Origin of the sequence: Flavobacterium frigidum (genome assembly GCF_048286735.1) — a bacterium.
In the GTDB taxonomy this organism is placed as follows: domain Bacteria; phylum Bacteroidota; class Bacteroidia; order Flavobacteriales; family Flavobacteriaceae; genus Flavobacterium.
Genome location: NZ_JBLVPU010000022.1, coordinates 1 through 56,737 on the forward strand (window position 1 = coordinate 1; position 56,737 = coordinate 56,737).

Annotated in this window: 53 protein-coding genes; 37 read left to right on the plus strand and 16 right to left on the minus strand. The window is 33.3% G+C overall.

Annotated elements, in window-relative coordinates; translation table 11 throughout:
* Positions 1-555: 555 nt before the first annotated feature.
* From ACNQGO_RS12635 to ACNQGO_RS12660, 6 genes are all read left to right on the plus strand, one after another.
* Positions 556-2,331 carry an AMP-dependent synthetase/ligase gene (locus ACNQGO_RS12635; protein WP_417985467.1) on the plus strand — a complete coding sequence of 592 codons (1,776 nt, stop codon included), beginning with the start codon at positions 556-558 and terminating at the stop codon, positions 2,329-2,331.
* A gap of 22 nt (positions 2,332-2,353) precedes the next feature.
* Positions 2,354-3,406 carry a proline iminopeptidase-family hydrolase gene (locus ACNQGO_RS12640; RefSeq protein WP_417985468.1) on the plus strand — a complete coding sequence of 351 codons (1,053 nt, stop codon included), beginning with the start codon at positions 2,354-2,356 and terminating at the stop codon, positions 3,404-3,406.
* 431 nt (positions 3,407-3,837) lie between these two features.
* Entirely contained in the window at positions 3,838-4,320 is a 483-nt protein-coding gene (locus ACNQGO_RS12645) for a MarR family winged helix-turn-helix transcriptional regulator (protein WP_309755153.1), read from the plus strand.
* Positions 4,321-4,380: 60 nt separating this feature from the next.
* Entirely contained in the window at positions 4,381-6,771 is a 2,391-nt protein-coding gene (locus tag ACNQGO_RS12650; protein WP_417985469.1) for a 3-hydroxyacyl-CoA dehydrogenase/enoyl-CoA hydratase family protein, read from the plus strand.
* 78 nt (positions 6,772-6,849) lie between these two features.
* Entirely contained in the window at positions 6,850-8,031 is a 1,182-nt protein-coding gene (locus tag ACNQGO_RS12655; protein ID WP_417985470.1) for an acetyl-CoA C-acyltransferase, read from the plus strand.
* A 40-nt stretch (positions 8,032-8,071) separates the two neighbouring features.
* Positions 8,072-9,877, plus strand: coding sequence for an acyl-CoA dehydrogenase family protein (locus ACNQGO_RS12660; protein WP_417985471.1), 1,806 nt, complete (start codon positions 8,072-8,074; stop codon positions 9,875-9,877).
* A 159-nt stretch (positions 9,878-10,036) separates the two neighbouring features.
* On the opposite strand, the gene ACNQGO_RS12665 is transcribed toward ACNQGO_RS12660, so the two are convergent.
* Positions 10,037-10,990: a YihY/virulence factor BrkB family protein gene (locus ACNQGO_RS12665; protein WP_417985472.1), complete on the minus strand. Its 954-nt coding sequence runs from the start codon at positions 10,988-10,990 to the stop codon at positions 10,037-10,039.
* A gap of 226 nt (positions 10,991-11,216) precedes the next feature.
* Here ACNQGO_RS12665 and ACNQGO_RS12670 point away from each other — a divergent pair, with 226 nt between their 5' ends.
* From ACNQGO_RS12670 to ACNQGO_RS12700, 7 genes are all read left to right on the plus strand, one after another.
* A complete protein-coding gene (locus ACNQGO_RS12670; protein ID WP_417985473.1) occupies positions 11,217-11,744 on the plus strand; it encodes a superoxide dismutase family protein in 528 nt (175 codons plus the stop codon).
* 113 nt (positions 11,745-11,857) lie between these two features.
* The gene (locus tag ACNQGO_RS12675) at positions 11,858-13,054 is read left to right on the plus strand and encodes an LETM1-related biofilm-associated protein (RefSeq protein WP_417985474.1); all 1,197 of its coding nucleotides are present in this window, start codon (positions 11,858-11,860) and stop codon (positions 13,052-13,054) included.
* 490 nt (positions 13,055-13,544) lie between these two features.
* Complete coding sequence (locus ACNQGO_RS12680) at positions 13,545-14,435, plus strand: NADP-dependent isocitrate dehydrogenase (protein WP_417948119.1); 891 nt, start codon at positions 13,545-13,547, stop codon at positions 14,433-14,435.
* A gap of 111 nt (positions 14,436-14,546) precedes the next feature.
* Positions 14,547-14,981, plus strand: a complete 435-nt coding sequence (locus ACNQGO_RS12685) for a hypothetical protein (protein WP_417985509.1) — start codon at positions 14,547-14,549, stop codon at positions 14,979-14,981.
* A 515-nt stretch (positions 14,982-15,496) separates the two neighbouring features.
* A complete protein-coding gene (locus tag ACNQGO_RS12690) occupies positions 15,497-16,285 on the plus strand; it encodes a DUF6671 family protein (protein WP_417985475.1) in 789 nt (262 codons plus the stop codon).
* Between the two features lie 3 nt (positions 16,286-16,288).
* Positions 16,289-17,248 carry an L-threonylcarbamoyladenylate synthase gene (locus ACNQGO_RS12695; RefSeq protein WP_417985476.1) on the plus strand — a complete coding sequence of 320 codons (960 nt, stop codon included), beginning with the start codon at positions 16,289-16,291 and terminating at the stop codon, positions 17,246-17,248.
* A gap of 6 nt (positions 17,249-17,254) precedes the next feature.
* The gene (locus ACNQGO_RS12700; RefSeq protein ID WP_417985477.1) at positions 17,255-18,217 is read left to right on the plus strand and encodes a sodium-dependent bicarbonate transport family permease; all 963 of its coding nucleotides are present in this window, start codon (positions 17,255-17,257) and stop codon (positions 18,215-18,217) included.
* Between the two features lie 2 nt (positions 18,218-18,219).
* Here ACNQGO_RS12700 and can read toward each other — a convergent pair whose 3' ends face one another.
* The 4 genes from can to ACNQGO_RS12720 all read right to left on the minus strand — a co-directional run bounded on the left by can (position 18,220) and on the right by ACNQGO_RS12720 (position 21,491).
* Positions 18,220-18,864: a carbonate dehydratase gene (gene can / locus ACNQGO_RS12705; protein ID WP_417943377.1), complete on the minus strand. Its 645-nt coding sequence runs from the start codon at positions 18,862-18,864 to the stop codon at positions 18,220-18,222.
* A 14-nt stretch (positions 18,865-18,878) separates the two neighbouring features.
* Complete coding sequence (locus ACNQGO_RS12710; RefSeq protein WP_417985478.1) at positions 18,879-20,528, minus strand: SulP family inorganic anion transporter; 1,650 nt, start codon at positions 20,526-20,528, stop codon at positions 18,879-18,881.
* Positions 20,529-20,609: 81 nt separating this feature from the next.
* Positions 20,610-20,891 carry a hypothetical protein gene (locus ACNQGO_RS12715; RefSeq protein ID WP_417985479.1) on the minus strand — a complete coding sequence of 94 codons (282 nt, stop codon included), beginning with the start codon at positions 20,889-20,891 and terminating at the stop codon, positions 20,610-20,612.
* 120 nt (positions 20,892-21,011) lie between these two features.
* Positions 21,012-21,491 carry a Dps family protein gene (locus tag ACNQGO_RS12720; RefSeq protein ID WP_417985480.1) on the minus strand — a complete coding sequence of 160 codons (480 nt, stop codon included), beginning with the start codon at positions 21,489-21,491 and terminating at the stop codon, positions 21,012-21,014.
* 96 nt (positions 21,492-21,587) lie between these two features.
* Here ACNQGO_RS12720 and ACNQGO_RS12725 point away from each other — a divergent pair, with 96 nt between their 5' ends.
* Complete coding sequence (locus ACNQGO_RS12725; protein WP_417985481.1) at positions 21,588-22,529, plus strand: LysR substrate-binding domain-containing protein; 942 nt, start codon at positions 21,588-21,590, stop codon at positions 22,527-22,529.
* A gap of 30 nt (positions 22,530-22,559) precedes the next feature.
* Here ACNQGO_RS12725 and ACNQGO_RS12730 read toward each other — a convergent pair whose 3' ends face one another.
* Together ACNQGO_RS12730 and mnmC2 are read right to left on the minus strand one after the other, a co-directional pair.
* Positions 22,560-22,757: a hypothetical protein gene (locus ACNQGO_RS12730; protein ID WP_417985482.1), complete on the minus strand. Its 198-nt coding sequence runs from the start codon at positions 22,755-22,757 to the stop codon at positions 22,560-22,562.
* A gap of 160 nt (positions 22,758-22,917) precedes the next feature.
* On the minus strand, positions 22,918-23,580 hold the full coding sequence (mnmC2, locus tag ACNQGO_RS12735; protein ID WP_417985483.1) for a tRNA (5-methylaminomethyl-2-thiouridine)(34)-methyltransferase MnmC2: 663 nt from the start codon (positions 23,578-23,580) through the stop codon (positions 22,918-22,920).
* Between the two features lie 298 nt (positions 23,581-23,878).
* On the opposite strand from mnmC2, the gene ACNQGO_RS12740 reads away from it, so the two are divergent.
* Positions 23,879-24,946 (plus strand): branched-chain amino acid aminotransferase, encoded by a 1,068-nt coding sequence (locus ACNQGO_RS12740; protein WP_417985484.1) that lies wholly within the window; start codon positions 23,879-23,881, stop codon positions 24,944-24,946.
* 83 nt (positions 24,947-25,029) lie between these two features.
* Here ACNQGO_RS12740 and ACNQGO_RS12745 read toward each other — a convergent pair whose 3' ends face one another.
* On the minus strand, positions 25,030-25,416 hold the full coding sequence (locus tag ACNQGO_RS12745) for a pyrophosphohydrolase domain-containing protein (protein WP_417985485.1): 387 nt from the start codon (positions 25,414-25,416) through the stop codon (positions 25,030-25,032).
* Positions 25,417-25,962: 546 nt separating this feature from the next.
* Here ACNQGO_RS12745 and ACNQGO_RS12750 point away from each other — a divergent pair.
* The 4 genes from ACNQGO_RS12750 to ACNQGO_RS12765 are packed head-to-tail and all read left to right on the plus strand — an operon-like array spanning position 25,963 to position 28,634.
* Entirely contained in the window at positions 25,963-27,078 is a 1,116-nt protein-coding gene (locus tag ACNQGO_RS12750; RefSeq protein WP_417985486.1) for an SRPBCC family protein, read from the plus strand.
* A gap of 60 nt (positions 27,079-27,138) precedes the next feature.
* Complete coding sequence (locus ACNQGO_RS12755; protein WP_309757719.1) at positions 27,139-27,681, plus strand: RNA polymerase sigma factor; 543 nt, start codon at positions 27,139-27,141, stop codon at positions 27,679-27,681.
* 33 nt (positions 27,682-27,714) lie between these two features.
* Entirely contained in the window at positions 27,715-28,128 is a 414-nt protein-coding gene (locus tag ACNQGO_RS12760) for a hypothetical protein (protein ID WP_417985487.1), read from the plus strand.
* Positions 28,129-28,175: 47 nt separating this feature from the next.
* The gene (locus ACNQGO_RS12765; protein WP_417985488.1) at positions 28,176-28,634 is read left to right on the plus strand and encodes a sensor of ECF-type sigma factor; all 459 of its coding nucleotides are present in this window, start codon (positions 28,176-28,178) and stop codon (positions 28,632-28,634) included.
* 66 nt (positions 28,635-28,700) lie between these two features.
* Here ACNQGO_RS12765 and ACNQGO_RS12770 read toward each other — a convergent pair whose 3' ends face one another.
* Complete coding sequence (locus ACNQGO_RS12770; protein WP_417985489.1) at positions 28,701-29,762, minus strand: WD40/YVTN/BNR-like repeat-containing protein; 1,062 nt, start codon at positions 29,760-29,762, stop codon at positions 28,701-28,703.
* A gap of 117 nt (positions 29,763-29,879) precedes the next feature.
* On the opposite strand from ACNQGO_RS12770, the gene ACNQGO_RS12775 reads away from it, so the two are divergent.
* The 3 genes from ACNQGO_RS12775 (at position 29,880) to ACNQGO_RS12785 (ending at position 34,717) form a co-directional block, all read left to right on the plus strand.
* On the plus strand, positions 29,880-31,286 hold the full coding sequence (locus ACNQGO_RS12775; RefSeq protein WP_417985490.1) for a hypothetical protein: 1,407 nt from the start codon (positions 29,880-29,882) through the stop codon (positions 31,284-31,286).
* A gap of 116 nt (positions 31,287-31,402) precedes the next feature.
* Entirely contained in the window at positions 31,403-33,364 is a 1,962-nt protein-coding gene (locus tag ACNQGO_RS12780) for a KUP/HAK/KT family potassium transporter (protein WP_417971343.1), read from the plus strand.
* A gap of 138 nt (positions 33,365-33,502) precedes the next feature.
* On the plus strand, positions 33,503-34,717 hold the full coding sequence (locus ACNQGO_RS12785) for an RsmB/NOP family class I SAM-dependent RNA methyltransferase (RefSeq protein WP_417985491.1): 1,215 nt from the start codon (positions 33,503-33,505) through the stop codon (positions 34,715-34,717).
* Positions 34,718-34,852: 135 nt separating this feature from the next.
* On the opposite strand, the gene rho is transcribed toward ACNQGO_RS12785, so the two are convergent.
* Positions 34,853-36,634: a transcription termination factor Rho gene (rho, locus tag ACNQGO_RS12790; protein ID WP_417985492.1), complete on the minus strand. Its 1,782-nt coding sequence runs from the start codon at positions 36,632-36,634 to the stop codon at positions 34,853-34,855.
* Between the two features lie 182 nt (positions 36,635-36,816).
* Between rho and ACNQGO_RS12795 the strand changes: the two genes are divergently transcribed.
* From ACNQGO_RS12795 to ACNQGO_RS12805, 3 genes are all read left to right on the plus strand, one after another.
* Positions 36,817-37,230: a DUF4293 domain-containing protein gene (locus ACNQGO_RS12795; RefSeq protein WP_309755759.1), complete on the plus strand. Its 414-nt coding sequence runs from the start codon at positions 36,817-36,819 to the stop codon at positions 37,228-37,230.
* Between the two features lie 153 nt (positions 37,231-37,383).
* Positions 37,384-38,046 carry a response regulator gene (locus ACNQGO_RS12800; RefSeq protein WP_309755760.1) on the plus strand — a complete coding sequence of 221 codons (663 nt, stop codon included), beginning with the start codon at positions 37,384-37,386 and terminating at the stop codon, positions 38,044-38,046.
* A 70-nt stretch (positions 38,047-38,116) separates the two neighbouring features.
* Positions 38,117-39,844: a tetratricopeptide repeat-containing sensor histidine kinase gene (locus ACNQGO_RS12805; RefSeq protein WP_417985493.1), complete on the plus strand. Its 1,728-nt coding sequence runs from the start codon at positions 38,117-38,119 to the stop codon at positions 39,842-39,844.
* On the opposite strand, the gene ACNQGO_RS12810 is transcribed toward ACNQGO_RS12805, so the two are convergent.
* Positions 39,819-40,316, minus strand: coding sequence for a metallophosphoesterase family protein (locus ACNQGO_RS12810; protein ID WP_417985494.1), 498 nt, complete (start codon positions 40,314-40,316; stop codon positions 39,819-39,821). The genes ACNQGO_RS12805 and ACNQGO_RS12810 overlap by 26 nt on opposite strands.
* A 226-nt stretch (positions 40,317-40,542) precedes the next feature.
* Here ACNQGO_RS12810 and truA point away from each other — a divergent pair, with 226 nt between their 5' ends.
* The 8 genes from truA to ACNQGO_RS12850 all read left to right on the plus strand — a co-directional run bounded on the left by truA (position 40,543) and on the right by ACNQGO_RS12850 (position 49,216).
* Positions 40,543-41,277, plus strand: a complete 735-nt coding sequence (truA, locus tag ACNQGO_RS12815; protein WP_417985495.1) for a tRNA pseudouridine(38-40) synthase TruA — start codon at positions 40,543-40,545, stop codon at positions 41,275-41,277.
* A 57-nt stretch (positions 41,278-41,334) separates the two neighbouring features.
* The gene (locus ACNQGO_RS12820) at positions 41,335-43,089 is read left to right on the plus strand and encodes an ABC transporter ATP-binding protein (RefSeq protein WP_417985496.1); all 1,755 of its coding nucleotides are present in this window, start codon (positions 41,335-41,337) and stop codon (positions 43,087-43,089) included.
* A gap of 49 nt (positions 43,090-43,138) precedes the next feature.
* Entirely contained in the window at positions 43,139-43,681 is a 543-nt protein-coding gene (locus ACNQGO_RS12825) for a hypothetical protein (RefSeq protein WP_417985497.1), read from the plus strand.
* Positions 43,682-43,844: 163 nt separating this feature from the next.
* A complete protein-coding gene (gene lpdA, locus ACNQGO_RS12830; protein WP_417971327.1) occupies positions 43,845-45,233 on the plus strand; it encodes a dihydrolipoyl dehydrogenase in 1,389 nt (462 codons plus the stop codon).
* A 357-nt stretch (positions 45,234-45,590) separates the two neighbouring features.
* Positions 45,591-46,394 (plus strand): hypothetical protein, encoded by an 804-nt coding sequence (locus tag ACNQGO_RS12835; protein WP_417985498.1) that lies wholly within the window; start codon positions 45,591-45,593, stop codon positions 46,392-46,394.
* 246 nt (positions 46,395-46,640) lie between these two features.
* The gene (locus tag ACNQGO_RS12840; protein ID WP_417985499.1) at positions 46,641-47,477 is read left to right on the plus strand and encodes a serine O-acetyltransferase; all 837 of its coding nucleotides are present in this window, start codon (positions 46,641-46,643) and stop codon (positions 47,475-47,477) included.
* Between the two features lie 5 nt (positions 47,478-47,482).
* The gene (cysK, locus tag ACNQGO_RS12845) at positions 47,483-48,397 is read left to right on the plus strand and encodes a cysteine synthase A (protein ID WP_417985500.1); all 915 of its coding nucleotides are present in this window, start codon (positions 47,483-47,485) and stop codon (positions 48,395-48,397) included.
* A gap of 234 nt (positions 48,398-48,631) precedes the next feature.
* Positions 48,632-49,216: a fasciclin domain-containing protein gene (locus ACNQGO_RS12850; protein ID WP_417985501.1), complete on the plus strand. Its 585-nt coding sequence runs from the start codon at positions 48,632-48,634 to the stop codon at positions 49,214-49,216.
* A 126-nt stretch (positions 49,217-49,342) separates the two neighbouring features.
* Here ACNQGO_RS12850 and ACNQGO_RS12855 read toward each other — a convergent pair whose 3' ends face one another.
* Together ACNQGO_RS12855 and ACNQGO_RS12860 are read right to left on the minus strand one after the other, a co-directional pair.
* The gene (locus tag ACNQGO_RS12855) at positions 49,343-50,467 is read right to left on the minus strand and encodes a cysteine desulfurase family protein (protein WP_417985502.1); all 1,125 of its coding nucleotides are present in this window, start codon (positions 50,465-50,467) and stop codon (positions 49,343-49,345) included.
* Between the two features lie 18 nt (positions 50,468-50,485).
* A complete protein-coding gene (locus ACNQGO_RS12860; RefSeq protein WP_417985503.1) occupies positions 50,486-51,406 on the minus strand; it encodes an EamA family transporter in 921 nt (306 codons plus the stop codon).
* A gap of 203 nt (positions 51,407-51,609) precedes the next feature.
* Between ACNQGO_RS12860 and ACNQGO_RS12865 the strand changes: the two genes are divergently transcribed.
* Positions 51,610-52,554, plus strand: a complete 945-nt coding sequence (locus ACNQGO_RS12865) for a hypothetical protein (protein WP_417985504.1) — start codon at positions 51,610-51,612, stop codon at positions 52,552-52,554.
* Between the two features lie 139 nt (positions 52,555-52,693).
* On the opposite strand, the gene ACNQGO_RS12870 is transcribed toward ACNQGO_RS12865, so the two are convergent.
* Together ACNQGO_RS12870 and ACNQGO_RS12875 are read right to left on the minus strand one after the other, a co-directional pair.
* On the minus strand, positions 52,694-53,245 hold the full coding sequence (locus ACNQGO_RS12870) for a Smr/MutS family protein (RefSeq protein ID WP_417985510.1): 552 nt from the start codon (positions 53,243-53,245) through the stop codon (positions 52,694-52,696).
* On the minus strand, positions 53,238-53,420 hold the full coding sequence (locus tag ACNQGO_RS12875; protein ID WP_417985505.1) for a hypothetical protein: 183 nt from the start codon (positions 53,418-53,420) through the stop codon (positions 53,238-53,240). Before ACNQGO_RS12875 ends, ACNQGO_RS12870 begins: the two co-directional genes overlap by 8 nt.
* 102 nt (positions 53,421-53,522) lie before the next feature.
* On the opposite strand from ACNQGO_RS12875, the gene ACNQGO_RS12880 reads away from it, so the two are divergent.
* Positions 53,523-53,807 carry a DUF2752 domain-containing protein gene (locus ACNQGO_RS12880; protein ID WP_417971317.1) on the plus strand — a complete coding sequence of 95 codons (285 nt, stop codon included), beginning with the start codon at positions 53,523-53,525 and terminating at the stop codon, positions 53,805-53,807.
* 18 nt (positions 53,808-53,825) lie between these two features.
* On the opposite strand, the gene ACNQGO_RS12885 is transcribed toward ACNQGO_RS12880, so the two are convergent.
* Positions 53,826-54,524: a DUF1003 domain-containing protein gene (locus tag ACNQGO_RS12885; RefSeq protein WP_417985506.1), complete on the minus strand. Its 699-nt coding sequence runs from the start codon at positions 54,522-54,524 to the stop codon at positions 53,826-53,828.
* Between the two features lie 389 nt (positions 54,525-54,913).
* Here ACNQGO_RS12885 and cysM point away from each other — a divergent pair, with 389 nt between their 5' ends.
* Both cysM and ACNQGO_RS12895 read left to right on the plus strand, forming a co-directional pair.
* Positions 54,914-55,801: a cysteine synthase CysM gene (gene cysM, locus ACNQGO_RS12890; protein WP_417985507.1), complete on the plus strand. Its 888-nt coding sequence runs from the start codon at positions 54,914-54,916 to the stop codon at positions 55,799-55,801.
* A 91-nt stretch (positions 55,802-55,892) separates the two neighbouring features.
* Positions 55,893-56,534, plus strand: a complete 642-nt coding sequence (locus ACNQGO_RS12895) for an SGNH/GDSL hydrolase family protein (protein WP_417985508.1) — start codon at positions 55,893-55,895, stop codon at positions 56,532-56,534.
* Positions 56,535-56,737: the final 203 nt, after the last annotated feature.

A 56,737-nucleotide genomic window follows, 5' to 3' on the forward strand; every position in this document is an offset into this window, starting at 1 on the left:
AATTTCAGGTAATAATAATTTGATTAGCTCACTAAAAGAATCTTGCATTTGTATCTATTTTTAAAATACAAATATCGAAATTTAATATTTCCCCACAGGTTTTAGACTTGATCCATTATAATTGCGACACTAGCACTCAATTATCATTCCCTTTTAAAGTTCAAAACTTCATACTTTGAATCCAATAATAGGGTACTATTTAATCTCCAAATACAAAAAATTAAGTTCTTAAGAATAAACGTTGCCATAAATACCCAGCTATATTTAAGGTGATACAGACACCTAAAATCGAAATATCATCAGCTACTTAGAAGATTTTATAAAAATAGCTGTTTACTTTTCTGTAAAAAAGTAAGAAGTCATCTTGGTAACGAATTCATTTAGAAAACCTATAAAAATCAAATTCGTAGTTTACTATCAACTTTTTACACTTAATCCGAAGAAAACGATTTCGTAAAAAGTGTCATTTCTAGTTTAATTTTTCATTTAATTTTTGAAATTTAACAATTTTTATTAAATTTTATTTAATTTGCGCGTCAATTCAATTTTCGCATAATGACTTCAATCACCAGACTTTTTGATTTTCCCTATTATCAACAAGATAAATACACTTCAATTCCAGATGCTTTAACAACAAAGCAAAATGGAGTTTGGATAAAAACTTCTACACAAGAATACATTGCAAAAGCAAATGCTGTTTCGAGAGCACTTTTGAAAATGAATGTTCAAAAAAACGATAAAATTGCCATTATTTCTACTAATAATAGAACCGAATGGAATATTATGGATATTGGTGTGTTGCAAACTGGTGCGCAAACTGTTCCCATTTACCCAACAATTTCTGAAGATGATTACGAATATATACTGAATCACTCTGGCGCAATCTACTGTTTTGTATCGGATGCAGAAATTTTAAGGAAGATAAATTTAATTCGTGATAAAATTCCAAATGTGAAAGAAGTCTATTCTTTCAACGAAATTGAAGGCTGTAAAAACTGGAACGACTTACTAATTTTAGGTGTTGATAATGGAAATCAAAGCGAAGTTGAGGATCGAAAAAACAATGTGCAATCCAAAGATTTGGCCACTATCATATATACTTCTGGCACAACAGGAAGACCAAAAGGAGTGATGCTATCACATCAAAATATTGTTTCAAACGTATTGGACAGTGCTTCTAGAATTCCTTTTGAAGCAGGAAAAAGCCGTGCATTGAGCTTTCTTCCTATTTGCCATATCTTTGAAAGAATGATTTTATATTTATATCAATATTATGGAGTTTCAGTATATTTTGGTGAATCAATTGATAAAATTAGTGACAATCTAAAAGAAGTTAGACCAACTGTTATTACTGCAGTTCCACGACTTTTAGAAAAAGTATACGATAAAATTTACGCAAAAGGAACTGAATTAACAGGCATCAAAAAGAGTTTATTCTTTTGGGCAATAGATTTAGGACTGCGTTATGAACCTTACGGAAAAAATGGTTTTTGGTATGAGTTCCAACTAAAAATTGCTCGCAAACTTATTTTTAGCAAATGGAAAGAAGGTTTGGGTGGCAATCTTGATCTAATGGTTTCAGGTAGTGCCGCTTTACAACCTCGATTGGCTCGAATATTTGCAGCAGCAGAAATTCCAGTAATGGAAGGATATGGTTTAACCGAGACTTCGCCTGTAATATCCGTTAACGATATTAGAAATAACGGTTTCAAGGTCGGCACCGTGGGGAAAGTAATCGATAACGTTGAAGTAGTTATTGCTGAAGATGGGGAAATTCTTTGCAAAGGACCTAATGTAATGATGGGTTACTATAAAGACGAAAAATTAACTAGCGAAGTAATTACAAACGGATTCTTCCACACAGGAGATATTGGAGTTTTTGATGATTATGGCTTCTTGAAGATCACCGATCGTAAAAAAGAAATGTTCAAAACCTCAGGAGGAAAATACATTGCACCGCAGTTAATCGAAAATACGATGAAACAATCCCGTTTTATTGAGCAAATTATGGTAATAGGTGACGGACAAAAAATGCCGGCAGCCTTCATTCAGCCCAATTTTGATTTTATAAAAGAATGGGCTATCATACATGAAATTGTTCTTGGAAAAAGCAACGAAGAAATTGTTTCAAATGAAAAGGTTATTGCCAGAATTCAAGAAGAAATTGACAGTCTAAATGAAAAATTTGGAAATTGGGAGAAGATAAAACGTTTTGAACTTACACCTGACGTGTGGTCTATTGAAGGCGGACAGCTCACTCCTACTCTAAAACTGAAACGAAAAATAGTGATGGAGAAATATATTGATTTGTTCCATAAAATCTACAATTAGATTTTGATAAAACCGTTCCGCTATGAAACTAAAAGTCTTGATTTGCTCCGTTATAAGTGTGTTCTTTTTTTCTAATTGTCAAGAAAAACAAAAGCTAGATTCCATAAAGGACAATTATTTAGACTTTTCTAAACGGGACGACCAGCTAACTGGTGGCATCAAAATGATTCCGATTAAAACGCCTAAAGGCACATTCAACGTTTGGACAAAACGAGTAGGCAATAATCCAAAAATAAAAGTACTGCTCTTGCACGGTGGGCCGGGATTGACACACGAACTCTATGAATCTTTTGATGGGTATTTTCCTAACGAAAGTATTGAATACATCTATTACGACCAATTGGGTTCGTATTACAGCGACCAACCAAAAGATAACAGTTTATGGACCAATGAACGTTTTGTAGATGAAGTAGAGCAAGTACGCATCGCATTAGGATTAGACAGTTCTAATTTTTACCTGATGGGACAATCTTGGGGCGGAATCCTCGCCATGGAATACGCTTTGAAATATCAAAAAAACCTCAAAGGATTGATTATATCTAATATGATGGCGAGTGCAGCGGAATATAATGCTTACGCAAAAGACATTCTGGCTCCGCAAATGGACCCCAAAATCCTAAAGCAATTACAGGATATCGAGAATAATAATGATTTTGATAATCCAAAATACAGTGAATTACTTTTTAAATATTATTACACAGAACATGTATTGAGAATGCCACTCGAGAAATGGCCAGAATCCATCAACCGGTGTTTCAAGCATATTAATCCTAATGTATATGTGTATATGCAAGGGCATAGTGAATTTGGAATCACCGGAAATGCAACCCTTAAAAATTGGGATGTAAAAGCCAGACTGAAAACCCTAACAGTTCCTACCTTAAGTATTGGTTCTAAATACGACACGATGGATCCCGAACACATGAAATGGATTGCTAACGAAGTTCAAAACGGACGTTTCTTGTTTTGCCCTAACGGAAGCCACCTTTCGCAGTATGATGATCCAAAAACCTATTTTCAAGGAGTAATCAAGTTTTTAAAAGATGTGGACGATGGAAGTTTTAAAACATCTTAAAAAATAATTTCAATTGAAAACCACGAATAGACTTCGTGGTTTTTTGATTTTACAAAGAGAATAAAAACTATAAAACGGTTTACTTACTATCTAAAAAATAGCGATTCCCAACATTGCCAAACTATTACTACTTATCATAAAAAAAGTCTGTGCTTGAACTCATTTTGGATAACTTCTTCCTTTTTATTTGCGTAAGGGACCGAAGTGGCATCCTTTTATAAAATCCCATTTTTTTTTGGGATTTTATAAAAGATATAACGGAGCGCCCGACCCGCAGGGATACGCCCAAAAAAAAATATTTGAAAAATTAGTTTAAAGAACTCTATTTCAGTGTAGTTTTTTTATATTTAATATCTTTTAACAAAAAAATAGTCGAATATATTATGCGTGCATAGTATTTTTTATTATATTTGAAATCGATATAGTTACTTATGAAAGATAAAACGATAGATTATATTTTACGTGCCACTTGGCAAGCTGTGGCTAGAATGTATAATGAGGAAGCGTCGAAATACGATGCGAGTATGGCTACCGGATTTGCTTTATTGAGTATAGACAAGGAAGGCGGAACGCCATCGACTTCTTTAGGTCCAAAGATGGGGATGGAAGCAACAAGTTTGACTAGAACCTTAAAATCAATGGAGGAAAAGGGTCTAATTATTCGAAAGAAAAACCCTGAAGATGGTCGCGGTGTATTGATTTACCTTACCGATTTTGGTAAAGAAAAAAGAGAATTATCTAAAAATACCGTGTTGAAATTTAATGAAACGGTTAAGCAGCATATTTCAGAAGAGAAACTGCAACACTTTATAGAAGTGGCAGATACCATTAATGAATTAATTATAGATAAAAATATTTTTAATCCAACAAGTGTCAACGAATTAACAGAGAAAATAGAAAACGAAATCGCATAATATAAAGTAGTGATACTTTTGAACGAAATCTTTTCAAATACCAAACAAATATAACAAAGTATGAAACGCACAATTAAAAAAGTTGCAGTGATTGGATCCGGAATTATGGGCTCAGGAATTGCTTGCCATTTTGCCAATATTGGGGTAGAAGTCCTACTATTGGACATTATTCCAAGAGAATTGACAGATGCAGAAGCTAAAAAAGGTCTTACGCTGGAAAGCAAAGTAGTAAGAAACCGATTAGTAAATGAGCATTTATCCAACTCTTTAAAATCGAAGCCCTCTCCTATTTACAGTCAAAAATTTGCTAGCCGAATTACTACTGGAAACACAACGGATGATATGGCTAAGATTGCTAATTTAGATTGGATTATCGAGGTAGTTGTGGAGCGTTTGGATATTAAAAAATTGGTTTTTGAACAAATTGAAAAATTTAGAAAGCCAGGAACTTTGGTAACATCAAACACTTCTGGGATTCCAATTAACTTTATGAGCGAAGGACGTAGTGAAGATTTCCAAAAACACTTCTGCGGGACACACTTTTTTAACCCAGCGCGTTACTTAAAATTATTCGAAATCATACCTGGTCCACAAACTTCATCAGAGGTTTTGGATTTCTTAACTATATACGGAGAAAAATTCTTGGGCAAAACTTCGGTTGTTGCCAAAGATACTCCAGCATTTATTGGGAACCGTATTGGTATTTACGGAATTCAAAGTTTGTTTCACTTGGTAAAAGAGTTGGGATTAACGATTGAAGAAGTTGATAAATTGACTGGCCCAGTTATTGGTCGTCCAAAATCGGCTACTTTTAGAACTGTAGATGTAGTTGGATTGGATACTTTGGTACATGTTGCCAATGGGATTTACGAAAATTGTCCAAATGACGAACAACACGAATTGTTTAAACTTCCAGAATTTGTCAATAAAATGATGGAAAACAAATGGTTGGGAAGCAAAACAAATCAAGGTTTTTATAAAAAAGAAGGAAAAGATATTCTGACTTTAGATTTAGACACTTTAGAATATAGAGCAGCCAAAAGAGCTTCTTTTGCAACTTTAGAGTTGACTAAAACTATTGATAAACCCATCAATAGATTTAAAGTTCTTGTAAAAGGGAAAGACAAAGCAGGAGAATTCTACAGAAAAAGTTTTTCTGGTATGTTTGCTTATGTTTCGAACCGTATTCCTGAGATATCTGATGAATTATACAAAATAGACGATGCCATGAAAGCTGGTTTTGGATGGGAAAATGGACCATTCGAAATTTGGGATGCCATTGGAGTTGAAAAAGGAATTGAAATCATGAAAGCCGAAGGTCTTGAGCCTGCTGCTTGGGTTTCTGAAATGATTGCTTCTGGAAGTAAAAGTTTTTACACTATTAAAGAAGGAGCTACCTATTTCTACAATATTCCAACTAAATCACAAACTAAAGTTCCGGGTCAAGATGCTTTTATCATCCTGAACAATATACGAGAAACCAAAAAAGTTTGGAGTAATAGCGGTGCTATCATCCAAGATTTGGGAGATGGAATTTTGAATTTAGAATTCCAATCTAAAATGAATACCATTGGAGGTGATGTTTTGGTTGCTATCAATAAAGCGATCGATTTGTCCGAAAAAGAATATCAAGGTTTGGTTATTGGAAATCAAGCAGCAAATTTCTCTGTTGGAGCCAATATCGGAATGATTTTCATGATGGCAGTGGAGCAAGAATATGATGAGTTGAATATGGCCATCAAAATGTTCCAAGACACGATGATGCGAGTGCGTTATTCTGGAATTCCAGTAGTAGTTGCTCCACACGGAATGACTTTTGGTGGTGGTTGCGAGATGAGCTTACATGCAGATAAAGTGGTTGCAGCGGCTGAAACCTATATGGGTCTTGTTGAATTTGGTGTTGGGGTTATTCCTGGCGGTGGAGGTTCGAAAGAATTGGCGATGCGTGCATCTGATTTATTCCGTAAAAATGATGTGGAATTGAATGTTTTACAAGAATATTTCATGACTATTGCTATGGCAAAAGTATCGACTTCGGCTTATGAAGCCTTTGATACTGGACTTTTACAACACGGTAAAGATATTGTAGTGGTAAATAAAGACCGTCAAATTGCCGAAGCTAAGAAACATGCCTTATTAATGGCCGAAGCAGGCTATACACAACCAATTAGAAGAACGGATGTGAAAGTTTTGGGTAAACAAGCCTTAGGAATGTTCTTAGTAGGAACCAATCAAATGGTTGCTGGTAAATACATCTCTGAACACGATCTAAAAATTGCAAACAAATTGGCGTATGTAATGGCTGGTGGAGATCTATCAGAACACACTTTGGTATCTGAACAATATTTATTAGACATTGAGCGCGAGGCATTTTTGTCACTTTGTACCGAAAGAAAAACACTAGAACGTATCCAGTTTATGTTAACCAAAGGGAAACCACTTCGCAATTAATTTTAAATTATAAATTATGAATTTTAAATGCCTTTCAATTATTTCAGGATTTAAAATTCAAAATTCAAAATAATAATTATGAAAACAGCATATATCGTAAAAGCATACAGAACGGCAGTAGGTAAAGCACCAAAAGGAGTTTTTAGGTTTAAAAGACCTGATGAATTGGCTGCCGAAACCATCGAATTCATGATGAATGAATTGCCTGATTTTGATAAAACCCGTATTGACGACGTGATGGTAGGAAATGCCATGCCGGAGGCAGAACAAGGTTTGAACGTAGGTCGTTTAATCTCTTTAATGGGATTGAAAGTAGATGATGTACCAGGAGTTACCGTAAATAGATATTGCGCTTCAGGGCTAGAAACTATTGGAATGGCAACTGCAAAAATTCAATCTGGAATGGCACACTGCATCATTGCTGGTGGAGCTGAAAGCATGAGTTTTATTCCAATGGGAGGCTACAAACCAACTCCGGATTATGCTGTCGCAAAAGCTGGAAACGAGGATTACTACTGGGGAATGGGACTAACATCCGAAGCAGTGGCAAAACAATTCAACATTTCTCGTGCAGATCAAGATGAATTTGCTTTTCAATCTCACAACAAAGCATTGAAAGCTCAGGCTGAAGGAAAATTTGACAAACAAATTGTTCCTATTACAGTAGAGCAAACTTTTATCAATGAAAATGGTAAAAAAGAAACCAAATCATATGTAGTTACTAAAGATGAAGGTCCTAGAGCTGGAACTTCACTTGAAGCATTGGCGGGTTTAAGACCAGTTTTTGCTGCTGATGGTAGTGTTACAGCTGGAAACTCTTCGCAAATGAGTGATGGAGCCGCATTTGTTCTAGTAATGAGTGAAGAAATGGTTAAAGAATTAAACTTAGCACCAATTGCGCGTTTGGTAAACTTCGCCTCTGCAGGAGTGGAGCCAAGAATCATGGGAATTGGTCCCGTAAAAGCAATTCCAAAAGCATTAAAACAAGCTGGACTGACTTTGAATGACATTGATTTAATTGAGTTAAACGAAGCTTTTGCTTCACAAGCGTTAGCAGTAACTCGTGAGTTGAACTTGAATCCAGATATTATCAATGTGAATGGTGGAGCAATCGCATTAGGTCACCCACTGGGTTGTACTGGAGCTAAATTATCTGTTCAGTTATTCGACGAAATGAAACGTAGAGGAAGTAAGTACGGAATTGTAAGTATGTGTGTAGGTACTGGACAAGGCTCTGCAGGTGTTTACGAACTTTTGTAAGCTTAGATTTTAAATAAAAAACATATTAAAAAATAAAAAAATGGCAGATACAATTGAAAAAAACGTAACCCGTGGTGGTCAGTTTTTAGTTAAAGAAACAAAATGTGAAGATATTTTCACACCTGAAGATTTTACAGAAGAACAATTAATGATGCGTGACTCTGTGAAAGAGTTTGTAGACAAAGAGTTGTGGGCACACAAAGATCGTTTTGAAAAAAAGGATTATGCTTACACGGAAGAATCCATGAGAAAAGCTGGTGAGCTTGGACTTTTAGGAGTTGCAGTTCCAGAGGCTTATGGCGGATTAGGAATGGGATTCGTATCGACAATGTTAGTTTGCGACTATATTTCTGGGGCAACAGGTTCATTCTCGACTGCTTTTGGTGCACACACTGGAATTGGAACTATGCCAATTACTTTGTATGGTTCGGAAGAACAAAAACAAAAATATGTTCCAAAACTTGCTTCAGGTGAGTGGTTTGGTGCGTATTGTTTGACAGAGCCAGGTGCTGGATCTGACGCAAATTCGGGAAAAACAAAAGCTGTTTTATCTGAAGATGGAAAATACTATACCATCACAGGGCAAAAAATGTGGATTTCGAATGCAGGTTTCTGTAGCGTATTTATCGTTTTTGCTCGTATTGGAGATGATAAAAATATTACCGGTTTCATTGTAGAAAACACTTCAGACAATGGAATTTCAATGGGTGAAGAAGAGCATAAATTAGGTATTCGTGCTTCCTCTACACGACAAGTTTTCTTTAATGAAACTAAAGTGCCTGTTGAAAACATGTTATCTGAAAGAGGAAATGGTTTCAAAATTGCCATGAATGCTTTGAACGTAGGTCGTATCAAATTGGCTGCTGCTTGCTTGGATGCACAACGAAGAGTGATTTCTGGTGCAGTGCAATATGCTAATGAAAGAATCCAGTTCAATACAGCCATTGCTCAATTTGGTGCAGTTCGTTCTAAATTAGCTGAAATGGCAACTAGCTGTTATGCAGGAGAAAGTGCTTCTTACCGTGCTGCTAAAGATATTGAAGATCGTATTATTGCTCGTGAAGCAGAAGGAATTTCTCATCAAGAAGCAGAATTAAAAGGGGTTGAAGAATATGCTATCGAATGTTCCGTATTGAAAGTAGCGGTCTCTGAAGATGTACAAAATTGTGCTGATGAAGGGATTCAAATTTTTGGAGGAATGGGCTTCTCAGAGGATACACCGATGGAAAGCGCTTGGAGAGATGCTAGAATTGCTCGTATCTATGAAGGAACCAATGAAATCAACAGAATGTTATCTGTAGGAATGTTGATCAAAAAAGCTATGAAAGGTCACGTAGATTTACTAGGACCAGCTTCAAAAGTTCAAGAAGAATTAATGGGAATTCCATCTTTTGAAACTCCTGATTATTCTGAATTGTTTGCAGAAGAAAAAGAAATGATTGGCAAATTGAAAAAAGCGTTCTTAATGGTAGCTGGTGGAGCGGTTCAAAAATACGGTCCAGATCTAGATGCGCACCAACAGTTGCTTATGGCTGCTTCTGATATCTTAATTGAAATCTACATGGCTGAAAGCACAATCCTTAGAACTGAAAAAATGGCTAAAAAAGAAGGAGAAGCAAAAGTACTAGAGCAAATAGCAATGGCTAAATTATACTTGTACAAAGCAGTTGACATTGTAACTCAAAAAGGGAAAGAAAGTGTTATTTCTTTTGCTGAAGGAGATGAACAACGCATGATGCTAATGGGTTTACGTCGTTTTACAAAATACACCAATATGCCAAATATTGTAGCGTTAAGAGAAGTAATTACAACAAAATTAGTAGCAGAAAATACATACTGTTTCTAATTGTAGAAAATTTTGTTTTTAGTATTTTAGTTGTTAAAAAACCGTCAAGTTCAATAAGAGGCGGTTTTTTTATGCAATATCCTTTTATTATTTTCGTTATTGCAAATTCAAAAGATCGTTCACAACTTAGTCGGATATTTTATTTAATAGAATCGTAAACTATTCTTGTTCGCTTTGTTCGATTGCCTTTGCCTTAGCATTTTTTTTCAACTCAACGACTTCAACCTTTATTGCAACTGCATATCCGTTTGGGATTATTTTATTACCATGAGCATTAGCATAAACTTTAGTAAATTCGGCTCCAAAATACAGTATGATCGCTGAGTAATAGACCCAAATTAAAATAATAACTACAGATCCTGCAGCACCATAAACTGTAGCCACAGTGGAACTTCCCAAGTAAAAACCAATTCCAAATTTACCGATCATAAAGAAAAATGAAGTAAAACTCGATCCTATAAGCGCATCTTTCCAATCAATATCGCCATCGGGCAAGGTTTTGAAGATAATAGCAAATAAAATTGTAGTGGTTAAAAACAAGATGATGATATTAAAAATATAAAATATGTAAACTGTTGTATTGGGAAAATAAACAAGTAAGCGCGTATTAATAACATCCATTACTGTATTTACCATTAAACTCACCATTAGTAAAAACCCAACAGAAGCTATCATAGAAAATGACATCAATCGGTTTTTGATAAACTTCATAATGCCTTTATTGGGTTTGGCTTTTAAACCCCAAATAAAATTAATCGAACTTTGTATTTCTGCAAAGACACCTGAGGCACCAATTAAAAGCATAATTCCCCCAAAAATAGCAGCAAAGGTATTACTATCGCTAAGTTCGATATTCTTGATTGTTTCTTGAATTTGAATCGCTGCTTGATTCCCAACCATACCATTAATTTGACCAAAAAATCGGCCTGTAACCGCTTCTCTACCAAAGAAAAAACTAAAAATGGAAAGAATAATTATTAATAAAGGTGGAAGAGAAAAAATTGTATAATAGGAAAGTGAGGCACTTAATTTTATGGCATTATCATCATCAAATTCGTGATAGGTACGTTTTAAAAGGGTCCAAGTGGTTAAGGCAATTTCTTTATGTTTCATTTTACAAATCTGAGATTTAGGGTAGACTTATTAGTGGGTATAATCTAATGTTTAAAAACAACATAAAGCTATATCCGTTAATGCATAGATTGAAGAATTAAAATTACAAAGTTATTCAATACCAATAAAAAATGTAATTTATATAATTCCTACATTTTGTTATGATTCACTTAAAAATCTAATTACCTACGATTCAAAAAGTCTTATCTTTGAAATAAAACCTACCATGAAAAAATTAGTTGTACTATTCGGAATTGTTTTGGTTGTTTTAATTGGTTGTAAGACCGGTACAATATTAAGTAATGATAAAGTTTTGGTTGTTGTTTTCGAACCAAAAAGCAATAGCACCGTTATTGGCACCGCAACCTTTATTGAAAATGATGGTTTTGTTACCATGGTTGCAAAACTTAAAGGATTAACTCCAGGAGTTCACGCCATACACATTCATGAAAAATCAGATTGTACTGCAGCAGATGGTAGTTCAGCTGGAGGTCATTGGAATCCAACTTTCAAGAAACACGGAAAATTAGGTGAAGGCGAAGCGCATAAAGGCGATATTGGTAATTTTACAGCTAATTCAAAAGGTAATGGTTCGATCACATTTACAACAAGTGAATGGGGAATTAGTTCTGCAGATGAAACCAAAAATATTATTGGTAAAGGATTAATTGTGCATCAGGGCGCAGATGATTATGTTTCCCAACCAGCAGGAAATGCGGGAGCTAGAGTTGCTTGTTCTGCATTAATACGATAATGTTTAAATCCCTTAAAATAGCCGTCTCTTAATACTAACGAGATGGTTTTTTAATTTTAAATTCAACGTGAAAACCATAAAAAAATATAGCTTTGTACCTTTAAAGAAAAGTAATGATTAACCCCTCGGCATCTGGTTGGATTGATAAATTTTTTAATGAACAAAAACCTTTAGAAAAAACGTTTCCTAAAACTACCGATACTTTTTATCAAAAACTTAGAGAAACAGGTTTTATATATGGTCATATCATTTCATTTGATACTGCAAATGCGGTTGAAACCAAAGGTTGGTTCAAAGAAGAAATTTCTAAAGTGGCACTGTTAAATACTTTATATGGAATTTTTTGTATTACTTATGATGATAGTAGTCCGATAAATTTCATTAAGCAGGCGGTAAACTTTTACAACCAAATGAATCCTGAAGGTTTCAGTTTGTTGAAAAAAATTCTTCCAAAAAATTCTATTTCTTTAACTTTAGAAAAAATAATTGACGAGCGCGTTCAAACAAACGATGGTATAATTAGCAAAAATTTTTCCCATTTAGTAACTAACGCACTACTATTTATAGATGTTTTGGCTTTTCGACAGTACTTATTACATGGCACAATACCCGAAAAATATTTAAAAAAAATTGAAGAAACTATTGTCAATATTGTTACACTAGCTCTAAAAATCAAAACAGAAAAATCGCAATACGATGATTTATTGATTAAACTTTTTGAGGCATCCATTCGGTACAGTAAATTCTCGAGAATCTCTTTACCAAGCTTGGAAACGCTGCAACTCGATTATTTTACGCATGAACTGGAACATTATTATTTTGTAGATATTGCCGGAATGGCATTATGGAGCGATGGAAAAATCGAAAATAATGAAGCTTACTTTTTACATTCTCTTGCTGACATTATTTCAGTTCCAGATGCCTTTGTAAAAGAAAGTATCCTAAATACCAATGCGTTTATTGCAAAACATAAGAAAGAGATTCCTTATTTCAATTATTCGAATCCCGTAAAGCATTTTTACGATCACACGACCCAAAGTGTAGCTACACTAGTAAGTCGTAACAAAAATCGCTTACTTAAGGAAATAATGCAAAGCAAAGAGTTGATGGTACTTTTGGCCCACTCTACACTTAGAGATCTAAATGAAAAAGAAAAGAAAAAAGTAAAAAAACAACTATTAGAAATTTGTAAAACCATTCCTTCACTTACTATTTTTTTACTTCCGGGGGGCAGTTTATTGCTTCCTATTCTAATCAAATTTATTCCAACTCTACTTCCTTCTGCTTTTAATGAAAATTTAGAAGAATAACATCCCTTTACAATACTACAACGAAGCGAGTGCATAGTTTTTTCCTAGAATTGAGAAAATACCATCAAAGTATCTTTTACTTAATGAAGGATTTGACTAATTAAAAGCACGGATTTTATAAACTAACTCCCTCTTTATTAGGCGATTACTTTTTTGTTAAGAAGAATCTTATTCCTATTTCTAAAGAAACAACATCTTTTAAACACGCATTGACTATTAGCATTTTCTTTAAAATTTAGAAGTGAAAATAAATTTTAGCTGCTTTCTGTAAGCTAACATTTGAAGCATCTTTTTCTATGCTATCAGAATACTAAAAATCACTCAAAAATTGAATTTTAAGTATTTTATTAAAGCTATTCAAGCCAAAATTTTTTGAAAACTTACTGCTTTATTATTAATTAATATTTTTTATGTTTTTAATTAAATATATAAATAAAAATTTATTGATTAAAAATTCCAAATTTGCACCATCAACTTATAAAACAAAAACATGACTCGAATTACAGTAGCAAAAGGAGACGGTATTGGTCCTGAAATCATGGATGCAACTCTTAGAATAATCTTGGCAGCTGGTGCTCAATTAGAAATTGATGAAATAGAAGTAGGAGAAAAAGTTTATTTATCCGGCAATACATCTGGTATCACTTCAAAATCTTGGGACATCATTAGAAATAACAAAATTTTTCTAAAAGCACCCATTACAACTCCTCAAGGTGGAGGTTACAAAAGCTTAAATGTAACTACCAGAAAATTCCTTGGACTCTATTCTAATGTAAGACCGTGTATGAGTTTACATCCCTTTGTTGAGACTAAACATCCTAAAATGGATATCGTGATTATCCGCGAAAATGAAGAAGACTTGTATGCAGGTATCGAGCACCAACAAACGGACGAAGTAATTCAATGTTTAAAATTAATCAGTAGACCTGGTTGTGAAAAAATTGTACGCTATGCATTTGAATATGCCAAAGTGTATGGTAGAAAAAAAGTGACCTGCTTTACGAAGGACAACATCATGAAGCAAACTGACGGATTGTTTCACCAAGTTTTTGATGAAATTGCCTTGGAATATCCCGAAATAGAAAATGAACATTGGATTATCGATATTGGTGCAGCAAAAATGGCAGATACTCCAGAAATTTTTGATGTCATCGTTACACTAAATCTATATGGTGATATTCTTTCTGATATTGCGGCACAAATAGCAGGATCCGTTGGATTAGCAGGATCTGCTAATATTGGTGAAGAACGTGCAATGTTTGAGGCCATTCATGGTTCGGCGCCGAGACGTGCAGGTCAAAACTTAGCAAACCCATCCGGATTATTAGAAGGTGCAGTGATGATGCTTAATCAAATTGGACAAACAGTAATAGCAGAATAAGTACAAAACGCTTGGTTAAAAACTATCGAAGTCGGAATTCATACCTACGATATTTATAATGAAGGCATTAGTAAAGAGAAAGTTGGAACAAAAGAATTTGCTGAGGCTGTTATTTCAAATTTAGATAAAAAGCCATCGCAATTAAAATCAGTATCATATGCAAAAGACGCTGTTTTAAATCTACCGAAGTATGTAAAAAAACCAGCTAAAAACAAAGAATTAGTTGGCATTGACATTTTTGTTCACTGGAATGGAACAGATCCGAATGAATTGGCTGCTATTATGCAAAGCATCAATTTAGAAAATAAGCAATTAACAATGATCACAAATCGAGGGATTAAAGTGTGGCCTGATGGATTTAATGAAACCTATTGCACAGACCATTGGCGTTGCAGATTCAAACCATCACAAGACAAAATTCTCTATAAAGAAGACATTATTAATTTGTTATCTCTTGCGATAGAAGCTAAAATAGATGTCATAAAAACAGAAAACTTATATGAATTTGATGGAAAATCTGGCTATTCATTAGGTCAAGGCCAATAGGAAAAAAGATGAGAGAGAACAATAATTTAAATTCAATTTCTAACAAACGCTTAACTTTTTCGCTAGCAATTTCTTTGGTAGCACTTTGTGTGACCTTTTTTGACAATTCTATACTGAACAATGGAATTTTAGGAATTTGCGTTTTTATTAGCACTTATAGCATTATGAAACTTCAAAAAAAATAAATATAGAACAAGATCAAAATTTTAAATTAATAGATGGAATTTTCACTGCTGAAGAAGCAGAAAAAGTTCTTACAACTTTACTAAATTATAAAATCGATTATCATAACAGAGAGGATTTCAGCAATCACATTCGGTTTAATCAAAGCATCGAGCATTCTAAAAAACGAATCCAAGAACTTAATAGTACTAAAGATGATATTAAAAAAATGATTCAAGAATCGAAAAAAGAAGGCTTCAACCTAATTATAAATAGCAACATAACCATCCGTTTAGAGAAATAAGATGTTTACAGGGAGAAAGCTTCTTATTGCTACCAAACATCAGAAGGAGATGACAATAGCGCCTATTCTTGAAAAAGAATTAGCAGTTAAATGCTATACTTCTGATGTTTTTGATACTGATTTACTAGGTACTTTTTCTGGAGAATTACAAAGAAAAGATGATGCATTTACTACATTAAGAAATAAGTGCATTGGTGCATCAATTGAAAATAATTGTGATTTAATACTTGCTTGTGAAGGGTCTTTTGGCGCGCATCCTTCGATTTTTTTTGCAAATGCAAATGTTGAATTAGTAATGCTTAAAGATTTTAAAAATGATATCGAAATTGTAGCAAGAGAAATCAGCATGGAAACCAATTTTAATGGAAAAACAATAACTTCTGAATATGAATTACTAGCGTTTGCAGAACAAATACAATTTCCCTCTCATGGTATCATATTGCGTCCCGCTGAAAAAGTGTATACAAAAATGCACAAAGGAATTGTAACTCATGAGCTATTACTTCAGCATTATAAGGAATTAAAAGCTGAGTTTGTCTACGTTTATGCAGAAACCGATATGAGAGCACTATTCAATCCTACACGGATGAAAGTAATCGAAAAAGCTACGCAAAATCTAATTGAAAAAATAAAACACTTATGTCCTAATTGCAGTACACCTGGATTCGATATTGTTACAGCACAAGCTGGTTTGCCCTGCGAAAATTGCTACTTGCCCACTCGATCTACTTTAAGTTATTTGTACCAATGTAAAAAATGCAATCATGCCGAAAATAAATTGTATCCACGTGGAATTCAATTTGAAGATCCTACCTATTGCGATAATTGTAATCCTTAATTTATGATATACATTACAACCGATATATTAAAAGCCAAACAAATTCTTGAAAATGAAGAATTAGTGGCAATCCCTACAGAAACCGTCTATGGCTTGGCGGGAAATATTTATAGTGAAAAAGCCATTCAAAAAATATTTGAAACAAAAAAAAGACCCTTATTTAATCCCTTAATTGTACACATTGCCTCTACAGATAAGCTAAAAGAAATAGTATCAGAAATACCTGAAAAAGCACAACAATTGGCAGATGTATTCTGGCCTGGTTCTTTAACATTGGTCTTAAAAAAGAATGCTCATATTCCTGATAGTATTACTGCTGGAAAAGATACTGTAGCAGTTCGTGTGCCCAATCATGATTTAACTTTAAAACTGTTGCGGTCTTTAGATTTTCCTCTGGCAGCGCCAAGTGCAAATCCTTTTGGATCGATTAGTCCTACCACTGCAGAACATGTAGTAAACTACTTTCCTCTTGATTTAGAACTGGTTCTACAAGGTGGTGCTTGTAAAAATGGTATTGAATCAACCATTATTGGTTTCGAAAATAATGAAGCGGTATTGTATCGTTTAGGCTCTATTTCAATAGAAGAAATTGAGAGAGTAATAGGACCTATTCAAATAAGAAACAACAAAGAAAGTGCACCCAATGCGCCTGGAATGCTGTCACGACATTATGCTCCAAAGACAAAAACGATACTTGTTGATGATGCTGAATTAGAATTGAAAAAATATCCAAATGCAAAAGTTGGTCTCTTAGTATTTCAAGATACTATAACCAATTTACAACATGTTGTGATCGAGATCCTTTCAAAAAAAGGAGATTTAAAAGAGGCAACTGCTCATTTATATGCTGCAATGCACCGATTAGACAACCAAAAATTAGACTTAATTATTGCCCAACGATTTCCTGATACAGAATTGGGAACATCAATTAATGATCGCCTAGAACGCGCTACTAAAAAATAATTCCAAATGAATATTGATTTACTACTTGAAAACCTTACCAATCCAGCTTTATTATTTTTTCTTTTAGGAGTTATAGCTGTTAAACTAAAAAGCGATTTAGAAATACCTCCTAATTCCTCAAAATTTATTTCACTTTATTTACTTTTTTCAATAGGTTTTAAAGGTGGACAAGAATTAGCACACAGTCACTTTACACTAGAAATCGTCTGGTCTATCATCTTTGGGGTGCTCATTGCCATCATTATTCCGGTGTATTGTTTTTTTATCTTACGCAGAAAGTTCAATATTTTTGATTCTGGAGCAATAGCAGCGGCATATGGATCCGTAAGTGCCGTAACTTTTGTGACAGCAGCGTCTTTTTTAGAAATTCAATACTTAAAATTCAGCGGACACATGGTTGCCGTTATGGCCTTAATGGAAGCACCAGCTATCATTGTAGGGGTTATTTTAATTCGAATGTTCGACAAAAAACAAGAGTCAAAAACGTCTTTGGGATCTCTAATCCAACATTCCTTTACCAACGGAAGTGTACTTTTGATCTTAGGAAGTTTAATAATAGGTATGCTAGCTAGCGATGAACAAGCACTAGGAATTAAACCTTTCACGAATGATTTATTCAAGGGATTTCTCGCCATATTCCTTTTAGATATGGGAATTGTAAGCGGCCGAAAACTTGGCGATTTTATAAAAAGTGGTTGGTTTGCCGTAATCTTTGCTCTAGCAATACCTTTGTTCAACGGTTGTTTAGTCGCATTTGCAAGCCAATTGGTTACTACTGACATTGGTAACCGATTTATACTGGCCATTCTTGCTGCTAGTGCCTCTTATATTGCGGTTCCAGCGGCAATGAAAATTGCCGTTCCTAAAGCAAATCCTAGTTTGTTCCTACCAATGGCCTTAGCAGTAACTTTTCCCTTTAATATTACTTTAGGAATGCCAATTTATATTTCGATAATAATGTATTGCTAATTTTAGTTAGAGAATTTTAGTCTGTACACTTCGTCTAACTCTGAATTTGATCCCATGTTAACCCCTAAATCAGTTACATATCCTGAGTTTAGACCATAAGTCCAACCGTGAAGCGTAAGATCTTGTCCGTTTCTCCAAGCATTTTGAACAATAGATGTTTTGGCTAAATCGAATACTTGCTCTTGCGCATTCACTTCAACAAATTTATTGAAACGTTCCTCTTCATCTTCGAAAGTATTTAAATAGTGTTCGTGTAATCGATACACATCTTTGATATGTCTTATCCAGTTATCAATTAATCCTATCGATTGATTTCCCATAGCGGCTTTGACACCACCACATCCATAATGTCCGCAAACAATAACATGTTTTACTTTTAAAACATTTACTGCATAATCCAAAACACTCAACATGTTCATATCGCTATGAATAACCATATTAGCAATGTTTCTGTGCACAAAAACTTCTCCAGGTTTTGCACCAATAATCTCATTTGCAGGAACACGACTATCAGAACATCCAATCCAAAGCAATGGGGGTTGCTGTCCTTTAGCCAAATCTTTGAAATACTCTTTATCAATTGCCAATTGAGATTCTACCCAAAGCTTGTTGTTGTCTAATATTTTTTTATAAAAATCTGAACTCATATTATCTTTATTTTCTAATTATTTTTTTCGATTACTTTCTTTTCTATTTTTCTTTTAAGTGGATTGTAAACATGTTCAATTGTTATTGCGTTTTGATATCCTTCGGAATTTTCAATATCATAACCATCTTTAAAACCAGATAATTTTACTTTCAAATTTAAATCTTTTGCTTTAATTTCTTTAAATTCGGTAATCAAATCTAAAACATCGTGCGAAATATAAACTGTTGAACTTGCATTTATTTCTACTTTTGAATTTTGTGGAATTTTATTCAATGTATCTTTAATTGCTGCTTTATTTAAAAATGAAACTTCCTGCGCAAGATCTATTTTTATAACATCGCCGTCTCGATAGTCTTCGATATTAAAATTATAGGCTCTTTTTGAATTTCCAATTAAAATAAAAATAATGTTAATTATCATTCCTAGCGCTACACCTCTTAGCAAATCAGTAGCAACTACAGCAACAAAAGTAGCAATAAAAGGTATAAATTGATATATTTTATCTTTTTTCCAAAAATGGATAATTGTTTTAGGATTGGCTAATTTATAACCAACTAGAAGTAGTACGGCAGCCAAAGTTGCTAATGGTATTCGATTCAAAACTGCGGGGATTGCCAACACACTTACCAGTAAGAGAACACCATGAATAATAGCAGACATCTTCGACTTTGCACCAGCTGCATTGTTTGCAGTTGTTCTTACTACAACTGATGTCATAGGCAATCCACCTAAAAGTGAACTAATTATATTACCAATTCCCTGCGCTTTTAGCTCTACATTAGTATTGGAATATCGCTTCAAGGCGTCCATTCTGTCTGATGCTTCAATACATAATAACGTTTCAATTGATGCCACAATTGCAATGGTAACACCTACAATCCAAACCTTTGAATTGGTAATAGCATAAAAATTTGGTGTGACAATTATATTTTTAAACTCTTGCAAATTTGTTGGAACTGGCAATCGCACTAGATGCTCGCTGGCAATTGCCAAAGTGCTTCCAGATTGTATGAAAAATTCATTCAACACGATGCTTACAACCACTGCAACTAGAGCAGGTGGAACCAATTTAATTTTTTGTAAAAACGTAACTTTATTCCAAAAAATCAAAATCACTAACGAAATGAGCGCGATCAATATAGAACCCAATTGTACATGGTTTACAATATCAAATATTTCAGAAAACGTATTTTTACCATCAGGCTGTGCAAATGACAAATCCCCAATAAAATCTGGATCGTAACCAAATGCGTGCGGGATTTGTTTCAAAATTATAATAACACCAATACCTGCCAGCATCCCTTCAATTACGTTGTTTGGAAAGTAATTGGAAATACTACCCGCTTTTAAATATCCTAATGCTAATTGAATAGCACCAGCTATTAAAACTGCCAACAAAAAAGAGTCAAAAGAACCCAGTTCAGTAATTGCTGTTAGGACAATTGCTGTTAAGCCTGCTGCAGGTCCCGAAACACTAATGTGGGATTGACTTAAATAGCCAACAATAATACCACCAACAATACCCGAAATAATACCAGCCAATGGTGGCGCACCGCTGGCCAAAGCGATGCCAAGACATAGCGGCAACGCTACTAGAAATACTACTAAACCTGATGCGAAATCAGATTTTAGATTAGCAAAAAGATTAACTTTTTTTGTCATAATACCTAACTAAAAATTGAATACAAAATGTTGCACATACTATTGTGCTGGAATTCGTTATAGAAAATCCAAGAAATTGTATTACAATGCGTTAGGCGGAGGTATAAATATGGATGCAGTTATTTTATCATGTTTGGATAACTTCTCCGAAAGTATGATCGTTGATGACGCATCTGAGATAGTATGAACATGCAAAAAATGTTCTAGCGAAACTGCTGCTATGATTTCTTTGTGAAAATGTTCTTCCTCAGACATATTGAAAAAAACAGAAATATCCGAACTTTTCTCAATCACAGTAACTATTGTTGGTGTGGTGAGAAAGGCAATAAAAAGAATTAAGAATATTTTTGCAACTGTTTTCATTGTCGCAAAAATATATAAAATGTGTTAAACAAAAATACACGCAAGTGTAAATTTTTTAAATAATTAACAATTCAGAAATACTTTTATTGAATTATTAGAATTAATAATGCTCTCTATATACTACAAACTTTCCTCAAGCCATGCCTGCATCATCCAGATTGTTTTTTCTTGTTCTGCTATAAAATCACCCATCATAGAATTAGTACCTTCATCATGAATAGCTGCTGATTGCGCTAAAATGGTTCTTTCAATTTTTAACAAATGAGACAATGACGTAACAATTAAGTGTACTGCTTTTTCATCGTTTGATATATTTTTACCCACAATCAACTGATTTTTATTTAAGTAATCTTCAAAGGTATGTAGCGGTGTTCCGCCAACAGTAAGAACTCTTTCGGCAATTAAATCAATTTTTATCTGTGCATCAGTGTATAACTCTTCGAATTTTACATGCAAATCAAAAAAACGTTTTCCTCTGATATTCCAATGAATTCCTCTTAAATTTTGATAATACACTTGAAAATTTGATAACAAAATGTTTAATTCATTGCCAATTAATTCTGATTCCTTCACGGGTAATCCTAAGATATTAGTTTTCATAGTTTTGTATTTCAACAAAAATATGCAATTAAACCAGCGTTTTACAGTGCCTTAAATTGATTGTTTTTATATTTGCATTAGATATTACTATAAAAAATGACAATCACTCAACTAAAATATGTTTTGGCGGTAGCCGAACACAAAAATTTCACACTGGCTGCTGAGAAATGTTTTGTAACTCAACCTACTTTGAGCATGCAAATTCAAAAAATAGAAGAAGAATTAAGTATTCAGATCTTTGACAGAACCAAAAAACCAATTCAATTAACTGACATAGGTCAAAAAATTGTAAATCAGGCAAAAAACATTGTTATCGAGGCTGATCGCATTCAGGATATTGTAGAACAGCAAAAAGGATTTATTGGTGGTGAATTTAGATTAGGCATAATTCCTACAATAATGCCAACGCTATTGCCCATGTTTTTGACTAATTTTATCAAAAAATATCCCAAAGTAAAACTCATTATCGAGGAATTGAATACCGACGAAATTATTGTAAAACTAAACAATGGCCATTTGGATGCAGCCATTGCTGCAACGCCTTTATTGGAGGATAAGATAAAGGAAGTCGTTTTGTACTACGAACCTTTTGTGGCATACATTCCAGAAAGTCATCATCATTTTCAAAAAGAAGAAATCGAAATAGAAGATCTCAACATAGATGAAATTTTGTTGTTGCAAGACGGACATTGCTTTCGCGATGGAATTTTAAATCTATGTAAAAACGTGAGTAAAAATGAAACCAGTCGCTTTCAGATTGAAAGCGGAAGTTTTGAAACACTTATAAAATTGGCAGACGAAGGTTTAGGAACTACACTGCTACCCTATTTACATACATTAGATCTAAAAGAGAAAGACAAATTAAAACTACGTCACTTTAAGGAACCAAAACCTGCAAGAGAAATAAGTCTTATTTTTCCAAAAAGCGAATTAAAAATTCAGATTATTGATGCGCTACGAAGTACAATAGCTGGTGTTGTAAAAGGTGCAATTGTATTTCAGAATGTTCAAATAATAAGTTCACTACCTAACAAATAAAAAAAGGAACCGATAAACGGTTCCTTTTTTTTATGAATTAACGATTAACAAACATTGTTTTAACTCTGGTCTTTCAATTGTGAAATTTAGTAACCACTCTCGCAACTGTTCCATTTCGTAGGGAAGTAAAGTTTTGATTGCTTTTTCTAACTCTTTGCAAAAAAGCAACGGATCAAAACTTACTCTTTCTAAAATTGATTTAGTATACTCATACATTGCTCTTGACATAATAAACATTGATTTTAGTTTAATTTTGATTCTTAGGCGTTGTAAAAATACATTATTTTTAAGTACTCCAATACTATTTAACTCAGTTTTAATTTTTGATTCACATTATTTGAAAAACAAGAACTTAAGCTATTTAAAACCAATTCTTTATTAAAAATAACTAACGCTTTATAGCACGGAACATTTCTCTTTTCCCTGGCGGTCCTGCAAGTTTTTCAACTGTAAACCCTACTTCTATCATGCTTCTTTTTACTACGCCTCGTGCTGCATAAGTTACCAATATACCTTGGGGTTTCAGGGCTTGATACATTTTTTTAAAAATAGCGGTACTCCATAATTCAGGCTGAACTCTGTATCCAAAAGCATCAAAATAAATCAAATCGAAAGTTTCAATATCATTGATTTCTTCAAAAAATTGTTTTCTTTTAAGTAGTGAAAAATCTGTCGATAAACTTAATTTTTCTTCCCAGTTACTAGTGTGCATACTATCAAAAATAGCACTTTCTTGATTAGCATTTAATTCTGCAACGTAGTTCATTGAAAGAACCTCTTCGACTGAAATTGGATAGGCTTCTACTCCCACATATTCTATAGATTGTTGCAATTTTTTAGACTCCAAGAATGTAATAAAGGCGTTCAAACCAGTACCAAAACCTATTTCTAAAATAGCTACATTCTGATTAGGAAACAATGAAAGACCATTTTTAATAAATACGTGCTGTGCCTCCTGAATTGCACCATGCTTAGAATGGTAACATTCATTCCACTCTGCTATTTGTATGGTAGTTGAACCGTCAAGGGTTTGGATTATTTCTCTTTTCAAAATTGGAATTTGAGATTAGAAGGATTAAAAGCTACAATTTTTATTCAAAATTAATGAAAATATAGCCGTTCTACTGCTGTAAAATCTAAATTGTTGTAAAGTCAAGCAAAATAGAGAATTATTTTAAATTTATTCAATTAGAAACAAATCATAGTTTAATCATATAAATAATATTTTTTTGACAAGAATTTTGTTGATTTTTATTTAATTTTGCAAAGATTAAACTTCAACTTATAGAAATCAAGTTTTTTAAGCTCCAGTTTGTCAGTTAAAAAAAATTAAAAAACAATACATTACTATGAGTACTACTCAAACTAACACAATCGAAACTATAAAAGCTTCTACTTCAAAAATAAATGAAGTTGATTTTTCTAACTTAAGCTTTGGCTCTGTTTTTACAGACCATTTGTTTGAATGTGATTTTAAAAATGGACAATGGCAAAAACCTGTTATAAAGCCTTACGCTCCCTTTCTATTAGATCCATCGACACGCGTTTTTCATTATGGTCAAGCGATTTTTGAGGGGATGAAAGCCTACAAAGATGAAAATAATGATGTTTGGCTTTTTAGACCCGATCAAAATTACAACCGTTTTAATACATCTGCTGTTCGAATGGCTATGCCTGAAGTTCCAGAAGAATTATACATGAGTGGCTTAACCCAACTGTTGCAATTAGACAAAGAATGGATTAAAAAAGGAAAAGGAAATGCCATGTATATTAGGCCGTTCATGATTGCTACTGGTACTGGAGTAATTGCAAACCCATCTGATGAGTATAAATTCATGATTTTGTTATCGCCTGTAACTTCGTATTATTCTGGCGATGTCAAAGTACTCATTGCAGAACATTTTAGTAGAGCGGCAAACGGAGGAATAGGTGCTGCAAAAGCTGCAGGGAATTATGGTGCTCAATTTTATCCAACTAATTTAGCAAATAAAGAAGGGTTCCAACAAGTGATTTGGACAGATGATGCCACACATACCAAACTTGAAGAGGCGGGAACTATGAATGTCTTTTTTAGAATAAATGACACTTTACTTACTGCTCCTACTAGCGAAAGAATTCTTGATGGAGTAACCAGAAAAACCTTAATTGATTTAGCAAAAAGTGAAGGTATTGATGTAGAGATTCGTTCAGTTTTAGTAACCGAACTTGTTGAAGCTGCTAAAAATGGAACCTTAAAAGAAATTTTTGGAGCAGGAACAGCAGCCGTAGTAAGTCCAATTTCTGGATTTTCCTACCAAGATGTTTATTATGAACTATCAAAAAATGAAAATTCAATGGCTTTGCAACTAAAAACAAAGCTAGAAAACATTCAAAATAAACTAGAACAAGATATTTTTGGATGGACTGTTAAAGTGTAGTCCTAAGATTCATAAATTCAAAAAAGCGATTTTCATATTGAAAATCGCTTTTTTTATGACCTATCTAAATTTAGTATAAACCACTATTCAGAAATTATTTTAGAAAAATCAGGTTTAAAGTAATTAGGTCCTTTCATGACTTTGCCATCTTCTCGGTATATTGGTTGACCGTCTTGGCCTAATTTACTCATATTACTGCGTTGTATTTCATCAAAAACTTCCTCAATTTTATGTTGTAAACCATGTTCGATTATGGTTCCGCACAAAATGTACATCATATCACCCAGTGCATCTGCAATTTCAATTAAATCATTGCTTTGAACTGCTTCGAGGTATTCTTCATTCTCCTCTTTCATTAAATTGTATCGCAACGTATGTTTACTTTCTCCTAAATTAGCAATAGGGATTTCACTATGGCCAATTTTAAAAGCAGTATGGAATTCTTTGACGGAATTTATCTGTTTTTGCATCTTTTTATTTTGTTAAATGAAAAAGCAAATTAGCAACTATTTCTAAACAAATAACTAAATTTGTCTAAAAATAATTCAAACTATGTTTAGTCAAGGTCAATTAGTGTTTGCAGGCTTATTTGTAATAGCTTTTGTTATTGCTGCGATATACTCCTATCGAAAAGATTTAAAAATTCATAAAACATTTTACAAAGGCAACTACAAGATTTTAATAGGATTTGGGGTTTTTATTGGAATTCTATTTTTGATAAAAGTGTTTTTTAAACGGTAATTTTTTTGTTCCGTACCCAAGATGTCCGCTGATTAGTGGACTTTTTTATTACAACTAATCAACTATAAAATAGGTATTTATAGTACATAATTATTTTAGATTTATTTTTATCTGAAGTTTTTTAACGTTGTTTTACTAGATTTAGCCTCTTGGATTTAAAATGCAATAAAATGAGCCGATCAGTAATTTAATAGAAATAAACTATATTTATTTACCCATTTTGATGACTTGTAAATAAAACCTTTAACTTTACAAAATTAACAAACCTGTATATTATGAGGATTTTAAAATACTTATTTCTTTTACTACTGCTAAGTTTTGTGGCTTTATCGATTTTTGTGGCAACACAAAAAGGAGATTTTACCGTAGAAAAAAGTCAAATCATAAATTCACCCAAATCAACCGTTTTTAATTTTATAAATGATTACCGAAACTGGGAAGATTTTAGTTCCTGGATTACTGAGGATCCCGAAATGAAAATCATGTTTCCCGAAAAAACAATTGGGACAGGCGCTAGTTTTTCATGGGAAGGTAAGCAAGGTTCAGGAGATATAGTGACCGTTTATGCCAAAGAAAATGATAGTATTTCTCAAAAAATGAATTTCAACGGAGCTACTTCTACAGTTTTTTGGAGTTTTAAAGACACTATTGGCGGTACAAAAATAACCTGGAAAACGATCGGTAAAATGAGTTTCAGGATGAAAGTTTCTACTATTTTTGATGGCGGAATGAATAAGATTTTAGGAGAAACCTATGAAAAGAGTTTAGCCAATATAGACAAAACACTAGATTTTGAATTAAACTCATTTGCGGTAAAGGTAAACGGAATAGTAAAAAAACTCGGGACCTTTTACCTAAGACAAACTTTTACAAGCAAAATTTCAAAAGTAGTCAAAAATGCTTCCATTGTATTTCCTAAATTAATTACGTTTTGTGAACAAAATAACATTGAGTTAAACGGCAAACCTTTTATTATTTATCACACCTATAATGAAACAAATGGGTTGACCAAATTATCGATTTGTGTTCCTATAAAAAATCAAATTCTAACCAGTTCTGGAAGTGATATTTTAACTGGGAAACTAGAACCCTTTGACGCCCTAAAAACCACTTTAAAAGGTGATTACTCGCATACAAAAACTGCTTTAGATAAAGCGAAAACGTATATTAATACTAACAATATTGTCGTTGATGGTGCATTTTCACACGTAGAGAATTTTTCCATTAGTAAAACCGACGTTAAAAACCCTTCTAAATGGGTAACAGAAATTTACATTCCATTGAAACCAAAAGTAATTCCTATAACAATTGTTGTTCCACCTACTGCTAAAAAAGTAGAAGCAGTAAAAGAACCAGTCCCGATTAAGGAAGAAGAAGAGTCTGAATTTTAAAATTCAACAGATCAATTAAACCTTTTTAATAAATTCTATTCTAATCTTTAAATAATCGCTTTGCAAGAAGAACAGGAATTTATAAATCGCTTGTTAAACCCTAAAACGCAAAATCAAGCGTTTCAGCAGTTATTACGGGATTATCAAAGACCTTTGTACAATCATGTTCGTAGCATCGTTTTAAATCACGATGATGCTGATGATGTACTGCAAAATGTTTTTATAAAAATTTTTCAGAATCTGAAAAATTTTAAAGGAGAAAGCAAACTTTTTTCATGGATGTATCGCATAGCAACTAATGAATCCTTAACTTTTTTGAAACAAAAATCAAAAAATAGCGGGATATCATCTGAAACCTTGCAAAATAAAACTATCGATAATTTAGAAGCCGATGTGTTTTTTGACGGAAATGAAATTCAAATAAAATTACAAAAAGCAATTGCGTTATTGCCTGAAAAGCAACAATTGGTTTTTAAAATGAAATATTTTCAAGAACTAAAATACGAAGAAATCTCAGAAATATTGGGAACATCCGTTGGAGGATTAAAAGCATCCTATCATCTAGCCGTAAAAAAAATTGAAGCTTTTGTAGCCAGAAATTAAACCTTTTAGCTGTTAAACTGTCTAAGACATACTATGAAAACATTTAAAGTAGAGAACGAACCTAAAATTGAAACTGGATTTATAACACCAGAGCATTATTTTGAAAATTTTTCAATCAAAATGATGGAGCAATTGCCAAACAACGAACCAAAAGTAATTTCTATTTTTCAAAAAAGAAAAAATATATTTATGCTGGTAGCTGCTGTTTTAGTGCTTGCTTTGATGATTCCAATTTTAAATCCTTCCACTGAAAACTCAAAAGATCTTGATGCTGTAGCATTAGAAAATTACATTACATACCAATCGAACGTTAATCAGTACGATTTGATAAGTGTATTAGAAAGCGAAGATATCAACACAATAAACTCTGGCATTGTTTTAGAAGATGATGCAATTGAAGATCATTTATCAACCAATTCAAACTTAGAAAATCTCATTTTAGAATAAAAATAACTATAAAGCTTTTTTAAAGCCGATATATAAACACATTAAAAATGAACATTAAAAAATTAGCACCAATATTATTCTTATTCATCTCTTTCAATTTTTACGCTCAAGGCGAAAGTATGAAAGAAAAAAAAGAACAAATAAAAGCATTGAAAGTAGCTTTTTTCTCAACCGAATTGGATTTAACAACCACTGAAGCAGAGAAATTTTGGCCTATTTACAATTCCTATGATGACAAGCAGTTTGAACTGAGACATCAAAAAATGAAAGCCTGTATGAGGAGAATGAGTGATGGATCACTCGATAAAATCACAGAAAAGGAAGCGAATACCTTTTTGGCTCAAATAGAAGACACCGAAGAAGAATTGTTTTTAGTACGCAAAAAGTTCATGCAAAACGTACGAACAATTCTACCCGCTGTAAAGATAGTAAAGCTTAAAAAAGCAGAGGAAAATTTCAATAGAAAACTACTTCAACAATACCGCAATAAAGGTCAAAAAAAATAAAACAATTGATTTTTTATTAATTCATAAAACACTCTAATACTGCACATCAAGTAGTAGAGTGTTTTTTTATTTAAAACGAATACGAATCATTTTATTTTGCCCCGCTGCAATCGCTGTATGATTATTTATGAACCTAATTGTATTAAGAGTAGCATCAGAGGCTAGTTTTTTCCACGAGGTTCCGCCATCAGAAGAATAATACAATCCGGAAAAACCTACCGATACTAAACCTTTACCGTTACTTTTAGGAACATATTGTACACAAGATGCATACCCAAAACCTTGATTTTCAGCAATGAGATTCCATGTTTTTCCGCCATCTGTAGTCAATGCTTTGTTAGAAAAATTTTGATTTCGTAGCTCATAATCGCCACCAGCAATAAATCCAATTTTGGCATCATAGAAATCTGCTGTAAAAATTCCAGTCATCGTTTTTCCTTGTACAATTGGAGTTTCAAAAACTGTCCATGAAGCTCCCTTGTCTGGCGAATAAAAAACTCTCGATTTTTTACCACCCGAGACAATCCGTGTATTATTTCCTTTGATTATAATATTAGTATTGCTTGCCGCAAAAGCTGCTTCACCATCCATTACTTTTGGTAATTTATTTGAAGGTACTTTACTCCATGTATTTCCCCCATCACGAGTGATGATTACATTTAAACAATCAGCAATAGGATCACCCATGGCTATTCCTTCTTTATTGTTCCAAAATTGCATGCTATCAAAGAATACTTTCTCATGGTTTTCTTGATAGACTAATTTCACTTCTTTTTCTTCTTTAGAGATTTGATACAACAAAGCTGGATTTCCAACATTTAGTATGTAAATATTTTTTTTAGTTTGGGCATTACTTCTAAACTCAAGCTTCAAGGAGTCTTTGCTAATACTGCTTTCAAATTTTTGATTATTATCCATATTATAAAAACCAAATCGACCTTTATCTGCTGCATACCAAATTTTATTTGCATCAATTACAATCGCTCTTATACTTACTTTATCTTGAAATAAAGTATCTATTGTTACATAATTAAAGGCTATGTTAGTATCATTTTTACCGGTAAGATAAGCTGTTTTACAAGATGTTAAAACTATTAAAAGTAAAAAAGTTAAAATAAAAGTTTTCATTTTTTGTGTTTTTTAGGCCTAAATTACAACTAAAAATTAGAATCATAATAAGGACACTGATTTATTGGCATAGTAATTGGATGCTCAAAAAGAAGAATAAACTAAATTCAACTAATTATGAAAACGAAATTACTACTATTGAGTCTTTTTACTGTTGTTTTCGCAACCCAAATACAGGCGCAAAACAGAACATCAGTAAATGCAATGAATAGCGAAATCAGTGATAACCTAGATCTAAGAGCTGTTGCTTCCATTTTTGGAGACTCTAGAAATCTTCAAGATTTTGAACGACGGTTGAATGACCCTGAGCTGCAAATATCAAACTTAGATTTAAATAATGATAATGAGGTAGATTATTTAAGAGTGATTGAAACTGTAGAAAATCGAACTCACGTAATAATTATTCAATCTATTCTGGATAATGATGTGTATCAAGATGTGGCGACTATTGACGTTGAAAAAGACAGAAACAATCAAATCCATGTTCAAGTTGTAGGAGATGTTTTTATGTATGGTCAAAATTATATTTACGAACCTGTATATTACAGTACTCCCATAATTTATGCATCTTTCTGGACACCAAATTACCGTCCCTATTATCCAACTTGGAACTGGGGGTATTATCCGTCTTATTATTATGCTTGGAATCCATTCCCAATTTTTAGATATAGAAACAACATCAATATATGCTTGAATATTAACAACAATTATAATTATGTTAATTACAGAAGAAGCGACCGAGCTGTAGTTCTTTATAGTTCAAGACGTTCTAATGGATATGAAAGACAAAATCCAAATTATTCTTTTTCTAGAAGAAATACTAACGTCACAAACCGTTATGAATTAGATCAAAGAAGAGGTTCAAGAAATGAAATAGTAAATTCTAACGGAAGAACAAACTCCCAAAGAGGTTATACTCAAAACAGAACAAGTTCTTCAAGAGAAGCAGCTCCACAAAGAGGAAATTCTAATAGGGATTATGCTCAAAACAGAACAACTTCTTCAAGAGAAGTAGCTCCAAAAAGAGGAAATTCTAATAGAGATTATTCTCAAAACAGAACCACTCCTTCAAGTCAAGCGACTCCGCAAAGAGGAAATTCTAAGAGAGATTACACTGAAAACAGAACTGCTCCACAAAGAGAAGCAGCTCCACAAAGAGGAAATTCTAACAGAGATTACACTGAAAATAGAACTGCTCCGCAAAGAGAAGCAGCTCCACAAAGAGGAAACTCTAACAGAGATTACACTGAAAATAGAACTGCTCCACAAAGAGAAGCAGCTCCACAAAGAGGAAATTCCAGTAGAGACTATAATGAAAATAGAACTGCTCCACAAAGAGAAGCGGCTCCACAAAGAGGAAATTCTAACCGAGATTATACTGAAAACAGAACTGCTCCACAAAGAGAAGCAGCTCCACAAAGAGCAGAAACGCAACCCAGAGGGAATTCTTCTAGAGAATCGGCTCCACAAAGAAACGAGTCGCAAAGAGGAAATTCATCTAGAAACGACTCTAGGAAATCTTAATACAGATTTTTTCAAAACTTAAAACACGGCTTCCACAGCCGTGTTTTTTTTATGCCATAAACAAGCGCTAATATATTTTAAAAGTGTAAATTTGACCTGTTTTTTAAAAAATAATTATGAGCAATGCGCACAAAGACCTCCATACTAAATGGACATTAGGTGGATTATTGATTTCATTAGGTATAATTTTTGGTGACATTGGAACTTCTCCTTTGTATGTAATGCGAGCCATATTAAGTGATCATATTATTAGTACCGATATTGTGTTAGGAGGAATTTCTGCTGTATTTTGGACACTTACTTTGCTTACTACCATTAAATATGTAATTATCACCTTGAATGCTGATAATCACGGTGAGGGTGGAATTTTTGCCTTATACGCCTTAGTAAAAAAAACAAAAATTCAATGGCTTATTGTTCCTGCTATTATTGGAGGAAGTGCATTACTTGCCGATGGAATTATAACACCTCCAATCTCTGTCTCTTCGGCTGTAGAGGGGATTAGAACCTATTATCCGGATATCAACACTATACCCATCGTTATAGGTATATTATTTGTTTTATTCACTATACAACAATTTGGAACTAAACTAGTTGGTAAGTTTTTTGCTCCTATGATGCTAATTTGGTTTGGAATGTTAGCCATTTTAGGAATCGCTCAGATTTCTCAAAATCTCGAGGTATTTAAAGCAATCAATCCGTATTATGCGTATCATTTATTAAGCATCCATCCTGAAGGATTTTTTGTTCTAGGTTTTGTTTTCCTATGTACAACTGGTGCTGAAGCTTTGTACTCCGATATGGGGCATTGTGGACGTAAAAATATCCGAATCAGTTGGGTATTTGTAAAAACTGCCTTAGTCTTAAATTATTTCGGACAAGCTGCTTACCTTTTGCAACACGATGGAGAAACGTTGCAGGGAATTGGTGGAAAAAATGGAAATCCATTTTACTTAATTATGCCTGACTGGTTTCAACCAATAGGAATTGTAATCGCAACTCTTGCTGCAGTAATTGCTTCACAAGCATTAATTAGTGGATCTTTTACATTGATCAATGAGGCAATGCGACTGAATTTTTGGCCTAAAGTTAAAATTAAATATCCAACAGAATTAAAAGGACAATTGTACATTCCTTCCATCAACTGGCTGCTCTTTATAGGCTGTGTTGGAATTGTATTGCACTTTGAAGAATCAAGTAATATGGAACATGCATATGGTTTAGCTATCATTTTATGCATGATTATGACCACTATTTTACTTAATTTTTATTTGATAATGAAAAGAGTGAAATTATATTTTATTGTGCCTTTAATCACTATTTATTTGATCATCGAATTTAGTTTTCTTGCTGCAAACATTACGAAGTTCGCTGAAGGCGGTTATGTGACGCTATTTATTGCATTATCTTTGATATCAGTAATGACAATTTGGTATTTAGCCAAGAAAATTAATAAAAGTTACACCAAAATTGTTAAAATTGAGGACTATAAAAAAGTACTTGTTGAGTTGAGTGCTGATCTATCTATACCAAAATACGCGACGCACCTAGTATATATGACTAATGCAAGTAGAACAGATGAAATTGAGGAAAAAGTAATGTATTCTATCCTGCAAAAAAGACCAAAGAGAGCCGATATATATTGGTTTGTACACGTAAATATTTTGACTGAACCGTACAAAACAGAATATAAAGTGACAGAGATTGTTAAAGACGACTTGTACCGAGTAGACTTTAATTTAGGATTTAGAGAACCTACAAAAATTAACTTGATGTTCAAGGAAGTTATCAAAGACATGGTACAAAAAGGTGAAATGGATATTACCAGTAGGTATGAATCTTTAAATAAAAACAATATTATAGGAGATTTTAAATTTGTATTATCCGAAAAATTCCTTTCAAACGATAGTGACTTAAGATGGCATGAAAAAATAATTATGAACTCTTATTTCTTAATTAAAAAATTAAGTTTATCTGAAGAAAGAGCGTTTGGTTTGGATAGTAGCTCTGTAAAAATTGAGAAATTTCCAATGGTGCTACATGCCCCTGAAAAAATCGGCTTGACCAGAGTAAAATAATAATCGGACGATTAAAAACTAAAAACATTGTATTTATACAGTGTTTTTTTTTACTTATAAAATTTAAAAACAACATTCATTATTTAAAATATAGCATTCAAATCAATTAATAGTACCTTTGCACCTCAATTATTTAAAATGAGATTACACAGAAATTTAGTTTACACCACAATAGACGCATTAAATGCCATTTTTAACGAAGGTGAATATGCAGATAAAGTCGTTGCAAGATCCTTAAAAAAAGACAAACGTTGGGGAAGCTCAGACAGAAAGTTTGTTGCCGAAACCATCTACGAAATTGTTCGTTGGAAAAGATTATACGCAGAAATAGCCGAAGTAAAAGAACCTTTTGACAGAGATAATCTCTGGAGAATGTTTTCTGTTTGGGCAGTATTAAGAGGATACCCAATTCCTGATTGGCGCCAGTTAGAAGGAACACCGGAACGAAAAATAAAAGGTCGTTTTGATGAACTTTCTAAAGTAAGAGCTTTAAAAGAATCTATTCCAGACTGGATGGATGAATTAGGAGTTAAAGAATTAGGAGAAAAAATTTGGGCAACTGAAATAGCAGCTCAAAACCAACCAGCACGCGTAATTTTGAGAGTAAATACGCTTAAGACAACCAGAGAAGCGTTACGTGCTATTTTAATGGACTTAAATATTGAAACCGAGACGCTGAAAAACCAGCCAGATGCTTTAGTTTTAAAAGAAAGAGCTAATGTTTTCTTGACTGATGCTTTTAAACAAGGTTTCTTTGAAGTTCAAGATGCAAATTCACAACTAGTTGCCGCTTTCCTTGATGTTAAACCCGGGATGCGTGTCGTAGATACCTGTGCAGGTGCAGGCGGGAAAACCTTGCACATTGCTTCTTTAATGGAAAATAAAGGTCAATTGATTGCTATGGATTTATACGAAAGTAAATTAAAGCAATTAAAAATAAGAGCTAAAAGAGACGGTGCTTTCAACATTGAATATCGCATTATAGACTCTACAAAAGTGATTAAAAAACTTCATGAAAGAGCCGATAGAGTTTTGATTGATGCACCATGCAGTGGACTGGGAGTTCTAAAAAGAAACCCTGATGCTAAGTGGAAATTGAAACCAGAATTTATTGACAACATTCGTAAAGTACAATCGGAAGTCTTAGAAAGTTATTCTAAAATTGTAAAACCTGGCGGGAAATTAGTGTACGCAACTTGTTCTATATTACCATCCGAAAATCAAGAACAAGTAGAGCGCTTTTTAACAACTGAAATTGGTCAACAATTCAATTTTATTAAAGATCAAAAGATTTTGGCTTCGGAAAGTGGTTTTGATGGATTCTATATGGCTTTGCTCGAGAGAAAAGAATAGTTAAAAATTCAATTAGAAAAAATAACTCCAATTGCAAAACACAAAAAACTCCAATTTTCAATATGAAAATTGGAGTTTTTTTATGCTATTAATCAAATCAAAAAATTGATTTTTGGAATTTAAATTGCTATTTCATTAATCATTCATAGAAATCAAGAACTCCTCATTAGTTCTCGTTTGTTTGAAACGATCATTTATTAAAGTCATTGCCTCTACTGGGTTCATATCAGAAAGCATTTTACGCATAATCCACATGCGTTGCAAGGTTTTCTGATCCAATAACATATCATCACGTCTAGTACTTGAAGAAGTCAAATCAATTGCAGGGAAAATACGTTTGTTCGCAATTTTTCTGTCTAATTGCAATTCCATATTACCAGTACCTTTGAATTCCTCAAAAATAACTTCATCCATTTTAGAACCTGTTTCTGTCAATGCAGTAGCAATAATACTCAACGAACCGCCATTTTCTACATTACGAGCCGCTCCAAAGAAACGTTTGGGTTTTTGCAAAGCATTGGCATCCACACCTCCACTTAATACTTTTCCAGAAGCTGGCTGAACGGTGTTGTACGCTCTGGCCAAACGTGTAATTGAATCGAGTAAGATCACTACATCATGACCGCATTCAACCAAACGTTTTGCTTTTTCAAGAACGATATTCGCAATTTTTACATGCTCTTGCGGTTCTCTATCAAAAGTAGAAGCGATTACTTCGCCACGCACACTGCGTTGCATATCAGTAACTTCCTCTGGACGTTCGTCAATCAATAAAACAATTAAATACACTTCAGGATGATTGGCAGCAATTGCATTTGCAATTTCCTTCAGCAACATCGTTTTACCCGTTTTTGGTTGTGCCACAATCATTCCGCGCTGTCCTTTACCTATTGGCGAAAACAAATCGATGATTCTAGTGGAAATAGTACTTTGTTTTTCGGCTAATCTAAATTTTTCTGAAGGAAACACAGGAGTCAAATGCTCGAATGAAACTCTATCACGTACTACTTGAGGATCGTGTCCGTTTATTTTTAAAACTCTAACTAATGGAAAAAATTTCTCTCCTTCTTTTGGTGGACGAACCACTCCTTTAACGGTGTCTCCAGTTTTAAGACCAAATAATCTAATTTGAGATGTCGATAAGTAAATATCATCTGGAGATGCCAAATAATTATAATCCGAAGAACGCAAGAAACCATAACCATCTGGCATCATTTCAAGAACACCTTCACTTTCTATAATTCCGTCAAATTCAAAATCAGAAGCTGCAAAATTACTTTTCTTATTTTTAAAATTTGGATTTTGATTCCCGTTACCATTTCCGTTTTGATTTGGATTTTGGTTCGGATTCTGATTTGAATTTTGCTTGTGTAATTGGTTTGGATTTATCTTTTTTACTGGAGCAGCAGGAGCCTCAGTTTTTTCTTCAGTTGCAATGTCTGCAACAATCACAGTATCCGTGTTTGCTTCATTCACCTCTTCTTTATCCTTTTTTAAAGCAATTTTCTTCTCATAAGCTGATTTATTAAACTTAATAACTTTGCCGACTTTCTTTTCATTTACATTCGATTCCGCTTTTGGAGCAGCTTCTTCATTTGAAATAGGCTCAATCACAGCATTATTTTCAACTAAATCAGTTGTTTCGATTTCGTCTTTTTCAAAAAGAGTATTTGTTGTTTTTTTCTGAATCAATGCTTTTTTGACGGGAACTATTCTAACTCTTTTAGGCTTGTCATCATCAAGACTCTCGTCCTTTTTTGTATTTGATGCAGCATCAACGGCAACCACTTGATGTTCTAAAATTTGACTGATTAAAATCTCCTTTTTTACACCATTAAATTTTATGGTTTTAGCTGACTTAGCTATTTCTTGAAGCTCAGAAAGCTTCATTTCTTTTAATGCAGAAATATCAAACATGAATGTTCTATGAGTTTAATTAATTTTTGGGAAATAATGTAAAGATGGGTAGTGAACTTTATTTTGAATCAACCGCAGTATGAAGTGCTTACGGTATTATGATGCAATAATACGAATAAAATTTTATCAGACAATAGTATTTATTAAAAAGAAAATATATTTTTGTAAAAGATATTTAACAAATGATACAACGAATTCAGACCCTATATTTATTACTTGCTTTTGTTACAACTAGCATTTTACTTTTTTTTATTCCGCTTTGGATTTTAAAAGATGGTACAGAATTCTATTTCATGCAAAGCCAAGTGTATACCATAATATTAGGTTTAAGTACTGCATTGACCTTGTTAAGTGTTGTTTCCTATAAAAAAAGACAAAATCAGTTTGTCGTTGGCAGATTGAATATCATATTAAATTTGATTTTATTAGGATTGTTTGTATATCGTTCACTAAATCTATCTGGAGAGACACCTGCTGTTTCGGAGAAAGGTATTGGGATGTTTCTACCTGTACTTGCTATCGTATTTTTAGTCTTGGCTAACAAAGCGATCAAAAAGGATGAAGATCTTGTAAAATCTGTGGACAGATTGAGGTAAACCTATAAACTTTAGTTTATTAGTGCGAAGGAAACCCGAATGTAAAAATTCGGGTTTTTTTGTGTTTATTTTTTATTTTTTTTAAACAGAATAAAAATCTTATAAAATGTTATTATTCAATTTTTTTCATAACTTTGAATGACGAACAATGATATGCTACAAAAAACTAGAATTCACCTTGCCGATGATCATCAAATACTTATTGATGGCATTCGTACACTTCTAAACACCGTCACCGATTTTGAAGTAGTAGGCCACTCTCTCAACGGAAGCACTATTTTTAAAGAAGTCACACAAAACAAATCGGATATATTAATTTTGGATATAAACATGCCAGAAAAAGATGGTATTGAAGTGATCAAGGAATTTGTAGCAAAGGGATTTCCTTGTAAAGTCCTGATTTTATCCAGTCATGACGATTTAAGAATCATAAAGGAAGTCATGAAATTAGGTTGCAGTGGCTATTTGACAAAAAAATGCGCAGGCGAAAACATCGTTGAAGCCATACATGCTGTTTCTAGAGGAGAAGAATATTTTTGTAAAGCGGTTCGAGAAAAAATATTTAATTCCGTAACAAAAGACAATTCAAAATTAATTAAAAATATTACAACAGCGCATCCAATTTTAACGGATCGAGAGCTGGAAATCATTAAACTAATAGCACTTGAATACAGCGGTAAAGAAATAAGTGACCAACTGTTTATAAGCATGAATACCGTAGAAACGCACCGTAAAAATATAATGAAAAAGCTTGATGCAAAAAACTCAATCAGTTTGGTTAAATACGCATTGAAAAACAAATTAATAAAATCATAAACATACTATTATGAAATGCTTTAAAATGCTAACATTATCAAGAAATAACTAGCAAAAAATTACAGTATTTATGCCATACAAATCTATTTTTATAGTTTTATTTTTAGTGCTTAATTTATTTAGAACTGTAGTTCTAAAATCAGAAAAACTGCCTAAAAAAGCTGCAGCATTTCTACTTGCCAAAGAGGCCAATGAGCTTATGAAAGTAGGTGATTATGAAAAATCACTAATTAAATCAAGACTTGCCCTACAGCAAGCTATCGAATTAAAAGATGATAATTTAATAGCTGGAACGTACAATACTATTGCAGCAAATTTTGACCAACTAGCTGAATGTGATAAAGCGTATTTTTATTATTTAAAAGCATTAACGTACTGTAACAAAACCAATAACAATGTTTTAAAAAATTGGATTAATAATAATCTGGGGAACATCTATTGTTTTGATAAAAAACAATACGAAAAGGGCATTTACCACTACAAAAAATCACTAGAGTACAGCACAAAAATTCATGATTCTGTCCAAATAGTTTTTACAAAACTAAATATAACTTGGGCTTACTTTGATATTGGTCGCTACGATGAAGGATATCCGTATTTACAGTACGTTAATAAATATCATGAAAAATACGGAGATAAATCTACCATTGTAGCACTAAACATGCTAAATGGCATGTACCACAATCACAAAAATAACATACAAAAAGCATCTTTTTTTTTTCAAAATGCAATCAAACTAGGAAAAGAAGGAGATGAAAAATCAGACTTATCATATTCGTACTACGAATATTCAAAATTTTTACAAAAAAATAAAGTCTATGAAGATGCGTATCAAAATCTTGCACTTTTCAACGAGTTAACCACTGCGTTAAACATCGAGGAAAAGTTAAATAAGGCAAAAGTAGCAGGAATAAATCTTGAAATAGATGAATATAAAAGAGAAATAGATAAAATAGGAAACGAGTACAAAACTAAAGAATCTTTGCTACTACGGGAGCAATCAAAAAATAAAAAAATTTTAATACTGTTAATTGTTATTTTATTCTTTTTCTTTTTCCTATTTTATATATTTTCAGAGAACTTAAAACTTAAACAAAAAAACAAGATTAAAAATATACAGAATCAATTACAGCAACATACGATTAATGCCTCCATCAACGGACAAGAATTAGAGCGAAAAAAAATTGCATCATTTTTACATGACAACATAAGTGCATTGCTGTCCTCTGCAGGACTACATCTAAATGCGTTTACCTCTACTCATAAGACTGATGCTGATGAGATTACAAAAACTAAATCTATTTTAAAAGAAGCACACGATCAAATTAGAGACTTATCCCATGAATTAATGCCAACGCTTTTATCTCGTTTTGGTTTATTTTATGCTTTACAAGATTTATGCGAAAAAAATTCTAATTCTGTACTTCAATTTAAATGTACGATGGTAGTGCCTGCAACAACGCGCTACAATGAAAATTTTGAGATGAAAATGTATTTTATTACTATGGAACTTATCAATAACATCCTAAAACATAGTGGTGCAACTCAAGGATGTTTAACGATTCAAGAAAACAATAAAATACTCCAAATCACTATTGAAGATAATGGAAAAGGTTTCGACACTTCTACGTTTTATATTTTAGAAGGTTTCGGAATTAACCAAATTAAAGCCCGTATCAAAGCATTAAAAGGAACTTTTAAAATCAATTCCCAAATCAATTTAGGAACAACTGTTGTTCTTAATGTGCCAATCAATTATCAGCAAAAAAGAACTACGTCCGCTTTTCCATCTCAATAATTTCCATATCCTTTATTTTGTCGCCATCAATTACAAATCGGAGCATCGTACGCACTTGGTGAAAACCACTTTTTCCTGCCGCTCCCGGATTCATATGCAACAAATTATATTTTTTATCAAATATCACTTTCAGGATATGCGAATGCCCGCAAATAAATAACTTTGGTGGATTTGTCTCCATCTCTGTCCTAATATTTGGATTGTATTTCCCCGGATAACCGCCAATATGAGTAATCCAAACATCGACTCCTTCACACATAAAACGATTGTGCAACGGAAATTCCATTCGGGCCGCAGCATCGTCAATATTCCCATACACACAACGCAACGGTTTTAGCTTTTTTATCGCATCGGTCACGGCCAAATTGCCAATATCACCTGCATGCCAAACCTCATCAGCTTGAGCTACATATTTCAAAATCGTTTCGTCAATATGACTGTGCGTATCAGAAAGCAGAAGTATTTTTTTCAAAGTGTTTTTTTTTAGGAGCAATTTCCAGCTATCCGTTTCAATCTGTATTGTTTTTAAAGTAAAAACAATACAGGATTTCCACTGCTATCTGGGCAAGGGTTTTGCGGTAAAAATAAACATTCGAATTCCAAATAAAAAATGAAATCGAAACTTAACAAAGTTTGCACCTGCGCGACTTCGTGGCAAAAAAATTAATAAGTATCTTTGTAACTTCAAAAAAAGACAGTTGAGATATTTCATAAAATTAGCATACAACGGGACCCAATATCACGGTTGGCAATACCAGCCAAACGCTGCATCTGTTCAGGAAACAATGAACAAAGCGTTTTCGGTGCTATTAAATACAACTATCAACCTTATGGGAGCCGGTAGAACCGATACCGGAGTTCATGCAAAGGAAATGTACGCCCATTTTGATTTTGAAACGCCTATAGATGTGGCACGTTTAGTACATAAACTAAACTCCTACTTGCCAAAAGATATTGTGGTTTATGACATTATTCCGGTAAACGACCAAGCACACTCCCGTTTTGATGCAACCAAAAGAACCTACGAATATCATATCAATACTTTTAAGGATGCTTTCAGACAGGAACACAGTTGGTATTTCCATCAACCATTAGATATTAATTTAATGAATGAAGCGGGCCAACTATTATTTAAACACACTGATTTTCAGTGTTTTTCTAAAGTAAATACCGATGTCAATACTTTTGACTGTACTATCTTTGAGGCCTATTGGAAGCGAGACAACGGTAATTTGATTTTTACCATTTCGGCCAATCGTTTTTTGCGCAATATGGTGCGTGCCATTGTGGGAACACTTGTAAATGTTGGATTACACAAAATCACATTAAAAGATTTTTCGGCTATTATAGAAAGTAAAAACAGAGATAAAGCAGGTTTTTCGGTACCGGCACATGGTTTATATTTAACCAAAATAGAATACGATTATTTATAGCTTCAGGCTGTAAGATTTACGCATTATGCCTACAGCATAAGGCTTTAAAAAAAAAACATGAAAGCAAAAGCATTTGATACGCGATTATTCAAACGAATTTTAAAATTCACAAAACCCTATAAATGGCGTTTTAATGGTGTGATTATTTTCGCCATTTCATTGTCTATTTTTGCAGCTTTACGTCCTTATTTATTGAAACAAACCGTTGATGGTTATATTGCAACCGAAGATAAACAAGGATTGTTACTGTACGTAGTTTTGATGGGAATCGTACTTTTATTCGAAGTGTTTTCTCAATTTTACTTTGTGTTTTGGGCGAACTGGCTCGGTCAGGATATTGTAAAAGACATTCGAACGAAACTGTTTCAACACATTTTGAGTTTCCGAATGAAATATTTTGATCACGTTCCGGTGGGTCAACTTGTAACACGATCGGTTTCGGATATCGAATCTATTGCTCGGATTTTTAGCCAAGGTTTATTCATGATTATTAGTGATTTGATGAAAATGGTTGTGGTTCTGGCATTCATGTTTTATATGAACTGGACCTTAACCTGGATTGTGATTGTGGCTATGCCAATCTTGGTCTTTTTCACCCGAATCTTTCAAAAGAAAATGCAAGTTGCTTTTGAGGAAGTGCGTACGCAAATTGCCAATATGAACTCCTTTGTACAAGAACGAGTAACCGGAATGAAGATTGTGCAACTCTTTAATCGTGAAAAAATTGAATACGAAAAGTTCAAACAAATCAACAATAAACACAAAACTGCTTGGATTAAAACTATTCTTTATAACTCCATATTTTTTCCTATTGCTGATATTATTTCGTCTTTAACACTTGGTTTTATTGTGCTTTATGGCGGAATAAAAATATTAAACGGAGATACTTTTACCACTTTTGGAGATTTATTTTCGTACACCATGTTCATCGGAATGTTGTTCAACCCTTTGCGCCAAATTGCAGATAAATTCAACGAAATGCAACTGGGCATGATTGCAGCAAACCGCGTTTTTGATATTTTAGATACCGAAGATCAAATTCAAGATACAGGAATTATTGAAGCACCTATCTTTAAAGGAGATATCCGATTTGAAAAAGTCCGTTTTGGATATATTCCGGATGAAGAGGTGATAAAAGGAATTGATTTAGAGGTAAATGCTGGTCAAACAATTGCCATTGTAGGCTCGACAGGTGCTGGTAAATCAACAATTATCAACTTACTAAACCGTTTTTATGAAATTAACAGTGGGTCTATTTTTATTGACAATCAAAATATTGAGAATTATACATTAAGTTCCTTACGAAAACAAATTGCAGTTGTCCTACAAGATGTTTTCCTTTTTGCAGACACCATTTTTAACAATATTACTTTAAATAATGATGAAATTAGTAGAGAACAAGTCTTGGCTGCAGCCAAAAAAATAGGCGTGCACGATTTCATCATGAGCTTACCCGATAATTATGATTTTGATGTAAAAGAACGCGGAGTTATGCTCTCATCTGGGCAACGCCAGATAATCGCTTTTTTGAGGGCGTATGTAAGCAATCCAAGTATTTTAATTTTAGATGAAGCCACTTCATCAATTGATACCTATTCTGAGGAATTAATTCAACGTGCGACGGAAACCATAACAAAAGGCAGAACATCAATTGTAATTGCGCATCGATTGGCAACTATTGTGAATGCTGATAAAATTGTGGTAATGGATAAAGGTCTTGTCGTAGAACAAGGAACGCATCAAGAATTGATAAACCGTGAAAACGGGTATTATAAGAATTTATATGACTCTCAGTTTTCGGTAGCGAACTAAAAATTAATTAAACGAACCTATTAATACCATCAAATTAACTTTTCCGTTTATGAAAAAAATTTGTTTTTGTCTATTAATCCTGATGGCTCACTCTTGCATTCCAGTAAAAATTGCGCCGATTATCAAAGGAGAAAAAATAGCAAATGCAAAAAAATTTAAAAAGGATCTTCCAAATTGTAATGGATTCATTTTTGAAGACACAAAAAATGCTGCTGAGTTTTACAATTTTATGAATGCAAAATATGATTTGAATCATACAAATGTTGAGTCGAATATTCCAATTACTATCAATAATAGAATCTACTATTTATCCTTTTTTGAACGAGAGAGAACCACAAAAACAGTAAATTTAATACCCTTTGCAGTTGATGCAGCATTAAGCGCCAAGGGCAATGATCCTATCCTTGATGGCCTTTATACCTCCAGAAATGGCTATTGGTACATCATTATGAGCGTTAGAGACGCCGAGCTTAAAGATTGTTTGGATTCTAATTATCCGCAGCAACAAGATGTATTTCTTCATTTAAAAAAATTAAAAGAGGAGTATTTTTCAACCAGCAATTATATCGAAGCTTATTTAAAAATGAAATAATACTTCAGCACAACTTATGCTTTCTAATAAACTAGACAAACGGCATTTTTTTTTAAAATAAATCCTTAATTTTGCTACAGAAAAGCTAAAAAACAAACTGTAAAATAACAATAATACGATTAATTGCATTTTACTAAAAATAAAAAACAAATAAAATTAAAAAATGAAATACGACATTATAGTTTTAGGAAGTGGTCCAGGCGGATATGTTACAGCGATTAGAGCATCACAATTAGGCTTTAAAGTAGCCGTAATAGAGAAAGAAAACTTAGGAGGTGTATGCTTAAATTGGGGATGTATCCCAACGAAAGCGTTACTAAAATCAGCTCAAGTTTTTGATTATTTAAAACACGCTTCTGATTATGGATTGACTGTTTCATCATTTGACAAAGATTTCTCAGCTGTAGTACAACGCAGTCGTTCTGTTGCTGATGGAATGAGCAAAGGAGTTCAGTTCCTAATGAAAAAAAATAAAATTGACGTAATTGATGGTTTTGGAAAACTAAAACCAGGAAAGAAAATTGATGTTACTGCCAAAGACAATACCGTTACAGAATATAGTGCAGACCATATTATAATTGCTACTGGAGCTCGTTCTCGTGAATTGCCAAATTTACCTCAAGATGATGTTAAAGTGATTGGTTACAGAAAAGCAATGACACTGGCAACCCAACCAAAATCAATGATTATTGTAGGTTCTGGCGCTATTGGAGTTGAGTTTGCACACTTCTACAATTCTATGGGAACTGAAGTAACCATTGTAGAATTTATGCCAAATATAGTTCCCGTTGAAGACGAAGACATTTCGAAACAAATGGAGCGTTCTTTGAAAAAAGCAGGAATTAAAATCATGACAAACTCGTCTGTTGAGAGAATTGATACTTCTGGAGCAGGTGTAAAAGCATTTGTGAAAACGGCAAAAGGAGAAGAAGTTCTAGAAGCAGAGATCTTACTTTCGGCTGTTGGAATCAAAACCAACATTGAAAACATTGGATTAGAAGAAGTAGGAATCGCTACTGATAAAGATAAAATTTTGGTAAATGCCTACAACCAAACAAACATTCCAGGATATTACGCTATTGGTGATGTTACGCCAGGACAAGCTCTAGCACACGTAGCATCAGCAGAAGGAATTAATTGTGTAGAAAAAATCGCAGGACTTCATGTAGAACCTATCGACTACGGAAACGTACCAGGTTGTACGTATGCAACTCCAGAAATTGCCTCAGTTGGTTTGACTGAAAAACAAGCTAAAGAAAAAGGATACGAATTAAAGATTGGTAAATTCCCATTCTCGGCATCTGGAAAAGCAAAAGCCTCAGGAACACCTGATGGTTTTGTAAAAGTAATTTTTGATGCAAAATATGGTGAATGGTTGGGTTGTCACATGATTGGAGCAGGAGTTACAGATATGATTGCTGAAGCAGTTGTAGCGCGTAAACTGGAAACTACTGGACATGAAATCCTAAAATCAATTCACCCACACCCTACCATGAGCGAAGCAGTTATGGAAGCGGTTGCGGATGCATATGGCGAAGTTATACATTTATAGATTTCAACTTTTGGATTACTAGGCCAATTCTATCTTTTAGGCTCAGTAACGATTTTTGATTTCAGATTTATTAATCCGATTGGTGTACACCAATCGGATTTTTTTATGGCATTTAAATAAGAATACAGTATTTATTCTTTTCAAATCCAATATGGCGAAGTATCAATACTTAGTATATTATTAAGCTTAAATTCTCAATTTAAGTATTGGTTTTCAAACTGTTAATCTAAAAATTATGAAACTTTTTTACAGAATTACACAACAACATAAGTCCTTATAATTCAGTAATTTGACTAAATGAAAATAGTAAATCAAACACAGAAAAATTTCTTTATCTAACTATTTAAATAAAAGTCTATGAAAAATATTTATTTGAATGCTGAAACAATTAGCGATGTTTTTAACGGACTTGAAAATTCATTTAGTGCTATTTTAAATTCAACTGATAACGATTTTAAACTAAACTTAAATACTGATTTAATAAAAGGGCAAATTCAAGGAATTACTTTTATAAATGGCATTACTGCTGTTCAGGTTGAGATGACATTTTTTGATGATGTAATGCTAAGTATGGAATCTTTAGGCACATCATCAATTATATTTGCTTACTGTGATGGCGATCATTTCAAACACAGTTTTGGCAGTTCAGGTCAGCATATAAGCATTAGAAAACACCATTCTGCAGTGATCAATAGCAATCGAAGTATCAATACGGTTTTGCATTTTCATAAAAATACAACTGTTCAGTTCTCACTAATTAAAGTTGAAATTGGAAATGTAGGGAAAACAGTCAATGATTCTTTACTGTATAATTTGAAAAAAACTTTTATGAATAAACAAACCAATTACTGCTATAATGGGCTACAAAACATCAAAATTGCAGAAAAATTAAGATTTTTAAAAACTATTACAGCTCCAGGAATGGTGGGACATATTCTAAAAAAAGACTGTATTCAATCGATATTAGAAATGGAAATAAATGACAATACTGCTGCGTTGCAAAAGTTATCAATTTCCATCAATCGGTCTGCTTTAAACCAAATTAATGAAATAAAAAAAATATATAATTTTATCAAACCCTATGCTATTGGTTCTGTATATCATAAACTAATGCCGTCTAAAAATAAAATTTTGATCAAATCCATTTTAGAAGAAAATTAGATACTTGGTTCGCCTTTTGTCAATAAAATAAATTTACTTGTAATATTTTATTCTCCAACCTGTATTGATTAGTTTCTCATCACGATATCTAAATAAAAATTTATTTTAAACACAAAGAACTCATTTTGTGGGAATTTAACATATTAACATTTATTTACAAATCAGGGTTTTGAACGTATTCAATTCTACTCTATCTTTGTTTTTAAGTGATTTTACTAGTTTAATTCTGAATTTATTTTACCATCAATGAATATTGAATCCACCCGTTTTTCGAATATATTACATAAAAACCAAAATGAAAATTGGGTACGAGCGATTGACTCTTCAAAAATTATCAATTGGATTGATGATTTGTTCAAAATATTATTTCCCGAGAAGGCTCTTGAAACTATCCATATCGAATTACTATTGGATCAAAATAAAGCCAACTTTATTGCAATTCTTTCAGAAATCGTAAAAGATAAAACGGCTAATGAAATTTTAGATGATGCCGAAGCTTTTTACACAAGGTTACCCAGTTTATATAATGCTATGCAAAAAGATGCGCAAGCGATTCTAGATACTGATCCTGCAGCAGACTGTATTCAGGAAATAATCAACTCCTATCCTGGTTTTTTTGCTATAGAAGTCTATCGCATTGCCAATGCTATTGCATCTCGAACAGCTTGTCTGCTACCGCGAATACTTACGGAATACGCACATAGCAAAACTGGAATTGACATTCACCCCAGTGCAACCATTGATGTTCCGTTCATGATAGATCATGGGACCGGAATTGTTATTGGTGAAACCACAATTATTGGGAAGTATGTGAGTATTTATCAAGGTGTTACTTTGGGAGCTTTGCAAGTAGAAAAGAGCATGCAACAGAAAAAACGCCATCCTACAGTTGAGGATCATGTTATTATTTATGCCAATGCAACGATTTTAGGCGGAAGTACCATTATAGGCAATCACAGTATTGTGGGCGGAAACACGTTTATTACCAAGAGTGTAAATCCGTACTCCTTTGTGATGCAATCCAATAAAAATACGGTTTTGAATCAACAAGAAATTAAAGACATCAATTTTTTCTCAATATAAATATTATGAAATACAACAACATACTCGAAACAATTGGCAATACGCCACATGTAAAAATTAATCGCTTATTTGGGGCCAACCATAATGTGTGGATTAAGCTCGAACGTGCTAATCCTGGCGCTAGTATCAAGGATAGAATTGCTCTAGCCATGATCGAAGATGCCGAAGAAAAAGGGCTACTAAAAAAAGGTGGAACCATCATTGAAGCTACTTCAGGGAATACGGGAATTGGACTAGCAATGGTAGCGGCAGTAAAAGGTTATACTTTAATACTAGTTATGCCAGAATCGATGTCTATTGAACGTCGCCGACTCATGAGTTTGTACGGTGCAGAATTTGTTTTGACACCCCGCGAAAAAGGAATGAAAGGTGCTTTAGAAAAAGCTAAAGAATTAGTCAGCGAGATCCCTAATTCGTGGTCTCCGCTACAATTTGAAAATCCTGCCAATATTGAAATTCATAAAAAAACAACCGCATTAGAAATTATAAAAGCATTTCCAGACGGTTTAGATTATATGATTACTGGCGTAGGAACGGGAGGTCATATTACGGGTTGTGCTGCAATTTTGAAACAACATTACCCCAACTTAAAAGTATTTGCAGTAGAACCTGAAGCGTCACCAGTTATTAGTGGTGGTGATCCTGCTCCTCACCCTATACAGGGAATTGGCGCTGGATTTATACCTGTAAACCTGCATACAAATTTACTTGATGGAACCATACAAGTGAGCAAGGACGAAGCCTTTGCCTATGCACAAAGAGCAGCTAAAGAGGAAGGAATGTTTATTGGAATCTCATCTGGGGCATCACTGGCTGCCGTGGCTAAAAAACTACCAGAAATCCCAGAAAATGCTAAGGTATTAACCTTTTGTTACGATACTGGAGAACATTATTTAAGCATTGAAGGTTTGTTTGTTTAAACGAAGAATTTATTAAACACCATTACTAGCTTGCAGTTTAATTCTTCTCGCTAAATGTTACTAAATTACCCTAATTAAAAGCTATTTTATGTGAACCTAACGGATTTATAATCCTGTAAAGTCAAATTATTAAAAATTACAATATTACTATTTGTTTAATTTATTGTTAAAAAAATTAAACAAATTAAATTTATGTATATATTTGAAGATCTTAATTTAAACAAAAATAATATTATGAAATTAGTAAAAACAATTAGCGCATTTGTACTTTTAGGAGCAATCGCAACTTCTTGTGGAGAAAAGAAACAAGCTGAATCAACAGAAATGGCAGACACTACTGCTGTAGCAGTAGACACAACAGTTGTTGAAGAAACTCCAAACATCGTAGGTGTAGCAGCTGGAAATGCTGATTTTTCAACACTTGTGGCAGCAGTTAAAGCAGCTGGGTTGGTAGAAACTTTAAGCAGCGAAGGACCTTTCACAGTATTTGCACCGAATAATGCAGCATTCGACAAACTACCTGCTGGAACTGTAGATGGTTTATTGAAACCAGAGAGTCTTGAAAAATTAAAAGCAGTGTTAACGTATCACGTTGTATCTGGTAAATTTGACGCTGCAACTGTAATTGATGCTATCAACAAAAACAACGGAAAATATACCGTTACTACTGTACAAGGTGGTAAAATTGTTTTAAGTTTGATGAATGGAAAAGTAATGCTAACGGATGCTAAAGGTGGATCTGCAATGGTAGTACTTGCTGATGTAGCTGCTTCAAACGGAGTAATACATGCTATTGATACAGTGGTTATGCCTAAATAATTTATTGCTTAATCGAAAAACGCCGTTGCTTGATAGCAACGGCGTTTTTTTTTACAATTATGTCCCGTCCTGAAATAACGATACACAATAAGTATCCTATTAGAAAACGACTTTGAAACAATTATTTTAAATGCTTTTCAAAGCCTCAATCAGCACATCAATATCCTCTTTTGTGTTAAAATGACTAAACGAAATGCGTAAACTTGGCTTTTTTAAATCATCGTCAGAAAGCATTTCGGCTAGAACATGTGATGGTTTTATGCTACCAGACTGACAAGCACTTCCGCGAGAAACAGCAATTCCTTTCATGTCTAAATGAAACAGTAGCATCGCTGTTTTTGCTGGAGCAAAAGGTAATAGAACATTCAAAACTGTATAAAATCCGTTTGGAGTTCCATTGATTTTGAAATCAGGAAATTCAGTTTTAAGTTGGATGATCAAATAATTTTTTAACGCTATAATATGATCTTTTTCTGTTTCAAGATTAGCATAGGAAAGTTCCAATGCTTTTGCCATACCCGCAATTTGGTGTAAGGCTTCGGTTCCAGCTCGCAGTCCTTTTTCTTGCTCCCCACCAAAAAACAAGGGTTGTAAACCTGAATTTTTTCGAATATAAGCAAAACCAACTCCTTTTGGTCCATGAAATTTATGGGCGCTCGCCACAATAAAATTAACGGAAATCGATTGCAAATCAATATTCATTTTACCAATAGATTGAACGGTATCTGAATGAAACAAAACCTTATGCTCTTGACAAATACGACCAATTCGCTCTAAATCTAAGATAGTGCCAGTTTCATTATTAACGTGCATCAGACTTACAAGGGTTTTTATATCCTTTGAAAGTAACTCTACTAAATGCGTAATGTCTATTTCGCCATTGGGTTTAACATTCACATAATCAATTTGAATCCCAAACTCTTTCTCTAAAACTAACGCCGTGTATAAAACCGCATGATGTTCTATTTTACTGGTAATAATTCGTTTTACTTGTAAATCTTTTACAGCAGAACGAAGAATCCAATTATTGGCTTCTGTTCCACATGAAGTAAAAATAATCTCCTGAGCAGTCGCATTGAGATTCTTTGCTATCGATTTTCTAGAAAGTTCCAATATATTTTTAGCGGCACGACCTAAACTATGAGTCGAAGATGGATTACCATACTCTTCTGTCATAACGTTGCTCATTTCTTGGATCACTTCGGCACGAATAGCAGTTGTTGAAGCGTTATCGAGATATACTTTTTTCATACTTTTAAAATTAAAAAATTACTTTAAGACCTCAATTTCTGAAGAGTTGACCTTAGACTTCCTGTGGAAAATAAACTTCTCATTAAAGATAATTATCGAAATGATTATCAGCCCATAGGAAAACAACTGAAGTGAAGTTACATCTTCATGATAATAAAATAGCGCTAATAGAAATCCAATAATGGGATTAATATAAATCATAATACCAACTGCAGACGAATTAATTCCTTTTAATGCGTACAAATTCAAAAACAATGGAATGATTGTAAAAAAGACTACAATTACTAATAAACAGCCATAAAATAATGGCTCTACAGGCAACAAGCCACTATGACTAGGATAAAATGGTAGCAAAATAACCGCAGTAAAAACCAATTGAATCGTTAAAACAAGAAATTTATCCAACTCCGTATTTTTTCGTTGGCTCACTAAATAAAGTGCATAAGTAACTGCCGTAATCAAGCTGTAAAATAGATCTTCGAAATGATTGATAGACAGCAGAATACAGCTAAAAAAGCTGATCAATACCGCAAACCATTGCCATTTACTTAATTTTTCTTTCAAAATGACAAAAGCCAATATAGTTGTCAAAATTGGACAAATCATGTAAGCCAGCGAAGCTGCTTTCACACTTATATGATTCATGACATAAATAAAAAGAAACCAGTTTGAAGACAGTAGCACGCCACCCCCAAGCGTTAAAAAGACAACACTTTGTTTTTGTTTGATAGACAAACTCTTGAAATGATTCCAATTTTGCAACATTACACTACTCCTAAAAACTCCATTGATGAATACCATGAGTGCAACACTAAAAAAAACACGGTAAAATAAAATATCCAACGAAGCGTAATTATGTAGCGGTTTTAAAGCTAAACTAAAAAAACCCCAGATAAAAAAAGCAGAAAAGGCAGCAAGATAATATTTGTTTATTCTCATTTAATGATAAATTTTAACAAAGATAATGATTTATGCTCGCTTAGAATTCAACCAATCGCTGCAAAAAAGAATACTGTCGTTATTATTTTTTAAACATTTTAAAAAAAATAAAAAACCTAATATCTTGTTAAAAAATCTAAATTTAAAGTAGAATTCAATTGGAACAAATTAAAAATTCTATTTTTGTTACAAATAGTATAAAAATGAAAAGAGTTGTAAGTATATTAATTTTCGCCATGTTTCTAAATGGTTGTGATGATGGAGATTTAATTCAAGAAGATATAAATTTTGAAAATGCAACCGCACAAAAATGCTCCGCCAATAACATAATTTATAAACTAAAAGATAGTGAAGCGCTTATTCTTGATGCTACAGGAATTATTTTTCCCTCTGAAACTACAATTCAAGAATTAGATATTAGCAGCACCAACCGCGTAATTTATCGCTCTTATGACGGTACAGTAACGGCAGCTACACTTTGCGAATCAATACCGCCGGCAAAACCAGTAGTTAGCAATCAATGGACAGGTATTACGGGGAAAATAGTAATTACAACCACTGCTTTGAAAACCACAAACCAAACCGACAACAGCACTAAAATTACTGGATACAATCATAATATCATATTCAAAAACATCACGTTCGATAAAGGGAATGGTACCCAATTGCCTGAGACATTTGTTTTTGGCGACTATGCAACCAGCACTAATTCATTGCCATTTGCTTTTACCAAAGTGCTAAAGCAATGTGCTACTTCCAAACAATTGTATGACAAGAACAGTAGTGAAGCGCTTATTCTTGACATTGAACCCAACCTAATTGTAAATGAAGCAACACCACTAAATAATCCAAGAACAGGATTAATAGGCGAAACTAAAAACAAACTTACCTACCGATTATTTTCTGGTTTATTGACTGATGATTATTTTTGCAAGACTACTTATCCTGCAACTCCAGCAATAACAGAAGAATGGAGTGGAGTAACAGGTGTGGCAAATATGAGCGGAATAATTGAAGTTACAACTACTACTTTTGGAACAGGATTTAAGCATACCGTTGTACTTAAAAAAGTAAAAATGTATAAAGGAAACAGCGATTTTATTTTAGGAGACAACTACATTTATGGCGAATTATTGACCACAAATTAACCTAAAAAAAAGCCGAATTTTTAGTCCAAAATCAACAGATTTTTGTACTAGAAAAAGGGCTAATTTTTAAGTGATTTAATCCATTAAATCACTTAAAAATTAGACCTTTTTTTTGTGTTGTAAAGACGTGAAATTTGATTTACATCGCACTTTGTTTGATAAAAACTTCTGTTGCACCTTGACCATATTTTTGATAATTACCTTCTTGAAAAGCAATATTATCATAACGGCCTAATAAGAAATCCAACTCTGCTTTCAGAATTCCTTCCCCCACACCGTGGATAAAAACAATCTTTGGAATGCGATTGCGAATGGCAAATTCTATATGTCGTTTTGCAGTTTCCGTTTGTAATGTTAGAATATCATAATTCGACATTCCGCGTTTGTTGGGCACTAACTTTTCGATGTGTAAATCAAACTCTGGGGCTGCAATTTCGTGCTTTGATTTCTTTTCTTTGACAAAATTACGTGGTTTTAGAATCTCTTTTTCTTTCGCAATTTCATCTACATTGATTCTTCTAATAGAATCTAGTAAGTTACTGGAATCGTTGATTTTAATTAACTCGTTGACAAGAAATGTCATCGTAAATCCATCCTCTGTTTCTACGGTAACATGCTTGTTATTGACTGACAACACTACTCCGTTTATTGCTTCGTCAAGCACAGATACTTTATCTCCTTTATTAAACATTTTCATCTTCTTTATCTTGATTTTTACTCGGTGTTTTGGCACTCAATCGCATCATTCCCATCATGAAAACAACAATAGCAATTACCATAATGAACACATTTTTTTCGGCACTCACCTGCTCATATAAAGCAATTGTAATCGCCACAACCATTATTGGAATTATAAACTTTCTCATCTTTTTACTTATCAGTTTTCAAAAGTAATGAATTTAAAATTGCATCAATTAGTATAGCAACCGTTTCTTATTTTTTTTGTAAAATTGTAAAAATAAAAACCATTGAATTTAGATAAATACATGTTGCCCTGTTTAAGCAAAACGCTGTTCGGAATAGAGTGTTTGGGTTGTGGTTTTCAAAGAAGTTTTTTGCTCCTCATACAAGGAGATTTTGAAGGCGCTTTCAAGATGTATCCTGCCATTTTTACCACGCTTTTTTTTCTAGGAATTTTGGCTTTGAATTGGATTGATTCCAACCGAAATTACAAAAAATTGATTATCGGTTCAGCACTACTAAATGGTGTTATAATGATTGTGGGATATTATTTTAAACACTACTATTCCTAACTTTTTTTACAAACGTATTTATTTGATACGTGATAAAATATCATTCATCTTTTCGATTTGTACTTTTTGAATTTCAATTAATTCTTCTTGTTGGCGCATAATTAAATGATCCAGTTTTTCATGAAGCATTCTAATTTCAAGTTCTGATTTCAAATTTATCATATAATCTTTTTTGGCTCTTTCCCTATCTTTTTCTTCCTGACGATTTTGACTCATCATAATCACCGGAGCCTGCAAAGCAGCAAGACATGATAATATCAAATTCAATAAAATAAAAGGATACGGATCAAACCCTTTATTCAGCAGCAAATAAATATTAGCCAAAATCCACAAAAAGATAAAAACACCAAAAAGGATTATGAATTTCCAGCTTCCGCCAAAAGCAGCTACCTGATCTGCTACTTTTTGACCTACAGTTCGAACACCAATTTCATCTTCAACTGTATTTACTAGAGACTTGTCCTCGTTTAGCGATCCAATTACTTTGGCTTCAAAATTAGACAACTCCCCTATTTCGACAACGAGGTAATTCGAAATATACTTTTCACGAAACATATTCAATTCTGAGATGGATAAAAACTTGCTTTCATCAAAATCAGGATACTCATTTTGAATTAGTGTCATAATTGGATTTCGTATCGATTTTGCTGCAATTTTATCCATTAAAGGAAATTCTTTTTTTGAAATGTCGCTGATGAAGGAAGTTTTGGATTTCATGAGGTATGTTTATGGGCTAAAGTAAAAAAACAGTTTCATCCAAACTAATTATCGGCTCCTACATATTGAAAATAAAACAGATACAACTTTATTTTCAAATTTCAATGGAATAAAAGCTGTATCTCAAATCGTTTTTCTCATTCATTTATTTAACAAAAATGTCAAAAAATGCCCAATAGCTATTAGAAGAAGATCTAAATATTTAGAAATACTTCAATACCTTTGCATTTCGTTTTAAAACTCTAAAAATGTTATTTTATTTCCAAAATATTCACTGCTATTATTGTTGTTGCTGTTTTTAAAATACGCACTTAATAAAACAATCTTGAACCTTGAATATCAATTGTAAACCTAAAATCTGAGGTTTGCGCCTTAAGTTACTACACCGCATGAAATCACAAAAAATATTAGACCTAATTGGCAATACACCATTAGTAGAAGCTACTAACTTGGTACAAAACAAGAATGTAAAACTTTTATTAAAGCTCGAAGGCAACAACCCAGGAGGTAGTGTAAAAGATCGTGCCGCATACAATATGATCGCTGCTGCCATAGAACGAGGGGATATCAAAAAAGGAGACAAGCTAATTGAGGCTACAAGTGGCAATACCGGAATTGCTTTGGCAATGATTGCACAATTGTTCCATATCGAAATTGAATTGGTTTTACCAGAAAATTCTACTAAAGAACGTACGCAAACAATGCGTGCATATGGCGCTACTGTGATTTTAACACCTGCGGCAACGGGAATTATTGGATCACGAGATTATGCCGACAAAAAAGTAGCTGAAGGCGGTTACGTGATGCTCAATCAGTTTGCAAATGAAGACAACTGGAAAGCGCATTACAAAACAACTGGACCAGAAATCTGGAACGATACCGAAGGAACTGTAACGCACTTTATTGCAGCTATGGGAACCACGGGAACCATAATCGGTACTTCAAGTTATTTAAAAGAAAAGAATCCAGCAATTCAGATTGTGGGCGCTCAACCCAGCGATGGATCTCAAATACCGGGAATTAGAAAATGGCCACAGGAATATTTACCAAAAATATTTGATGCTGATAAAGTTGATCGAATCATTGAAGTTTCAGAAGAAGAAGCAAGAGCCATGACTAAACGTTTGGCGCTAGAGGAAGGAATTTTTGCGGGGATGAGTAGCGGTGGTTCAGTTGCAACTGCGGTTAAAATTGCCGAAGAATTAGATTCTGGCGTAATTGTAGCCATTATTTGTGACCGTGGCGATCGGTATTTATCTTCGGATTTATTCGATTAGTGTTAATAGGATTGTACAAACAACTTTATATTTATTTCAATTTTAGAAAAAGTGTCTTGACTCAGGAAAATAAATCTTTATGTTGATTACTATGGGAAGACAATTAGCTCAAGATTGGCCAAATTTAAAAAAATACCAAAACGAAAATACGACACTGCAAAAAGTAACTTCTTGCAAAGACAGAGTAGTTTTTATGGGTGATTCCATAACCGAATTTTGGAGCATTTCGGATCCTCATTTTTTTTATGAAAATCTTTATATCAATCGCGGCATCAGCGGACAAACAACTCCTCAAATGCTTATCCGTTTTAGAGCGGATGTTGTTGCGTTGCAACCAGCCGTTGTACATATTCTAGCAGGCATCAATGACATTGCCGGTAATACAGGTCCCACGACTTTAGAAATGATAGCCAACAATATCTTTTCGATGGCTGAATTGGCAAAAGCAAACCAAATTAAAGTGATTTTATGTTCTGTTTTACCAGCGTATGATTTCCCTTGGAATCCCAATCAAAATCCAGCTGAAAAAGTGATTACTTTAAATAAAATGATAAAAATTTATACTGACGCCAATGACATTCTCTATCTCGATTATTTTTCAGCTATGCAAGATAAACACAACGGATTGCATGCGGACTATTCCGGAGATGGCGTACATCCTAACAAATTAGGGTACCAAGTAATGGCACCTCTTGCTGAAAAAGCAATCGCGGAAGTCTTAGGACACAAATAATTAGATTTGAGGAGAGAAATTCATAATTTCTTTGTAAAAAATAAAAAGGCTCGATTTGCATTAAATCGAGCCTTTTTACAATGTAAAATGTCCCGTCCTGAAATAGCGATACACAATAAGTATCCTAATGGAAAAACATGAAGAAACACACTATGTGAAGCGGACTCAAAAAGATTATTCAATGTCTTTTAAATTACAAATTG

Excerpts from the sequence above, each read along its gene's own strand:
- ACNQGO_RS12865 (WP_417985504.1), top strand. The coding sequence starts at position 51,610 with ATGAAAAGAGTTGTAAGTATATTAATTTTCGCCATGTTTCTAAATGGT.
- ACNQGO_RS12770 (WP_417985489.1), bottom strand. The coding sequence starts at position 29,762 with ATGAAAACTTTTATTTTAACTTTTTTACTTTTAATAGTTTTAACATCT.
- ACNQGO_RS12660 (WP_417985471.1), top strand. The coding sequence starts at position 8,072 with ATGGCAGATACAATTGAAAAAAACGTAACCCGTGGTGGTCAGTTTTTA.
- ACNQGO_RS12730 (WP_417985482.1), bottom strand. The coding sequence starts at position 22,757 with ATGTCAAGAGCAATGTATGAGTATACTAAATCAATTTTAGAAAGAGTA.
- can (WP_417943377.1), bottom strand. The coding sequence starts at position 18,864 with ATGAGTTCAGATTTTTATAAAAAAATATTAGACAACAACAAGCTTTGG.
- ACNQGO_RS12745 (WP_417985485.1), bottom strand. The coding sequence starts at position 25,416 with ATGCAAAAACAGATAAATTCCGTCAAAGAATTCCATACTGCTTTTAAA.
- ACNQGO_RS12775 (WP_417985490.1), top strand. The coding sequence starts at position 29,880 with ATGAAAACGAAATTACTACTATTGAGTCTTTTTACTGTTGTTTTCGCA.
- ACNQGO_RS12650 (WP_417985469.1), top strand. The coding sequence starts at position 4,381 with ATGAAACGCACAATTAAAAAAGTTGCAGTGATTGGATCCGGAATTATG.
- ACNQGO_RS12760 (WP_417985487.1), top strand. The coding sequence starts at position 27,715 with ATGAAAACATTTAAAGTAGAGAACGAACCTAAAATTGAAACTGGATTT.
- ACNQGO_RS12795 (WP_309755759.1), top strand. The coding sequence starts at position 36,817 with ATGATACAACGAATTCAGACCCTATATTTATTACTTGCTTTTGTTACA.
- ACNQGO_RS12635 (WP_417985467.1), top strand. The coding sequence starts at position 556 with ATGACTTCAATCACCAGACTTTTTGATTTTCCCTATTATCAACAAGAT.
- ACNQGO_RS12785 (WP_417985491.1), top strand. The coding sequence starts at position 33,503 with ATGAGATTACACAGAAATTTAGTTTACACCACAATAGACGCATTAAAT.
- ACNQGO_RS12805 (WP_417985493.1), top strand. The coding sequence starts at position 38,117 with ATGCCATACAAATCTATTTTTATAGTTTTATTTTTAGTGCTTAATTTA.
- ACNQGO_RS12675 (WP_417985474.1), top strand. The coding sequence starts at position 11,858 with ATGATTAACCCCTCGGCATCTGGTTGGATTGATAAATTTTTTAATGAA.
- ACNQGO_RS12850 (WP_417985501.1), top strand. The coding sequence starts at position 48,632 with ATGAAATTAGTAAAAACAATTAGCGCATTTGTACTTTTAGGAGCAATC.
- ACNQGO_RS12740 (WP_417985484.1), top strand. The coding sequence starts at position 23,879 with ATGAGTACTACTCAAACTAACACAATCGAAACTATAAAAGCTTCTACT.
- ACNQGO_RS12895 (WP_417985508.1), top strand. The coding sequence starts at position 55,893 with ATGGGAAGACAATTAGCTCAAGATTGGCCAAATTTAAAAAAATACCAA.
- ACNQGO_RS12765 (WP_417985488.1), top strand. The coding sequence starts at position 28,176 with ATGAACATTAAAAAATTAGCACCAATATTATTCTTATTCATCTCTTTC.
- ACNQGO_RS12860 (WP_417985503.1), bottom strand. The coding sequence starts at position 51,406 with ATGAGAATAAACAAATATTATCTTGCTGCCTTTTCTGCTTTTTTTATC.
- ACNQGO_RS12885 (WP_417985506.1), bottom strand. The coding sequence starts at position 54,524 with ATGAAATCCAAAACTTCCTTCATCAGCGACATTTCAAAAAAAGAATTT.
- ACNQGO_RS12720 (WP_417985480.1), bottom strand. The coding sequence starts at position 21,491 with ATGAAAACTAATATCTTAGGATTACCCGTGAAGGAATCAGAATTAATT.
- ACNQGO_RS12840 (WP_417985499.1), top strand. The coding sequence starts at position 46,641 with ATGAATATTGAATCCACCCGTTTTTCGAATATATTACATAAAAACCAA.
- ACNQGO_RS12715 (WP_417985479.1), bottom strand. The coding sequence starts at position 20,891 with ATGAAAACAGTTGCAAAAATATTCTTAATTCTTTTTATTGCCTTTCTC.
- ACNQGO_RS12800 (WP_309755760.1), top strand. The coding sequence starts at position 37,384 with ATGCTACAAAAAACTAGAATTCACCTTGCCGATGATCATCAAATACTT.
- cysK (WP_417985500.1), top strand. The coding sequence starts at position 47,483 with ATGAAATACAACAACATACTCGAAACAATTGGCAATACGCCACATGTA.
- ACNQGO_RS12690 (WP_417985475.1), top strand. The coding sequence starts at position 15,497 with ATGACAATAGCGCCTATTCTTGAAAAAGAATTAGCAGTTAAATGCTAT.
- ACNQGO_RS12665 (WP_417985472.1), bottom strand. The coding sequence starts at position 10,990 with ATGAAACATAAAGAAATTGCCTTAACCACTTGGACCCTTTTAAAACGT.
- ACNQGO_RS12825 (WP_417985497.1), top strand. The coding sequence starts at position 43,139 with ATGAAAAAAATTTGTTTTTGTCTATTAATCCTGATGGCTCACTCTTGC.
- ACNQGO_RS12640 (WP_417985468.1), top strand. The coding sequence starts at position 2,354 with ATGAAACTAAAAGTCTTGATTTGCTCCGTTATAAGTGTGTTCTTTTTT.
- lpdA (WP_417971327.1), top strand. The coding sequence starts at position 43,845 with ATGAAATACGACATTATAGTTTTAGGAAGTGGTCCAGGCGGATATGTT.
- ACNQGO_RS12645 (WP_309755153.1), top strand. The coding sequence starts at position 3,838 with ATGAAAGATAAAACGATAGATTATATTTTACGTGCCACTTGGCAAGCT.
- ACNQGO_RS12870 (WP_417985510.1), bottom strand. The coding sequence starts at position 53,245 with ATGTTTAATAAAGGAGATAAAGTATCTGTGCTTGACGAAGCAATAAAC.
- ACNQGO_RS12835 (WP_417985498.1), top strand. The coding sequence starts at position 45,591 with ATGAAAAATATTTATTTGAATGCTGAAACAATTAGCGATGTTTTTAAC.
- ACNQGO_RS12710 (WP_417985478.1), bottom strand. The coding sequence starts at position 20,528 with ATGACAAAAAAAGTTAATCTTTTTGCTAATCTAAAATCTGATTTCGCA.
- ACNQGO_RS12670 (WP_417985473.1), top strand. The coding sequence starts at position 11,217 with ATGAAAAAATTAGTTGTACTATTCGGAATTGTTTTGGTTGTTTTAATT.
- ACNQGO_RS12655 (WP_417985470.1), top strand. The coding sequence starts at position 6,850 with ATGAAAACAGCATATATCGTAAAAGCATACAGAACGGCAGTAGGTAAA.
- ACNQGO_RS12875 (WP_417985505.1), bottom strand. The coding sequence starts at position 53,420 with ATGAGAAAGTTTATAATTCCAATAATGGTTGTGGCGATTACAATTGCT.
- cysM (WP_417985507.1), top strand. The coding sequence starts at position 54,914 with ATGAAATCACAAAAAATATTAGACCTAATTGGCAATACACCATTAGTA.
- ACNQGO_RS12695 (WP_417985476.1), top strand. The coding sequence starts at position 16,289 with ATGATATACATTACAACCGATATATTAAAAGCCAAACAAATTCTTGAA.
- ACNQGO_RS12700 (WP_417985477.1), top strand. The coding sequence starts at position 17,255 with ATGAATATTGATTTACTACTTGAAAACCTTACCAATCCAGCTTTATTA.
- rho (WP_417985492.1), bottom strand. The coding sequence starts at position 36,634 with ATGTTTGATATTTCTGCATTAAAAGAAATGAAGCTTTCTGAGCTTCAA.
- ACNQGO_RS12725 (WP_417985481.1), top strand. The coding sequence starts at position 21,588 with ATGACAATCACTCAACTAAAATATGTTTTGGCGGTAGCCGAACACAAA.
- ACNQGO_RS12680 (WP_417948119.1), top strand. The coding sequence starts at position 13,545 with ATGACTCGAATTACAGTAGCAAAAGGAGACGGTATTGGTCCTGAAATC.
- ACNQGO_RS12855 (WP_417985502.1), bottom strand. The coding sequence starts at position 50,467 with ATGAAAAAAGTATATCTCGATAACGCTTCAACAACTGCTATTCGTGCC.
- ACNQGO_RS12750 (WP_417985486.1), top strand. The coding sequence starts at position 25,963 with ATGAGGATTTTAAAATACTTATTTCTTTTACTACTGCTAAGTTTTGTG.
- ACNQGO_RS12820 (WP_417985496.1), top strand. The coding sequence starts at position 41,335 with ATGAAAGCAAAAGCATTTGATACGCGATTATTCAAACGAATTTTAAAA.
- ACNQGO_RS12780 (WP_417971343.1), top strand. The coding sequence starts at position 31,403 with ATGAGCAATGCGCACAAAGACCTCCATACTAAATGGACATTAGGTGGA.